The organism is Pseudomonas fluvialis, from assembly GCF_002835605.1.
GTDB lineage: Bacteria > Pseudomonadota > Gammaproteobacteria > Pseudomonadales > Pseudomonadaceae > Aquipseudomonas > Aquipseudomonas fluvialis.
On the sequence record NZ_PIYS01000003.1, the window covers coordinates 281220 to 337501 of the forward strand.

Genomic DNA, 56282 nt, shown 5'->3' on the forward strand with positions numbered 1-56282 from the left:
CTGTACTGACAGCCGGCCACTGATCGTACCCCCATGAGCCTGAGCGAACCGTCCGCACCGCTGAGCAGCCGCCTGGCCACCCTGCTGGGACGCCTGGGCATGGGTGGGCGCCAGGCACGGCATATCCTGCAACGCGCCAGCCAGCTGCAACTACCTTTCCAAACCCTGCCGAGCCACCCTGACAGCATCAGCTGGCAGGCCGGCCCGCCCTTGCAGCGCCTGGCCGACCTGCCACGCAGCGCCCTGTCAGGCCCCGTGCAGGAAGACAAGGCCGCAGCCCACGCCGCGCTCAGCCGCATCGTCACCCTGCAGCAATACAGCCTGGATGAAGTCGACTTGCGACACATCGACGGCATCAACGCCGCCGAAAGCGCGTACCTGCAGGCACGCAGCTTCGAGGATTACCTGGCCAGCAAGCCGCAGCGCAACGTACGCATCATCAGCTACAAGGATTTCTTGCGTGCAGTGTGTCTGCCCTTGCCACACTTCCTGCAAGGCGAGCCCATCCAGCTGCTCCGCGCCGACTGGCGTGGCGAACGGCTGTTCTGGGCAGGTGAGCAGCAGCTGGAGGCCTTCATTAGCGCGGTGGCCTACGCGCGCCGGCGTGAACTGCCGGTACTGCTGCCAGCGCGTCTGGCGCATTACCATATCGACGACCTGGCATTGGAACAGCTGCAACTGCATTACCATATGCTGGCCATGCCGGCACAAGCCTGGAGCGACCCTGCCTTCATGGGCTTGCTGCTGGACACCGGCCTGCCTTATGCACGCCTGAGCCTGCGCGATGCCAGCGGCGGCCCGGAAGCCCTGCTCCTGCCTCGCAACCAGCCACTGGCCAATGCCCTCGGAGAGGGCCTGCGCCTGGCAGGGGCAGCCGATGTCGTTGAGCATCTGCACCGTCTTAAACGGTCTATCTGAACCGCGAATTACCGGAGATTTATATGGATACGCTTGATGCCATTCGTAGCCGCCGTGCCGTGCGCGGCTATGACAGCCAGTATGTGCTGAGCGACAGTGATCGCCAGGAACTGCTGGAACTGGCCCTACTCGCTCCCACCGCATTCAATCTGCAACATGTCCGCCTGGTCGATGTCCAGGACCCGCAACTGCGCGCACAAATTCGTGCCGTAGCCTGGGATCAGGCCCAGGTCAGCGAGGCCTCGATGCTGGTGGTTATCTGTGCCCGCGTGGACAGCTGGCAATGCAATGCCAGCCGCGTCTGGGAAGGCGCCCCGGAAGACGTTGCACAGTTCATGGTCGGCGCTATCGATGGCTATTACCGCGACAAACCGCAAGTACAGCGCGACGAAGCCCTGCGCAGCTGCGGCCTGGTCGCACAAACGCTGATGCTCGCTGCCCGCGGCAAGGATCTGGACTCAGTACCTATGGACGGCTTTGACTTCGAGGCTGTCGGTCGCCTGATCAATCTTCCAGAAAATCATCTGATCGGCCTGATGGTGGCGATTGGCAAGCGCAACGTCGAACACAAGCCTCGCGTGGGACGTCTACCGTTCGACGAAGTCGTACGCCGCGACCGCTTCTAAACGCAGCCTGTCAACGGCGGCGCTGGCGACGGCGCTGCCACGAACGCCAGTCATCCATCATCGCCACGCTGGCCAGCATCACCAGCAACAAAGCCAGTGGTAACGTGGCACTGTAGCCCAGGTGCTTGAAACCCAGGGCACCCAGCACGCCACCGGCGAAGAAGCTCAACGCCAGTGCGCTGTGCAACAGCAGCCGCTGGCGATTGGCTTGCACCCGCCGCCCTGGCGGCAGCTGGGTTCGATTCCAGTAGAACAGCTTGCCCAACTCGATACCGATATCGGTGACGATCCCGGTGATGTGGGTAGTACGAATCTCGGCATGCGAAAGCTTGGTAATCAGCGCATTCTGCAAGCCCATGATGAAGCACAACAGCATCACGGTCAGCGGCACGAACAGCCCTTCGATACTCGAAAGGCGCGCACCCAGCAGACCAAACCCCAGCAATAGCAGTGCCTCCAGCAGCAACGGCAAGGCGAACTCGCTATGTCGCCGGCGCCGCCGCGCGTAATGCACCAGCATCGCCGAACAGATCGCCCCCAACAGGAAGCACAGCAACCCACCCAGTCCGGACAACACCAGCGAATAAGCCCCCAGCACCAGATTGTCAGCCATCGAGGACACGATACCGGTCATATGCGAGGTGTATTGCTGTACCGCCAGAAAGCCTCCGGCGTTGATCGCGCCGGCCACCCCGGCGAGGATCAGCCCCAACTGACGATTGCCACTGCGGGTACGCCGACTACCCAGCAGGCGTCGCAAATAGACGGCCAGCATATTCAGGCCTGCTCCATCAGTGCCGCGTAGCAGGCCAGGGAGGCCTGAAAATATGCCTGCTCTACCTGCTCCAGCAGTTCGGCGAGCGGCATGCCGGCAAAGGCCGGCTGCAAGGCCAAACCATAAGCCTGCAGATTGCGCATCCGCCCGGCGCCACGCCTTAACAACTGATAAGCCCAGCAATACGGCGACTGTTCGGCCACGAAACGAATCTGCCGCGCTTCCAACTGCTCGCGCAGGCGCTGGCTGTCGACGATCAGCAACTTGCTCGCCAGCACCTGCACCTGCAACTGCTCCAGGCGCTGCCAAATAGCCAGGCGGCGTTCGTTGGGATAGCCGTTCCAGTCGATGATCTCATGACAAAAACGCTTGCAGCCTCGACACACCAGGTCGCCATACACTGTGGAGCACAGGCCGACACAAGGTGTTTTCACCGCCAGGCTGGACATACCACACACTCCCCGGTTGGCTGTCAAAAAACGCCATCTTAGCCCTTTGTCTAAGCCAACGACCACGCCACAAACACCACACCCTTTACTCAAGCATCGCCATAAACCTGCACGATCAACACCGTTGACTTCCAGATAGCCACGAATAGCCGCTCTGGAATAATCCGCCAGACATCCCCGACCGGCCATCCAGAGCCTGCGCCACGCTTAACTTTGCCGGGCGATTCCAGTAGAATCGTTGCGCCATTGACTGACTGCCGACACACCAGCCGACGCCGGCAACCTCGCTTTGCCAGGCCGGTAGACGCAGCAGCAGACAGGCAAAATTGTCCGCACGAAGCTGTTTTCAAAGCGTCACGAGCACAGTTTTTCGCCAGAGTCCGTTGGCGACGCAGGGTGTCCCTGTCTCGCCAACCCTCATCAACCGCCTGGCGGCGTAAAACTTTGAAAACAGCTTCTTCTGGATGGAACCTGCGCAACCCTGGCCTGAGGGTTCATATCTCCCTGCGGCGCAGGGTGTGCGGGCTTCCTGGATGAGCGTCCCGGACAACCTGTTGGGACCACTGATGAGGGTAAAACTGTGCTTGAAGCCTATCGCAAACACGTAGAAGAGCGCGCCGCGCTGGGGATCGTTCCCCAGCCGCTGAACGCCGAGCAAACTGCAGGCCTGGTCGAGCTGCTGAAGAACCCGCCGGCTGGCGAAGAAGCCTTCCTGGTCGATCTGATCACCAACCGTGTTCCGCCGGGCGTGGACGAAGCGGCCTACGTCAAGGCTGGCTTCCTGTCTGCCGTCGCCAAGGGCGAAGCGACCTCCCCGCTGATCAGCAAGACCCTCGCCGTCGAGCTGCTGGGCACCATGCAGGGCGGCTACAACATCGCCACCCTGGTCGAGCTGCTGGACAGCGCCGAGCTGGCCGAAGTGGCCGCCGCGCAACTCAAGCACACCCTGCTGATGTTCGACGCCTTCCACGACGTTGCCGAGAAAGCCAAGGCCGGCAATGCCAACGCCAAGGCCGTGATGCAGTCCTGGGCTGACGGCGAGTGGTTCACCAACCGCCCGGCCGTGCCGGAAAAAGTTACCCTGACCGTGTTCAAGGTCACCGGCGAAACCAACACCGACGACCTGTCGCCGGCTCCGGACGCCTGGTCCCGCCCGGACATCCCGCTGCACGCACTGGCCATGCTGAAGATGGCCCGCGACGGCATCAACCCGGATCAGCCGGGTTCCGTTGGTCCGATCAAGCAGATGGAAGCCCTGAAAGCCAAAGGCTTCCCGGTTGCCTACGTCGGTGACGTAGTGGGTACCGGTTCCTCCCGTAAGTCCGCCACCAACTCGGTGCTGTGGTTCTTCGGCGACGACATCCCCAACGTACCGAACAAGCGCGCCGGTGGTTTCTGCTTCGGCACCAAGATCGCCCCGATCTTCTACAACACCATGGAAGACGCCGGCGCCCTGCCGATCGAATTCGACTGCACCAACCTGGCCATGGGCGACGTCATCGACGTGTACCCGATCAAGGGCGAAGTGCGCCGCCATGGCAGCGACGAACTGGTCACCACCTTCCAGCTGAAGACCGACGTACTGCTCGACGAAGTGCGCGCTGGCGGCCGTATCCCGCTGATCGTTGGCCGTGGCCTGACCGAGAAGGCCCGTGCCGAGCTGGGTCTGGCTCCGTCCACCCTGTTCAAGAAGCCGGAAGCTCCGGCCGACAGCGGCAAGGGCTTCACCCTGGCGCAGAAGATGGTCGGTCGCGCCTGCGGCCTGCCGGAAGGCCAGGGCGTGCGTCCGGGCACCTACTGCGAACCGAAGATGACCACCGTCGGTTCCCAGGACACCACCGGCCCGATGACCCGTGACGAGCTGAAAGACCTGGCTTGCCTGGGCTTCTCCGCCGATCTGGTGATGCAGTCCTTCTGCCACACCGCGGCCTATCCGAAGCCGATCGACGTCACCACCCACCACACCCTGCCGGACTTCATCATGACCCGCGGCGGTGTATCCCTGCGTCCGGGCGACGGCATCATCCACAGCTGGCTGAACCGCATGCTGCTGCCGGACACCGTCGGCACCGGTGGCGACTCGCACACCCGCTTCCCGATGGGCATCTCCTTCCCGGCCGGTTCCGGCCTGGTAGCCTTCGCCGCTGCCACCGGCGTGATGCCGCTGGACATGCCGGAGTCGGTACTGGTGCGCTTCAAGGGCAAGCTGCAACCGGGTATCACCCTGCGTGACCTGGTGCATGCCATCCCCTACTACGCGATCCAGGCTGGCCTGCTGACCGTCGAGAAGAAAGGCAAGAAGAACATCTTCTCCGGCCGCATCCTCGAGATCGAAGGCCTGAACGAGCTGACCGTTGAACAGGCGTTCGAGCTGTCCGACGCCTCCGCCGAGCGTTCCGCTGCCGGTTGCACCATCAAGCTGCCGGAAAGCGCCATCGCCGAGTACCTGAAGTCGAACATCACCATGCTGCGCTGGATGATCGGCGAAGGCTACGGCGATGCCCGTACTCTGGAGCGTCGTGCCAAGGCGATGGAAGCCTGGTTGGCCAACCCGCAACTGCTGGAAGCCGACAAGGATGCCGAGTACGCCGCCGTGATCGAAATCGATCTGGCCGACGTGAAAGAGCCGGTACTGTGCGCGCCGAACGATCCGGACGACGCCCGTCTGCTGTCCACCGTTGCCGGTGAGAAGATCGACGAAGTGTTCATCGGTTCGTGCATGACCAACATCGGCCACTTCCGCGCTGCCGGTAAGCTGCTGGACAAGGTCAAGGGTGGCATTCCGACCCGTCTGTGGCTGGCTCCGCCGACCAAGATGGACGCCCACCAGCTCACCGAGGAAGGCTACTACGGCATCTACGGCAAGGCTGGCGCGCGCATGGAAATGCCGGGTTGCTCGCTGTGCATGGGTAACCAGGCGCGCGTACAGACCGGTTCGACCGTGGTCTCCACCTCGACCCGTAACTTCCCGAACCGTCTGGGCGACGCCACCAACGTGTACCTGGCTTCTGCCGAACTGGCCGCGGTCGCTTCGATCATCGGCAAGCTGCCGACCGTCGAGGAGTACATGGAGTATGCGAAGAATATCGACAGCATGGCTGCCGACGTTTACCGCTACCTGAGCTTCGACCAGATCGCCGAGTACCGCGACGCCGCGGCCAAAGCGATCATCCCGAGCGTACAGGTCTAAGACTCGTCCGCTAGGCAAAAGAAACCCCGCTTCGGCGGGGTTTCTTTTTTCCAGCTACTTGCGGATAAAAAAACACCCCGCGCAGTGAGCACTGGCGGGGTGTGACAGCGGGTTAAACAGCGGATTCAGTAAGGCAACTGCACATCGTTGCTGGCAATCGCCTCACGCGGCTCGGCGATTTCCACCGGCAGGCCGTCCTCGGCCGCCACGACCTCACGTACCACTTCCCAATCCATGCGCACATTGGCCGCCAGATCTTCACGCTTGAGCAGCGCATTGATCACCGCAGCATGCTTGTCGACAACAGAGGGTACGCCCTGATCATCCAGCGGCGCATGAGCCTCGAGATACAGCTTGCCGCCACTTACCCCAAACTTGTAGGGCTCATCGATGATGCGCAACTTGGTGCCTACCGGCACCATGTCCGCCAGTTTCAGCACGTTATGGTTGTACATGCGGAAGCAACCATGACTGACCCGCATGCCGATACCGAACTTCTTGTTCGAACCATGAATCAGGTAACCCGGCACACCAAGATTGAACTTGAACGGCCCCAGCGGATTGTTCGGTCCCGGCGGCACATAGCTGGGCAGCGGGTCACCGTTGGCCGCATGCTCTTCCAGAATCGACTTGGGCGGCGTCCAGCCGGGATTGGGTACTTTGCCGGTAATGGTGGTGTTGGCCACCGGCGAACCCCAGCCTTCGCGACCGATCCCCAGCGGGAAGGTGTGTACTACCTTGCCACCCGGTGGGTAGTAATACAGGCGGTACTCAGCGAGGTTGATGACAACCCCCTCACGCGGCCCCGGCGGCAGGATGTAGCGAGTCGGCAGGATGATCTCGGTCCCCTCGCCCGGCAACCAGGCATCCACCCCCGGGTTGGCGGCAACCATCTCCAGGTAGCCGAGGTCATGCACCTTGCCCAGGTCGGCAAAGGTATCTTCGTACTTGGCCTTGATCACCTGGACCTGGCCGACAATGTCTTCACCCGGCGGCGGCAAGGGCAGCTCCAGGGCTGCCAGCGATGTGCTCAGTGCCAGAGCGGAAAGTGGCAAATAGCGGGCGACAGCGCGCAAACGCAGCGACATGGCGGGTGAATCCTCAAGAAAGATTGATGCGACGAATTGTACACGTGCCTCTACGCCACGCCAGTGGCTATCACATCAGGTAACGCTTCCCGGCTACAGGGGAAGCTCGCCGCGCCTCTGCGCCTGCAGGCGTTGCAGGCAGAGCGGACACAGCCGACGATCACGCAGATCGGCAGCATCCAGCAGACGATAGCTGGGCTGGGCCGGCAACAAACCGCCGCACAAGGTATGGTCGACCTGGCTATCCAGCGCCAGCTGGCGAGCGAGCAAGTGCACACGGACTTCCTGGCAGGCGAACAGATCCAGCTGCTCGCCGGGTAGCAACAGGTAGTAGGCGTGTAGCGACCAGACCCGACGTGACATGACAACCGCCCGTTACAGTAGCGGCTGCAGCAGCGGCCAGACATTCTCCAGCAGGCGCGGCTGTGCGCTGCTGCGCGGATGAATGCCATCAGCCTGCATCAGCTCGGCCTGACCACCCACGCCTTCCAGCAGGAACGGCAGTACCGGCACGCGGTAACGCTCACCCAGCGCCGGATAGACGGCGGCGAACGCCTGGGTATAACGCGGCCCGTAGTTGGGCGGCAACTGCATACCCAGCAACAACACCTTGGCACCGGCGGCCTGGCTTTTCTCGACCATCCCGGCAAGATTCTGTTGCAATTGTTCGAGGGACTGACCACGCAGCCCATCGTTGCCTCCCAGCTCGATCAGCACATGACTCGGGCGGTGTTCGGCGAGCAGCGCCGGCAGCCGCGAAGCCCCGCCAGCACTGGTCTCGCCGCTCACCGAGGCATTCACCACGCGGTGCACATAGCCCTGCTCGGCCAGGCGCTTTTCCAGCAAAGCCACCCAACCCTCGGTGGTATCCATGCCAAAAGCGGCGCTGATACTATCGCCAACAACCAGCAGGGTGCCGGCCAGTGCATTTCCCGTGCACAGCAACAGAACCAGGCAACTGCGGATCAACCAGGCACGCATCGGACACCCCATGAGCTCAAGTATTCTCAGTGCGCGGCACCTTAGCAAAGTGGTCGGCAGCGCGGAAGGTGAACTGACCATCCTGCACGACATCGACCTGGACCTGGCGCGCGGCGAAAGCCTGGCCCTGCTCGGTCGTTCCGGCTCGGGCAAGTCCACCCTGCTGGGCCTGCTGGCCGGGCTGGACAACCCCAGCAGCGGCAGCGTACGACTGGCCGGCCATGAACTGACCCATCTCGACGAAGACCAGCGGGCCAAGGTGCGCGCCGAGCACGTCGGCTTCGTTTTCCAGTCTTTCCAGCTGCTCGACAGCCTCAGCGCGCTGGAAAACGTCATACTGCCCCTGGAGCTGGAAGGCCACGCCAATCCCCGCCAGCAGGCCCGCGCACTGCTTGAGCGAGTCGGCCTGGGCCAGCGCCTGCATCACTATCCTCGGCAACTCTCCGGCGGCGAACAGCAACGTGTAGCCCTGGCCCGGGCCTTTGCCGCCGAGCCGGACATCCTGTTTGCCGATGAACCGACCGGCAATCTCGACGACCACACCGGCGCGCATATCTGCGAGCTGATGTTCGCCCTCAACCGTGAGCACGGCACCACCCTGGTACTGGTCACCCACGACCAGCGCCTGGCCGCACGCTGCCAGCACCAGCTGCACCTGCAGGATGGCCGCCTGTTGCAGGACACTCACTGATGCGTCGCCTGTCACTGTCCAGCCTGCTGCGCCTGGCCTTGCGCCAACTGTGGCGTGAACGCCGGGCTGCCGAGTTGCGTACCCTGCTGATCGCCCTGCTCATCGCCGTAGCGGCCAGTAGTTCGATCGGCTATCTCAGCCAGCGGTTGAATGACGCCATGCTGCTGCGCGCCAGCGAATTTCTTGCCGCCGACCTGGTGCTCGACAGTTCGCTGCCGGCCACTCAGGCACAGCGCGACAGCGCCGTCCGGCTGGGCCTGCGCCAGGCGCAAAGCGTCGAGTTCGCCAGCGTGCTGATCGGCGAGGAGGCCGTACAACTGGCCAGCGTCAAGGCGGTGGACAATCCCTATCCGCTGCGTGGCGAGCTGAAAAGCGCCGCCAGCCCGTTTGCCGAAGAGCAACCTGGCGACGGCCCGCTGCCCGGCGAAGCCTGGGCCGAGCCGCGCCTGTTGCTCGCGCTGGGCCTGGCCGTGGGTGACAGCGTGGAGCTCGGTCAGCATCGCCTGCGTATCAGCCGAGTACTGACCCATGAGCCGGATCGCTCCAGCGACTTCTACAGCCTGACGCCGCGCCTGCTCATGCACCTGGATGATCTGGCCGCCACGCAGATCATCCAGCCGGGTAGTCGGGTACGTTACCGCCTGCTCTGGCAGGGCAATCCTGAACAACTGGCCGCCCTGCGCGACAGTCTGCAGGGCCAGTTGCTGCCCCAACAGCGCCTGCTGGATGCGCGCGATGGCAACAGCCAGGTAGGCAAGGCGCTGCAACGCGCCGAGCGCTACCTCAACCTGTCCAGCCTGGCCGCGGTACTTTTGGCCGGAGTCGCCGTGGCCCTGTCCGCCAACCGCTATGCGCGGCGCCGTTTCGACGCCAGCGCCCTGCTCCGTTGTCTGGGCCTGAGCGCACGGGAAACCCTCTACCTATATGGCATGCAGCTGGCAGTACTGGGTCTGCTGGCCAGCCTACTCGGCGCCCTGCTCGGCTGGTTTGGCCATCTGCTGCTGCTGCACCTGCTCGCCGGCCTGCTGCCGGCCGAGCTTCCGGCGGCGGGCGTACACCCCCTGCTGGCCGGGGTTGCCACCGGGCTGGTGGCCCTGGCCGGCTTTGCCCTGCCGCCGCTTGCCTCGCTGGGCCGCGTGCCACCCCTGCGCGTGCTGCGCAGCGACTTGCAACCCCTGGCCATGCGCGCGGTGCTGGTATACGCCTGCGCGCTGCTGGCACTCGGCCTGATCATGTGGCGACTGAGCCTCGATCTGGCGCTCACCCTCAGCCTGCTCGGTGGCGGCCTGTTGGCCTGCCTGCTGCTCGGCGGGCTGTTGCTGCTCGGCTTGCGCAGCCTGCGGCGCCTGTTGCACAAGGCTAGCCTGGCCTGGCGCCTGGGGCTGGGCCAACTGCTCCGTCAGCCACTGGCTGCCGCCGGGCAAATGCTCGCCTTCGGCCTGATCCTGTTGGTCATGGCCCTGGTTGCCCTGCTACGCGGCGAACTGCTGGACACCTGGCAAGCGCAACTACCCGAACGCACCGCCAACCACTTTGCCCTGAACATCCAACCCGCCGAGCGGCAGGCCTGGGCAAATGCCCTGCAGCAACTCAAGGCCGAATCCAGTCCGCTCTACCCGATGCTGCCGGGGCGCCTGGTAGCCATCAACCAGCAGCCGGTGGCCCATCAGGTCGAGGCAGACAGCCGTGGTGAGCGCGCCACCCGCCGCGATCTCAACCTGACCTGGAGTGCCGAACTGCCCAGTGGCAACCAGATCACCGCGGGCAGCTGGTGGAACGAGTCCGACACCCAGGGCCTGGGCGTATCCCTGGAAGCCGAGCTGGCCAGCAGCCTGGGCATTGCGCTGGGCGACCAACTGACCTTCAACCTGGCCGGCCGCGAGATCACCCGTCAGGTCAGCAGCCTGCGCACGGTCGACTGGGACAGTTTCCAACCCAACTTCTTCGTCATCTTCGACCCGCGCGGCATGCAGCAGCACAGCGCCAGCTACATCACCAGCTTCTACCTGCCCAGTGCGCAGGCTGACCAGTTGCTGCCTCTAGCCCGCCAGTTCCCCGGGGTTACCCTGCTGCCCATCGAAGCAATCCTCGATCAGCTACGCAGCATTCTTGCCCAGGTCAGCCTGGCCGTGGAGTTCGTCCTGCTCTTCGTCCTCGCCGCCGGCCTGGCGGTCGTACTGGCCGGACTACAGGCTACCCTCGACGAGCGCACGCGGCAGTCGGCGCTGCTGCGCGCGCTGGGCGCGGAACGGCGCCTGCTGCTGCAGGCCCGGCGCCGCGAATTCGCCCTGCTCGGCGGACTCAGCGGCCTGCTTGCGGCATTGGGCTGCGAGCTGGTCAGCGCGCTGCTCTACACCCAGGTGCTCGACCTGCACTGGCAGGCGCATCCCTGGCTGTTGCTGCTACCCTTGCTCGGCGCCGCGCTGATCGCTAGCGTAGGCGTCCTGGCTACCCGTGAAACCCTCAAGGCCACGCCGCTCAGCGTATTGCGCGGCCAATAGCAGTGAACCCCGATGAGTCGTTACCGCCCACCACGTCCTGCCGGCACCGCCCTGATCACCCCGGAGGGCGAGGCGCGCCTGCGTGCCGAACTGCATGAGCTGTGGCATGTGCGCCGCCCGCAAGTCACCCAGGCGGTGAGCGAAGCCGCCGCCCAGGGCGACCGCTCGGAAAATGCCGAATACACCTATGGCAAGAAGATGCTGCGGGAAATCGACAGCCGCGTGCGCTTTCTCAGCAAACGCCTGGAAAAGCTCCAGGTGGTCGACAGCCGCCCCAGCGACACCGGCAAGGTGTACTTCGGTGCCTGGGTAACCCTGGAAGACGAAGACGGTGAACAACAGCGCTACCGCATCGTCGGCCCTGACGAGCTGGATCTGCGCCTCAACCTGATCAGCATCGACTCGCCCCTGGCCCGCTCGCTGCTCGGCAAGCCGCTGGATGCCGAAGTACAGGTACAGGCTCCGGGCGGCCTGCGCACCTGGTATATCGTGGCCATCGACTACCCCTGACACATCCTGCCGTGCCAGGCGCGCGACAAAGCGCTACAATCGCGCCCTTTTTGCGCTCCGCGCCCTTGCCTGCAGGATTTTTGCCTTGATCTCCACCGCCAACATCACCATGCAGTTCGGCGCCAAGCCGCTGTTCGAGAACGTTTCCGTCAAGTTCGGCAACGGCAACCGCTACGGCCTGATCGGTGCCAACGGCTGTGGCAAGTCGACCTTCATGAAGATCCTCGGTGGCGACCTGGAGCCCTCGGCCGGCCAGGTGATGCTGGAACCCAACGTGCGTCTGGGCAAGCTGCGCCAGGATCAGTTTGCCTATGAACAGTTCAGCGTGATCGACACGGTGATCATGGGCCATGAGCAACTGTGGACGGTCAAGGCCGAACGTGACCGCATCTATTCGCTGCCGGAAATGAGCGAAGAAGACGGGATGAAGGTCGGCGAACTGGAAGGCGAGTTCGCCGAAATGGACGGCTATACCGCCGAATCGCGCGCTGGCGAACTGCTCCTCGGCCTGGGTATCCCGCTGGAACAGCACTTCGGCCCGATGAGCGAAGTGGCCCCCGGCTGGAAACTGCGCGTGCTGCTCGCCCAGGCGCTGTTTGCCGACCCCGATGTACTGCTGCTCGACGAGCCGACCAACCACCTGGACATCAACACCATCCGCTGGCTGGAAAACATCCTCACGGCGCGCAACAGCACCATGATCATCATTTCCCACGACCGCCACTTCCTGAACAGCGTGTGCACCCACATGGCCGACCTGGACTACGGCGAGCTGCGCCTGTTCCCCGGCAACTACGACGAGTACATGACCGCCGCCACCCAGGCCCGCGAGCGCCTGCTCTCCGACAACGCCAAGAAGAAGGCGCAGATCGCCGAGCTGCAGACCTTCGTCAGCCGCTTCTCGGCCAACGCCTCAAAGGCCAAGCAGGCCACCAGCCGCGCCAAGCAGATCGACAAGATCCAGCTGGAAGAGGTCAAGCCGTCGAGCCGCGTCAGCCCGTTCATCCGCTTCGACCAGAACAAGAAGCTGCACCGTCAGGCGGTGACCATCGAGAAGCTGTCCAAGGCCTTCGACGACAAGGTGCTGTTCAAGAACTTCAGCTTTACCGTTGAAGCCGGCGAGCGTGTGGCGATCATCGGCCCCAACGGCATCGGCAAGACTACCCTGCTGCGCACCCTGGTCGGCGAACTGCAACCGGATGCCGGCAGCGTGAAGTGGACCGACAGCGCCGAGGTCGGCTACTACGCCCAGGACCACGCCCACGACTTCGAGGCCGACGACAGCCTGTTCGAGTGGATGGGTCAGTGGACCAGTGGCGAACAGAACATCCGTGCCGCACTCGGCCGCATGCTGTTCTCCTCCGACGAGATCCAGAAGTCGGTCAAGGTGCTCTCCGGTGGTGAACAGGGGCGCATGCTGTTCGGCAAGCTGGCCTGTCAGAAGCCCAACGTGCTGGTGATGGACGAACCGACCAACCACCTGGACATGGAATCCATCGAGGCACTCAACCTGGCGCTGGAGAACTACCCGGGCACACTGATCTTCGTCAGCCACGACCGCGAGTTCGTCAGCTCGCTGGCCACGCGCATCATCGAGCTGTCGGAAAACGGCGTGACCGACTTCAGCGGCAGCTATGACGACTACCTGCGCAGCCAGGGCGTGTTCTAATCAGCCGCACGCCACTGCAAGGCCACCGAGTTGATGCAATAGCGCAGCCCGGTGGGCGGCGGGCCGTCATCGAAGACATGTCCCAGGTGGGCATCACAGGCCGCACAGCGCACCTCAGTGCGCAACATGCCATGGCTGGTATCGGTTAGTTCACGCAGCCGCTCTGCCGCCAGCGGCTGCCAGTAGCTCGGCCAGCCGCAACCGGCATCGAACTGGCAGGCGGCATCGAACAGTGGCGTGTGGCAACACACGCAAAGGAACTGTCCGGGCCCCGGGCAACGGTAATAGGCACCACTGAATGGCCGCTCGGTACCGCCCTGGCGGCACACCGCATACTGCTCAGCGCTAAGCACGGCGCGCCACTCCGCATCGCTGCGGTTGATCTTGCTCATCTGCATCTCCTCTGCCCGTACATTGCCCGCCAGTACACAGAAAAACCCTGGGCCCGGCCTTTTCCCGACAACGGCCCAGTCGTATCATGCCTGCCCCGCCACTGGCCAGTCCCCGCGGCGCTTGCACATTATCCGGCTGCACTGGCGGCAGCCCCTTTACCTTCGGGAATCTTCAGATCATGCAGGTCAGCAAATCGAACAAACTTGCCAATGTCTGCTACGACATTCGCGGGCCGGTGCTCAAGCACGCCAAGCGTCTGGAGGAAGAAGGTCAGCGCATCCTCAAGCTGAATATTGGCAACCCAGCACCGTTCGGTTTCGAGGCGCCCGAGGAGATTCTCCAGGACGTCATCCGCAATCTGCCAACCGCCCAGGGCTACAGCGATTCCAAGGGGCTGTTCAGCGCGCGCAAGGCGGTGATGCAGTACTACCAGCAGAAACAGGTGGAAGGCGTCGGCATTGAGGACATCTACCTCGGCAACGGCGTGTCCGAACTCATCGTCATGGCCCTGCAGGCCCTGCTCAACAACAACGATGAAGTGCTGATTCCCGCCCCGGACTACCCGTTATGGACCGCCGCCGTGGCCCTGGCCGGCGGCAAGCCGGTGCATTACCTGTGCGACGAGCAGGCCGACTGGTTCCCCGATGTCGCCGACATGCGCGCCAAGATCACCAGCAATACCAAGGCGATTGTCCTGATCAACCCGAACAATCCGACTGGCGCGGTGTATTCCCGCGAGCTGCTGCTGGACATCGTCGAACTGGCCCGCCAGCACAATCTGGTGATTTTCTCCGACGAAATCTACGACAAGATCCTCTACGACGAGGCCGTGCACATCAGCACCGCTTCGCTGGCTCCTGACGTGCTCTGCCTGACCTTCAACGGCCTGTCCAAAAGCTATCGGGTAGCCGGCTTCCGCTCCGGCTGGATCGCCATTTCCGGTCCCAAGCACAAGGCACAGAGCTACATCGAAGGTCTGGATATCCTCGCCAACATGCGCCTGTGTGCCAACGTGCCGAGCCAGCATGCCATCCAGACTGCACTGGGCGGCTACCAGAGCATCAACGACCTGGTCCTGCCGGGCGGCCGCCTGCTGGAGCAACGCAACCGCGCCTGGGAACTGCTCAACGACATTCCCGGGGTCAGCTGCGTGAAACCCATGGGCGCGCTGTACGCCTTCCCGAAAATCGACCCCAAGGTCTGCCCGATCCACAACGACGAGAAATTCGTACTGGATCTGCTGCTCTCCGAGAAGCTGCTGATCGTCCAGGGCACCGCCTTCAACTGGCCGTGGCCGGATCACTTCCGCGTGGTCACCCTGCCACGCGTCGATGAACTGGAACTGGCTATCGGGCGTATCGGCAACTTCCTCAAGACCTACCAGCAATAGGCCTGATCAACGTGGATCTGCATATCGACGACTTCTACAAGGATTGTGCGGGCGGCCTGCTGCAGCTCTACCAGGCTTTTCCGCGCAAGCACACCCTGTACGTCGAAGACCTCATCGGCCACGAGGAGCCGGACGAGTTCGGCCTACCCAGCAAGCGTCACCAGGGGTGTTTCAGCACCCTGCTGTGGCTGGCCGAGGAAGGCTACCTGCGCTACGAATCGACCATTCGCAGCGAAGCCCTGGATCAGGCGGTACTCACCGAAAAGGGCTTCCTGCGCCTGGCCGGCCCGGTGGCCGATGTGCAGCTCGACCCACAATTGCCCGCCAGTGTGCAGCGCGTGCAGCGCAGCCTGGCCCAGCAATTACGCCTTGCCCTGCACAGCGGGCACAGCGAACGCCTGGTCGCCCTGGCCAGCCAGCTGCTTGCCCGGCCAAGGGACATAGTTTGAAATAGCTGCCGGCTTGAATAGCCCCAGGCACCGCCCTTATATAGCCCGCACAGGCAGAGTGCCTTTCGTTTTAGGAGTTGTAGCTCATCATGATGCGTATCGTCATTTTCCTCGCCACCAACCTGGCGGTGCTGATCATCGCCAGCATCACCCTCAAGCTGCTCGGCGTGGATCGCTTCACGGGGGCCAATTACGGCAGCCTGCTGGTGTTCTGCGCGGTGTTTGGCTTCGCCGGCTCGCTGGTTTCGCTGTTCATCTCCAAGTGGATGGCGAAGATGAGCACCGGCACGCAGATCATTACCCAGCCACGTACCCGCCATGAGCAGTGGCTGCTGCAGACCGTCGAGGAACTGTCCCGCGAAGCCGGTATCAAGATGCCGGAAGTGGGCATCTTCCCCGCCTACGAGTCGAATGCCTTCGCCACCGGCTGGAACAAGAACGACGCCCTGGTCGCGGTCAGCCAGGGCCTGCTGGAGCGTTTCTCGCCCGACGAAGTACGCGCCGTGCTGGCCCACGAGATCGGCCATGTGGCCAATGGCGACATGGTCACCCTGGCGTTGATCCAGGGCGTGGTGAACACCTTCGTGATGTTCTTCGCGCGCATCTTCGGAACCTTCGTCGACAAGGTGATCCTCAAGAACGAGGAAGGCCATGGCATCGGCTACTTCGTTGCGACCATCTTCGCCGAGCTGGTACTGGGCATCCTGGCCAGCATCATCGTCATGTGGTTCTCGCGCCGCCGCGAATTCAAGGCCGACGAAGCCGGTGCCCAACTGGCCGGAACCGGCGCCATGATCGCTGCCCTGCAGCGCCTGCGCGCCGAACAGGGCGTGCCGGTGGAAATGCCCAGCAGCATGGCAGCCTTTGGCATCAATGGCGGCCTGAAAAACGGCCTGGCCGGCCTGTTCATGACCCACCCGCCGCTCGAAGAGCGCATCGAAGCCCTGCGTCAGCGCGGCTAAACAGCGCCCTCGCACAGTCCGTCAGCCCCACCTCGCGTGGGGCTGATGCGTTATGGCGGGTCGATTAACCACGCTGCAAGCGATAGATGCTCTCGTGCAGGCTGCTCAGGCCGCGCTGCAGAAAGCGCCAGTTCTCGTTGAGCACGTCGTGACGCGCCAGCAGTTCGATCTGCCAGTAAGGCGACAGACGCGCATCAATCTCAGCCTGCGACACCGAGAAAGGCGGGCCCGACATTTCCTCCTGGGCATACTCGAGACTCACCAGCAACCCCCGGCAGTTGCCGGGCAGGATGGCCGCCAGGTGCTCGACATAACGTGCCCGCATAGTCTCGGGCAGGGCGATCAGCGCCGCACGGTCATACAGCGCCGTACAGCCCGCCACATGCTCTGCCTGCACGTTAAAGAAGTCCCCGCAGTAGATTTCCACCCCGGCCGCACGATACAGGCGCAAGACACCCTGTTGCTCGACTTCAGGCTGCAGGCCCTGTTCGGCAAAGAAATCCTCCACTGCACGTTCGGCCAGCTCGACCCCCAGCACCCGCAGGCCCTGCCCGGCCAGCCAGGCCATATCCAGGCTCTTGCCGCACAGTGGCACCAGCACCTGGCTGCCCGGTGCGATGGAAAGACTCGGCCAGTGCTGCTGCAGATAGGGATTGACCTCCTGCAGATGGAAACCGATTTGCCCTTGCGCCCAGCGCGCCTGCCAGAATGCCTCTTCCACGCCACACTCCTGAAAATTCGATAGAAACGCCCAGGATTTTACGCTGGAACGCACAGCGCCGAGCCAGCAACATGCTTGTATTACCATTCGCGGAACCTGCCATGTTGCCCAGCCTGTTCATTTCCCACGGTTCACCCATGCTCGCCCTGCACCCCGGCGCCAGCGGCCAGGCACTGCAAAGGCTGGCCCAGCAGTTGCCACGCCCGCAGGCGGTGCTGGTGGTTTCGGCGCACTGGGAAAGCAGCCGCCTGCTGCTTGGCAGTGCCGCTCAGCCGGCGACCTGGCATGACTTCCACGGCTTTCCGCCGGCACTTTATGCGCTCGACTACCCAGCCCCCGGAGCGCCGCAGCTGGCCCAGGTCATCCAGCAACACCTGCTGGATGCTGGACTACCCTGCGCGCTGGATGCTCAGCGACCACGCGATCACGGCGTCTGGGTGCCCCTGCGCCTGCTCTATCCGCTGGCCGATATCCCGGTCCTGCAACTGTCGCTGCCCAGCGCAGATGGTCCGGCCCTGCAGTGGCAGATCGGCCAGGCCCTGGCCGGGCTGCGCACACAGGGTATCTTGCTGATTGGCTCAGGCAGCATCACCCACAACCTGCAGGAACTGGACTGGCAGGATGCCGAAGCGACCGTGGCGCCCTGGGCGGAACAGTTTCGCGACTGGATGGTGCAGCGACTGGAGGACTACGACCGGCCAGCACTGCTCGATTATCGCCAGCAAGCGCCTCATGCTGTGCGCAACCATCCCAGCGAAGAACACCTGCTGCCGCTGTTCTTTGCCTGTGCGGCCGGACAGCGCTTCAGCAGTTGCCACCGCGGCTTCAGCCACGCCGCGCTGGGCATGGATATCTATCGTTTTGACTGACTGCCCGCAGACACACCGACACGCATCAGGTGGACTCGATGCCCCGCTCAGCCACCGCGCCGCACAATGCGAATGCTGTATTCCAGCTTGGGCTTGCGCGTCACGCTGATCGCCCGGCGCGTCACGGTATCCAGGGTGATATTCCAGAACCCCGTGCTGGGTACCGGGATACGCGCCGGAAAGCGCTCGAAGGCCCCGCCGATGTAGTTGTGCCGGGCGCCGTTCTTGAAGCTGCGAAAATTCGCGTCATTCATCAGGCGGATATTGCACGGCTGCGATGACTGGATGACCAGCAGATCGCCTTCGTTGAGTTGTTCGCGTTGGTGGATGAATTTCATGATGACCTCTGCAGATAGCACAAGCCCCGCATCAGCGGGGCTTGCCTGGCGTCAAATCGACGTCTCTCAGTCTTCGCGATAACGGCGCAGCTTGAGGGCCTTGCCCGCCACACGGGTATCCTTGAGCTTGCCCAGCAGACGATCCAGGCCGTCTTCCGGCAGCTCGACCAGGCTGAAGGTCTCGCGGATCTGGATACGTCCGATCGCCTCGCGCTGCAAACCACCCTCATTGAGGATCGCTCCCAGCAGGTTCTTCGCAGCGATACCGTCACGCGTACCCAGCGCGGTGCGGCAACGTGCCTTGCCTTCGCTGACCGGCAGCGGCGCACGACGTTCGCGCGGCGCCGAACTGTCGAAAGGCTCGCGCTCACGACGCTCGCGCTGCGGGCCGGCATTCGGCACCAGCGGCTGCTCACGCTCGATTTCCGCCAGGCTCAGCGACTGGCCATTGGTCACCTTGCGCAGCAGCGCAGCGCCGAGGGCACGCGGACTGCACTGCAGATCGCCCAGCAGGCGGTCGAACAGTTCGCCGTGGCTGCCTTCGGCATCGCTGACCAGCGGCGCCAGGCCATTGGTCAGTTTGCGGATACGCGCATCCAGCACCTGCTGCGGGGTCGGCAGCTTGACCTCACCGACTTTCTGTCCGGTTACCCGCTCGATGACCTGCAGCATGCGCCGCTCACGAGGCGTCACCAGCAGCAGGGCACGACCTTCGCGGCCTGCCCGGCCGGTACGGCCGATACGGTGCACGTAGGACTCCGGGTCATAAGGCATATCGACGTTGAGTACATGAGTAATGCGCGGTACGTCGATACCACGGGCCGCCACGTCAGTGGCAACCACGATGTCCAGACGACCATCCTTGAGCGATTCGATGACCCGCTCACGCTGGTTCTGGGCGATATCGCCATTCAGGGCCGCCGCCTTGTAGCCTTTGGCTTCCAGGGCGCTGGCCAGGTCGAGGGTAGCCTGCTTGGTACGTACGAACGCGATCAACGCATCGAAATCCTCGACTTCCAGCAAACGGCAAACCGCCGCTACTTTCTGGTCGGCATGCACCATCAGGTGCGCCTGCTCGATACGCGCTACGGTCTGGGTCTTGGCGGCGATCTTGATATGCTGCGGCTCGCGCAGGTGCTTCTCGGCAATGGCGCGGATCGAATGCGGCAGCGTGGCGGAGAACAGCACGCTCTGACGGCTTTCCGGCATGGCCTGGAAGATCACTTCCAGGTCATCCATAAAGCCCAGCTTGAGCATTTCATCGGCTTCGTCGAGCACCATCATACGGATAGTCGAGAGCAGCTGGTCGTTGCGGCCGAGGTGGTCGACCAGGCGGCCCGGCGTGGCCACGATGACCTGTGCGCCCATACGCAGGGCCTTGAGTTGCGGCCCCATGGGCGCCCCACCGTACACCGCCACCACGCTTACACCCGGCAATTGCTTGGCATAGGTTTCAAAAGCGGTAGCCACTTGCAGGGCCAGTTCGCGGGTTGGCGCGAGGATGACGGCCTGCGGCTCGCGGCGCGCCGGATCGATCTTCGAAAGAATCGGCAGGGCAAACGCCGCGGTTTTGCCGGTACCGGTCTGTGCCTGGCCGATCATGTCGTGACCGCCAAGGATTACCGGAATGGCCTGGGCCTGGATGGGGGAAGGTTCTTCGTAGCCTACGGCAGTGACTGCCGCCAGTACGGAGGGATGAATGCCGAGCGCGGCGAAGCCGCCGATTTCCTGGGTCATGGGTCTGCCTCATGTGCATCCGCAATGACCCATGAGCAAGCTGCATCAGCCGTGTAAGACCCGAAGGTCACCCAGGCAGCTTGGTCTGCGAGTAATTGCGAGAACGCGTAATGGATTGAATGAAACGTCAAGGATAGCCCGCATTGCGGAGCTGCAGTCGAAGCCTGGCCTCGAGGTGATGCACTACCTGAACGAGGGCCCCGCTGCGGAGCCGGCGCGCATCATAGCCGAATACTGAGAACCTGGCCAGCATTTTGCAAGGACGCATCAACTACGCCCGCCACTCACCTTGAACGCCGCCACCTGTTCACGCAATTGCCCGGCGCTGGACTGTACTCCCTCGCTGCTGTGTTGCAGCAGGCCGAGCACCTCGGCCATGTGCTGCGTACCCAGCTGCATGGCACTGATGCCCTGGCCATACTCGAGACTGCGCTGGTTGAGCCGGCCGATAACTAGGAACATGCGTTCCACGGCTGCCTGCAGCTGCTGATTTTCCGCGCTACCTTGCTCGGCCAGGCGCAGGCTGGTATCGACATTGCCAACGCCCCCTTCCATGAACGCGACGGCATCACGCGTCTGCCCCTGCAAGCTGTCGACCAGTCGTCGGATATCTTCTGCAGCGCTGGCCGTGCGTTGGGCCAGGCTACGCACTTCGCCTGCCACCACGGCAAAGCCCCGTCCATGCTCACCGGCTCGCGCCGCCTCGATGGCGGCATTGAGCGCCAGCAGATTGGTTTGCGTGGTGATATCACTGATCAGCGCGACGATCTGGCCAATCTCGCCCATGCGACTATCCAAAGCCTGGACGCTCTGTGCGGATCGCTCCACCACGTCGCGAATGCCGCGAGTACCCTGGCGCACAATATCCAGGCGCTGGCGGGCACTACTCATCAGCGTATCCATCGCCTGCTTGAGCTCTTCGGCGGTCATCGCTGCCTGCTGAATTTCGCCCAGTTGCTCCTCGACCAACATCAGCATGCTGTGCACTGCCTCATCGACCACCTGCCCGCTGCTGGCTGCCTGACTACTGCGTAGGCACATGTCCTGGCTGGTGCCTGCCACGCGTCGTGACACACCGATGACCTGCCCCACTATGCCATCGAGATTATCGATGAAGCTGTTGATCCAGCGCCCCATGTCACCGGCTTCGTCAGCGCTGAGGCGCTGACGGTCAAGGCGCTGGGTCAGGTTACCGCCGCCTTCGGCGATGGTGCGCAGCAATTCGGTACTGGCCTGCAACTGCCCAGCCAGTCGCCTGGGTCCTCGCCAGGCGAAGACCGCGGCACCGGCAACCAGCAACAGTGCGTTGCACAGGTACAACCCGTGCGGCGGCAATCCGGAAAAGTGTTGCAGCAGGGTGCTCAGACAGAACAGGCTCAGCACCGTACCCAGGTAGGTTTTCATCAGCCGATAGCTGATTGATCGGCGCTGATAAACCTCCTGCAGATCCGCTTCGCACATCATGCCCCAGCGATCCGGGCTACCCGGCAGTTGCAGGGTTACCCCACAACCGACCACTGGCACATGACGATAATCGGCATAGCCTGGATAGCCGACATATAGGTTTTGGCCATGGCGAATGGTTTCACGCACGCCAGGATGCAGCTGTCCACTGGCCGGATCAGTAAAGCGCAGCTCCAGCTCGGTATGCTCACGCACCCTTACCTTTCCAAACGGCGTGCGTACGCCCTGCTTCAGATTATCTCCATGACTGAAGGTACTGTCCTCGAAACGCGAACGTGACAGAGCGGTACCGGGGGCCAGTCCAGGCGCGAAGCGCGACTCGACCATGAACAGGTAGTTGTCGCCCGACTCCGGATAAATGTGCCCAGCCTCCCGCTGAATGAGATCACCCAGCACGTCGTTGGGCACCCGTCCGCAGAGGCAACCGAGCACGCGACCGGCGTGCTGCAGCGGCATGTAGAACATCAGCGTAACGGCATCATGAAAGCGCGAGCTGCGCGGACCGATACTCAAGGTCAGTGCATCACGATAAGGGCCATGCAGGAACGCACCTCGCAAACCCGCCGCAACAGCCTGATCAGCGAGATCACGCTGACCGATATGCGGCGCATGCGTCGAGGCCATCACCCGCCCGCAGGCATCGATCACGAACAGTTCCGTGAAATCCGCTGCCAGCTCGTACTGGCGACGCAGCACACTGGTGTCCAGCGTAGCCAACTGCCCATCCCAGCCGACCAATGCCCCCTGCAATACCTGCCATTGCGTATCGGCCCAGCGCTGCAACAGCCGCACGCGCGTCTCGGCAATGCCAGAAAAGGTCTGCTCCAGCATGGGGCGCGCCTGACGATTGAGCCAACAGGCCCAGCCCATACGCAACTTGCCGGTCTTGCCCAGCCAGGGCAACCAGCTACGTTCGGCGCCAGACAAGTCCATGGCGGAATCAGGAGCAACAACGGGCATGCGTTTTTCCTTACACAACGGCAACAGTGAACCCGTTCACAGCAAGGAACAGGCCAAAATGCGCCAAAGTGGGGAGTATCGCGGTTTACAGCTGTGCACTAGCACCAGAAACAGGCGCAATAGGCGCTATGGCGCCCCAACCTGGGGCATGCGCCGCACCAGGATGGGGCCTAACTGGCCGGACGCATGGCCTGCAACAACGGCTGCAACGAATAGCCCAGCTGCGCAGAAAGGCGCTCAACCCGCAGGGCCAGGGCACGTCGATCAAGGTATTGCTCCAGGCTGGCCGGCACCAGCAACACCACATTGCCCTCGGGCACCGGGATCTCCCAGTAGTGCCGGTGAAACAGCCCGCGCAACAGGGCTGCCCCCAAGGGCCGACCGTCCTGGCAGCCCCACTGGTTGATGATCAGCCAGCCGCCCGGGTTGAGCTTGGCCTGGCAGGCATCGAGGAACCGCCAGGCCAGGTGTGCCGCCGCCGGGCCGCTGTCGGTATACAGATCGAGAAACAACAGATCGGTTGGCTCGGCACTCTCCAGCAACTCATGGGCATCACCAATGCGCAAAGTCAGGCGCGGGTCATCCGTCAGCCCCAGGTACTGCATGGCCAGGCGGGGCACGTCCGGGCGCAACTCGATCACCTCGACGTCATCCAGTGGCAAGTGGCGCAGGCAAGCCTGGGTCAGGCTGCCCGCGCCCAGGCCGAGAAACAGTGCGCTCTCCGGCGCGGCATGACAGAGCGCACCGAGCAGCATGGCGCGGGTATAGTCGTACTCCAGCCAGCTGGGGTCAGGCATAAACACACAGCTTTGCTCGATGGCCTCGCCAAATTCGAGGAAGCGGTAGTCGCCGACCTGCAAGACACGGATCACCCCGAAGGCATCCTCGACCTGGCACAACAGCTGTTCTTCTCCGGCAACCGCCACCTGGGCACTCCTCGTTGTCATTGACAGGGACTATGACCCACATGCATTTGAAGGGGCCGGCCAATCCATTACCATGCTAAGCATTATCCCAGACGCCTCCCCGAGAACACCATGCCCGATACCTGGAGCCCGACCAGCTGGAGAAGCAAGCCCATCCAGCAACAACCCCAGTACCCAGACGCCAGCGCCCTGACGCAGGTGGAACAGACCCTGGCCGGTTACCCGCCGCTGGTCTTTGCCGGCGAAGCCCGTGAACTGCGCCGCCAGTTTGCCGAGGTCACCCAGGGGCGCGCCTTCCTCCTGCAGGGTGGCGACTGCGCCGAGAGCTTTGCCGAGTTTTCCGCCGGGAAGATCCGCGACACCTTCAAGGTGCTGCTGCAGATGGCCATCGTCATGACCTTTGCCGCCGGTTGCCCGGTGGTCAAGGTCGGACGTATGGCCGGACAGTTCGCCAAGCCGCGCTCGGCCAATGACGAAACCCTCGATGGCGTCACCCTGCCCGCCTATCGTGGTGACATCGTCAACGGCATCGGTTTCGACGCCGCCAGCCGCGTCCCCGATCCGCAACGCCTGCTACAGGCCTACCACCAGTCCACCGCCACCCTGAACCTGCTGCGCGCCTTTGCCCAGGGGGGGTTTGCCGACCTGCATCAGGTTCACCAGTGGAACCTCGACTTCATCGCCAACTCGGCCCTCGCGGAAAAATATAGCCAGCTAGCCGGGCGCATCGACGAAACCCTGGCTTTCATGCGCGCCTGCGGCATGGACAGCTCGCCGCAGGTGCGCGAAACCAGTTTCTTCACCGCTCACGAAGCCCTGCTGCTCAACTATGAGCAGGCCTTTGTACGCCAGGACAGCCTCACCGGACGCAGCTATGACTGCTCGGCACACATGCTGTGGATCGGCGACCGCACGCGCCAGCTGGACGGCGCGCATGTCGAATTCCTGCGCGGCGTAGAAAACCCCATCGGCGTGAAAGTCGGGCCCAGCATGGACGCGGACGAACTGATCCGTCTGATCGACATCCTCAACCCGGACAATGATCCGGGTCGTCTCAACCTGATCGTGCGCATGGGCGCCGACAAGGTCGAAGCGCACTTCCCGCGCCTGCTGCGCAAGGTACAGGCTGAAGGTCGCCAGGTACTGTGGAGCTGCGACCCCATGCACGGCAACACCATCAAGGCTTCCAGCGGCTACAAGACCCGCGACTTTGCCCAGGTGCTGGCCGAGGTCAAGCAGTTCTTCCAGGTCCATCGCAGCGAAGGCACGGTGGCCGGCGGCATCCATATCGAGATGACCGGGCAGAACGTCACCGAGTGCATCGGCGGCTCGCGTCCGATCACCGAGGCAGGTCTCTGCGATCGCTATCACACCCATTGCGATCCACGCCTGAATGCCGATCAGTCGCTGGAGCTGGCCTTCCTGATTGCCGAAACCCTCAAGCAGGCACGCGCCTGAAGCACCTCACAGGCTGAGGGCAAGGGCCGCGGCGCAGACTAGCAGGAACAGGCAAAACAGCTTGCGCAGCAATACATCAGGCAAGGCGTGCGCCAGGCGTACGCCCCAACTGATGCTGAGCAGACCGCCCAGCGCCAGCGGGATACCCATGGCCCAGTCCACCTGGCCATACCCGGCATAGGTCAACAGGGTCACGCTGGTCGCCGGTAGGGCCAGGGTCAGCGCCAGGCCCTGCGCGGCCACCTGGCTCATGCCGAACAGCAGGGTCAGCGCCGGCGTCGCCAATACCGCACTACCCACCGCAAACAGCCCGCCCAACACGCCCGAGACGCTGCCCAGCACGCCCAGACTGAAGGTGCTGCGCGACCAATGCGCCAGCACCGGAGCGCCGCGACGACGCAATTGCCAGAGAGTGAACAGCGCCAACAGCACCAGGAAACCGACGAATGCCAGGCGCATGCTGCGCCCATCCAGCTGCAGTGCCAGCAAAGAAGCCAGCCAGGCACTGAGCAAGCCTGACAGCCCCAAGGCCAGGCCCTGACGCCAGGCAATCGGCTGGCGCTGATGGTAACGCCACAGCGCCAGGGCAACGTTGGCCACCACCATCACCAGCGCTGTGCCCTGGGCCATCTGCTGCTCCACGGCAAACAGCACCCCGAGCGCCGGAATGGCAATCAACCCGCCACCAATACCAAACAGCCCACCCAGCAGGCCCAGCACCACACCCAGCAGGAAATCCACCAGCAACTGCAACAACGACATGTCCACCTCCGCTCAGGCCTGCCATGCTACGAAGGTTCGGCTTTCCGCGAAATGCACAGCCACGCACAATGGCTATGCACAACTCGCAAAGGCACTTGCCATGAACCCAGACACCCTCGGCGTGCAAATGGCCCTGTACCTCGACGTACTGGAGGCCGGCAGCTTCTCCGCTGCCGCACGCCGTCATCCACTGACGCCTTCGGCCGTCGCCCGGCGCATCGACAGCCTGGAACAAGCGCTCGGCTGCCGCCTGCTGCTGCGCACCACGCACAGCGTCAAGGCCACCCCCGCCGGACTGGCCTTTGCCGAGCGCGCACGACGCATCCTCGGCGAACTGAATCTGGCACGCGCCGAAGCGGTCTCGCTGAGCAGCGCACCGGAAGGGCTGATACGCATCGATGCCCCCGCCCCCTTCGGGCGCCGCCACCTGGCACCGGCACTGGCCGAGTTCCTTGCCCACAACCCCGGACTGGACGTACAGCTACGCCTGATCGACAGCTTCGTTGACTTGCAGGGCGCCCACCTCGGTGAAGTCGACCTGGTGCTGCGTATCGGTCCGCTGGGCGATAGCCGCCTGGTAGCCACCGCCCTCGCGCCCATGCGCCGGATTGTCTGCGCCAGCCCGGATTACCTGGCACGTGCAGGCGTCCCCCAGCACCCCAGCGAACTGCTTCAGCATCAAGGCGTCGATTGGGATAGCCTGGCGCCACCCTACGCCTGGCGCTTTCGCTGCGACGGACAGTGGCGACAACTACGCCCCAAACGCTTGCGACTAACCGCCAACAATGCCGAAGCTCTGCTGCAGGGCGCCCTGGCCGGGCTGGGCATCGCCCACCTGCCGACCTGGCTGATCAGTGAGCATCTGTTGCGCGACGAATTGCTGCCGCTGTTCTGTACGGACGGTTTGCCCGCCCCGGAACCCAGCGGAATCTATGCACTGCGCTTGGAGCAGGCGGCCAACACGCGCAGTCGCCTGCTGCTGGAGTTTCTCAAGCAACGCTTCGGCCCACAGCCGCCCTGGGACCAGGCGCTGTTGCAGCGCCTGGGTTGAGCACTCAGTCAGCCTGTACCACCCGGGTACCCGCCAGGTGGTCATGCAGGCAGCGGCGGTCGGCACGGAAAATGAACAGATAGTTGATGATGCACAGCAAGCCACCCAGCAGCGGAATCGCCGACACCAGCCACACGCTCAGGTAACGCTTGGTGAGCAGGCCGACCAGCTCCGGCACCTGTCCCTGCACGTCGACAATGCGTACCTTGCAGATCCGCTTGCCCACCGTCTGCCCATAACGCTTGAGCCAGGCACCATTGATGAGCACGAATGCCACCATACCGACCAGCATGCTTTGCACCTGCTGCCACAGGCTCGGCTCCAGCCCCTGGGCAATCTGCTCGAAGGTGCCGTCGAAATAGGCCAGCGGGATGGTGATCAACATCAACAGAAAGGTATCGATCAGCACGGCACCCAGGCGGGCGCCACGGGATGCCTGCAGCAATTCGCCCGAGGCCTGCTCGTGCAATGCCGCCTGGGGTGCCTGGTAGGGATTGGTGTGGTCGTTCATGCAAACCTCCTTGTGCAAGGGTGGGGTATAAAAAAACCCGGCCAACCGGCCGGGTCTTCAGAAACAACGCAAACTCAGGCTTGCGGAGCCTGGGTACGGCCCTTGTAGGAACCGTCGCGGGTGTCGATTTCGATCCAGTCGTCGATCTCAACGAATTCGGCCACCTTGATCTCGGTGCCGTTACGCAGCTTGCCCGGCTTCATCACTTTGCCGGAGGTATCGCCACGGGCAGCGTTCTCGGTGTAGACCACCTGGCGCACGATGGTGGTCGGCAGGTCGACGGAAATCACCTTGCCTTCAAAGAACACGGCTTCGCACACATCGGTCATGCCTTCTTCGATGAACGGCAGAACGCTTTCCAGGTCTTCGGCGCGCAGCTCATAAGAGTTGTACTCCGGATCCATGAATACGTAGTCTTCGCCATTGATGTAGGACAGGGTCACTTCCTTGCGCTCAAGGATCACCGGCTCCATCTTGTCATCGGCCTTGTAGACGGTCTCGGTCTTCGAGCCGTTGAGCAGGTTCTTCAGCTTCATCTTGACGATGGCGCTGTTACGACCGGACTTGGTGAATTCGGCCTTCTGGATCAGCCAGGGCTGACCGTCGATCAGCGCCACACTGTTCACTCTCATTTCTTGTGCGGTTTTCATACGAAATATCCGAAAAATAGACTGGGGGTGCGAATTTGCAGGCCGCGTATCATAGCCAATTTCGATAAAACTGCACCAGCGCTGCGGCAAGATCGTCCTGCCGGGCCAGCTGTGCGGCCCAGTCCTGGGCATGCTGCCGATGTGCCGGCCAGTATCGCAGGTAGTCCTCCCAGGCGTGGCGCATGTCTCCCCGCCCATTCCAGGCCAGCCACATGTTTCGCAGGCTCTCTGCCTGGGCTGCAGGCAAGCGCGCCACATAACGATCGAGAAAAGCCTCCAGCTTATCGAGATGGAGATCCTCGGCCTGCGGGTAGATGTGCCAGAGCATGGGCCGCGCGGCCCACTGCGCACGCACAAAGGAGTCCTCGCCACGCACGGCATTGAAGTCACAGCTCCACAGCAGCCGGTCGTAGTCATCCTGCGCCAGGAACGGCAACAGCTGAATCCTCAGTTGCCCGACCTGCCGGCACTCCCCCGGGAGCAAAGTCTGGCCACCCAGCCAGCCCTGCACGTCACCCAGAATGCGCCCTTCCGGGACCAGCAGGTGGCTTGGCTGGGGCGCTTGCGCCAGCGCCTCCAGCCAGGCGGGCAACGCAGCATTTTCATAGGCAAACAAGGAGATCAAGCGTGCGCCCAGCGCAGCCTGCACGCCAAGACGCTGCAAGAATTCGCCGGCCTGCCACGCCTGGCGACGCGCCAGCAGCTCCGTTTCGCGCAGCAGCCCCCCCGTCGCCGGAGTAAAGCCGGGAAAGAAGAAGAATTTGGCCACGCCATTGGCCTGCGGCGACGGCAACGCATGGCAACCTTCCACCCATGCTTCGCCGCTCAGGTACTCGAGATTCAGCCAAAGCACAGGTTGGGCCCGCTGGCCCATGGCTGTTACATAGGCCTCGGGCAGCTCACAGGCAAACGCTTCGATCACCAGATCCGCCACCGCCACGCCGCCTGGCCATACCGGCGACCAGTGACACACCTCTACACCGCACAGCATCTGCCGCGCCGCCTGTGCATCAGTCTCAGGGCACAGGCGCGCCAGGGCCGCCAGCTCATCGACCCACAGCCGCACGCGCAGGCCATGCTCGGCGACCAGTTGTCGCGCCAGGCGCCAGGTAACGCCGATGTCGCCGTAGTTGTCCACTACCCGGCAGAAAATATCCCAGTGCATCCACCACCTCGCCAAGAATGCCGGGCAGTGTACCAAGGGCTGCCCGGACAACTTCCAGCAGGTACGTTAAGCGCATGAAAAATTTAAAAAAACGGTTGCCTTGCGCAAGGCCTTCGGCTACCTTAGCGCGCCTCGACAGACCGAACAGGCTGGCGAGATCCGGTGAAGTGTCCGAGCGGTTGAAGGAGCACGCCTGGAAAGTGTGTATACGGGAAACCGTATCGAGGGTTCGAATCCCTCCTTCACCGCCAGATCAGAAAAGCCCCGACTGCTTGGCAGATTCGGGGCTTTTTGTTTTTGGCAGCATGATTCACACCAGGGATGGGCACTATGCATGCAGACCCACACGACGCACCCCGGCACCCACAGCCCACACGGCGGAGCCAGCTCTGGCGCTGGTCATTGGCCTTACTGGCGGGGCTGAGCCTTTCCCTCGCCGTGCTCTATCTGATTGCACTGCAACTGCCTAGCCCACCGGTCCCGGCGCCACCCCTCGCCCACATACCCCCCGCCCAGCCAGCGCAAGCGGCAGCGCCCCTCGCCGCCCCAACCAGGCCATCGCAAACCAGCACGGCATCCGCTCGGCAAACCGACTTCAACGACCATAACTACGTACCACGCCCGGCGGACAACATCATCAGCAGCCGCGAGATACGCCAGTCGTCCGCTTATCGACAGATTACCCAGGCGCGCGCACCAACCCAGCAAACAGTCCAGCAGCAATCAGTCACTCATGAAACGGCCTGGGTGCGGCAATGGAGCGGCCATGCCCGCTATCTGGCTGAGTGGGCGGTACACAACAATCGTGTCGACTACGCCAGTGTTTGCACAAACCACCGGCGCGGTTCTATCGATTACCGCGAATGCCGCAAAGCCGTAAAACAGCACTTCAAGCGCATCTGCCAGCAATCGCGCGAGCGCTATGCGCAAAGCGCTGATGCCGAAGCACTGGCTCGCGAGCAGCGCTACTGCTCCGCCGCCAATGGTTTCAGCCCGATGGGTTAAAGGGGCGTTCAGCACAGCCGCGGATTGACGCTGCCCTGCCCTGCCAGAAGGCGCTGAAACAATCCCGGATTCCGCCACTCCTCGCAGATGCGCGCGGAGAAGCGGATCTGCTCCAGCCGGAAATCGCCCATACGCGGGCTGTAGGCGTCCTCGCGAAAGCACTGGGCGTAGCCGGTCTCGGTTTCGTGGGCGATCACCGAGTGCAGGCGTACGTCCTGTTCGCCGTTGACCATCTCGGTGAGCTGCAGCAGGCCGTCCACCAGGCGGAAGATCACCCGCGAGAACTGCTCGGCGCTGGGCGACACCGGCAGGCTGATCCAGCGCTCGGAAAAGCGCTGGCAGCTGGCGATATAGTCCGCATCGTCGCCATCCCAGAAGGTCACGGCGTGGTCGAAGGCGTCGATCAGGTCGCGCACATCGCCCTTGAGCAGGCCGAAGTCATAGACCATCTGGCCGTTATCCAGGGCATGGGCCTCCAGCAGCAGTTCGATCCTGTACGAGTGGCCGTGCAGCGAGCGCGAACAGTGCCGGCTGCTGCAGCCGCGGACGATATGCGCGCTCTCGAACTTGAACAGCTTGCGGATCAGCATGCCGGCTCCTGGCCTGGCATGCGCGCCTCCGTGTGCAGCCGTTCAACCAGCTCGGCCAGTGCCAGGCTGCCGAGGTTGTCGCCGGCGCGGCTGCGCAGGGTGACGCGGCCTTCGGCCTTTTCCTGCTCGCCGATCACCAGCAGGTAGGGCACTTTCTGCAGGGTCGCCTCGCGGATCTTGTAGCCGATCTTCTCGTTGCGCAGGTCCGCCGCCGCGCGCAGGCCGGCGCGTTTGAGGCGGGCCAGCACCTGGCGGGCATAGTCGTTCTGCCCTTCGCTGATGGTCAGTACCGCGGCCTGCTGCGGTGCCAGCCACAGCGGGAACAGGCCGCCGTACTGCTCGATAAGGATGCCGGTGAAGCGTTCCAGTGAGCCGAACAGAGCGCGGTGCAGCATCACCGGGCGCTCGCGTTCGCCCTGTTCGTTGACGTAGCTGATGTCGAAGCGCTCCGGCAGGTTGAGGTCCACCTGCAGGGTGCCGCACTGCCAGTCGCGGCCGATGGCGTCGCGCAGGACGAACTCCAGCTTGGGCCCGTAGAACGCGCCTTCGCCGGGGTTGAGCTGGTAGTCGATGCCCATCCGTTGCAACGCGCCGGACAGCGCGCCTTCCAGCTGGTCCCAGGTGGCGTCGCTGCCGATGCGGTTGGTCGGGCGGGTGGAGAGCTTTACTGCCACTTCGTTGAAACCGAAGTCGCGGTAGATGGCGAACACCAGGGCGATGGTGTCGGCGCACTCCTGCTCCATCTGCGCGGCGGTGCAGAAGATGTGCGCGTCGTCTTGGGTGAAGTGGCGCACGCGCAGCAGCCCGTGCAGCGCACCGGACGGCTCGTAGCGGTGCACCTTGCCGAATTCGGCCATGCGCAGCGGCAGGTCGCGGTAGCTCTTCAGGCCACGGGCGAACAGCGCTACGGCGCCGGGGCAGTTCATCGGTTTGAGGGCGAACACACGCTCGTCCTCGGTGCTGGTGGTGAACATGGCCTCGCGGTAGTTGAACCAGTGCCCGGAGGTTTCCCACAGGCTGCGGTCCATCACGTCCGGGGTGTTGACCTCGACATAGCCGGCGGCGTCCTGCTGCTGGCGCATGTAGCCGATCAACTGCTGGAACAGGGTCCAGCCCTTGGGGTGCCAGAACACCGAGCCCGGGGCGCAGTCGTCGAAATGGAACAGATCGAGTTGCGGGCCGAGCTTGCGGTGGTCGCGCTTACCGGCTTCTTCCAGACGGGTGAGATGGGCCTTGAGCTCTTTGCTGTTGGCCCAGCAGGTGCCGTAGATGCGTTGCAACGCGGCGTTCTTCGCATCGCCGCGCCAGTAAGCGCCGGCCACTTTGGTCAGTTTGAAGGCTTGCAGCAGGCCGGTGCGCGGGATGTGCGGGCCACGGCAAAGGTCCTCGAAGTCGCCCTGGCGGTAGAGCGACAGCACCTCGCCTGCGGGAATGTCGCGGATCAGCTCGGCCTTGTAGTGCTCGCCCTGTGATTCGAAGTGGGCGATGGCTTCATCACGTGGCAGCTCGCGGCGACTAACCGGCAGGTCGGCGGCTGCTAGCTCGCTCATACGCGCCTCGATCAGCGCCAGGTCATCCGGGGTGAAGGGGCGCTCGAAGGCGAAGTCGTAGTAGAAGCCGTCCTCGATCACCGGGCCGATGGTCACCTGGGCGCTGGGGTACAGCTGCTTCACCGCCATGGCCAGCAGGTGTGCGCAGGAGTGGCGCAGCAGCTCCAGGCCCTCGGGGTCGCGCGCGGTGATCAGGCTGAGCTGGGCGTCGTGGTCGATCAAGGCGCTGGTGTCGACCAGGCGGCCATTCAGGCGGCCGGCCAGGGCGGCCTTGGCCAGGCCGGGGCCGATATCGGCGGCGACTTCGGCCACGCTCAGGGGTTGGGCATAGTGTCGCTGGCTGCCATCGGGCAGGGTGATGCTGGGCATGTCGGTTCTCTGATCAGGTCGGTTAACAGGGCGCTCAGCCGCGCTGGTAGCGCAGCGGCAGCCCCTGGCAATCGTTGTGCAGCTGGCCGTTGTGCCAGGCCAGCTGGCCGGAGACGATGGTGCTGCGCACGGCATGGCGGAAGGCGCGGCCCTGGAAGGGTGTCCAGCCGCAGTGGGCGAGGATCGGGTCGGCGGCCACCGGACGCGGCTCGGCCAGGCGTTCGATCAGGGTCAGGTCGGCCCAGTAGCCTTCGCGCAGGTAGCCGCGCTGCTCGATGGCAAAGCGCTGCGCCACCGCATGGCTGGTTTTCTCCACCAGGGTGGTGAGAGGCAGCAGGCCGTCGGCCACCAGTTCCAGCAGGGCCGGCAGGGCGTGCTGCACCAGCGGCAGGCCGGACGGCGCCTGCAGGTAGGGGCGCTGCTTCTCGTCCAGGGTGTGCGGCGCGTGGTCGGTGCCGATGATGTCCAGCCGCCCGCAGAGCAGGGCCTGGCGCAGCGCGTCGCGGTCGGCCTGGGTCTTGATCGCCGGGTTGCACTTGATCAGGTGGCCCAGCGCCGCGTAGTCGCGGTCATCGAAATACAGGTGATGGGCGCAGACCTCGGCGGTGATCTGCTTGCCGGCCAGCGGGCCCGGCTGGAACAGGCTCAGCTCGCGGGCGGTGGTGATGTGCAGCACGTGCAACTGGGTATCGAAGCGCCGCGCCAGGCTCACGGCCAGGCTGGAGGACTGGTAGCAGGCCTCGGCATCGCGGATCAGCGGGTGCTGGTCGGGCGGAATCTGCTCACCGTACTGCGCCTGCCATTGTTGTTCACGTTCGCGGATGCGCGGCGTGTGCTCGCAGTGGGTCAGCACTATGGTCGGGCAATCGCGGAACAGCCGCTCCAGCGAGGGCAGGTCGTCCACCAGCATATTGCCGGTGCTGGCGCCCATGAACACCTTCACCGCTGCCACCCGGTTGGGGTCAAGCGCCGCGACTAGGTCGAGGTTTTCGTGGCTGACGCCGAAATGGAAGCCGAAGTTGATTATGGAGCAGCTGGCGGCGCGGCGCTCCTTGGCCTCCAGGGCCTGCAGATCGAGGGTTGGCGGGTTGGTGTTGGGCATGTCCATCACGCTGGTGATGCCGCCGGCCACGGCCGCGCGGGATTCCGTGGCGAAGCTGCCCTTGTGCGGTGCACCGGGGTCGCGGAAGTGCACCTGATCGTCGATCATCCCCGGCAGCAGGTACTGCCCGGCGGCGTCGATCTCCACCTTGGCATTTATGCCGCTCAGGCTGCTGGCGATTTTTTCGATGCGGCCGTGATGCACCAGCAGGTCGGCATCGAATTCGCGGCCTTCGTTGACTAGGCGGGCGTTGCGGATCAGCAGATCAGTCATGGGGATGTTCCTGATTGCAGCGATGGATGGGCGGCACCGGGTCGTAGCCGCCCGGATGCCAGGGGTGGCAGCGGCCCAGGCGCCGCATGGCCAGCCAGCCGCCACGCAGCGTTCCGTGGCGTTCGATGGCTTCGATGGCGTAGTGCGAGCAGCTGGGATGGAAGCGGCAGCGCGGCCCGAGCAGGGGGCTGATCAGGTACTGGTAGAGCCGCACCAGGCCCAGCAGCAGGCGCTTCATTGCGGCACGCTGATCACGCACACCCGTTCATCGCGGATGGCGTTATAGAAGCAGTTGGGGCGACCGGTGTGGCAGGCCGGGCCCTGTTGCTCGACCAGTAGCAGCACGGCGTCGCCGTCACAGTCCAGGCGTGCCTCGACCAGCCGTTGGCGGTGGCCGCTGGTTTCGCCCTTGCGCCATAGCTGCTGGCGCGAGCGCGACCAGTAGCAGACCTGACCGCTGGCGAGGGTTTCCTCCAATGCCGCGCGGTTCATCCAGGCCAGCATCAGCACCTCGCCGCTGTCGTGCTGCTGGGCGATGGCGGCAATCAGGCCATCGGCATTCCAGGGGATGGCCGCCAGCACCTCGGCCAGCGGGCGGCTGTCGCCCAGCCCGGCCTGTTCCAGTTGCAGCCACAGGTTCATGGTTTGAGCGCGGCCAGCAGGGTGTCGAGGTTGTGCTGGAACATGCCCAGGTAGGTGCTGGCCGGCCCCTGGCTGGCCAGGGCGTCGGAGTACAGGGTACCGCCGACCTGGGCCCCGGCTTCGCTGGCGATCTGCTGGATCAGGCGCGGGTCGCGGATGTTCTCGACGAACACCGCGCGTATACCTTCAGCACGCAACTGGCGAATCAACTGGGCAACCTCGCCTGCAGAAGGCTCTGCCTGGGTCGATAGTCCCTGGGGAGCAATGAACTGCAGCTGCCAGGCCTGTCCCAGATAGGCAAAGGCATCATGGCTGGTCAGCACCTTGCGCTGACTCAGCGGCAATCCTGCCATGCGCTGGTTGGCTTCACGCAGCAATGCATGCAGCTCCTTGAGGTATGCATCTCGCCGGGCCTGATAGTCCGCCTGGTGAGCAGGATCCAGCGCAATCAATGCCTGGCTGATGTTGCGTACATACAATTCGGCATTGCTCAGACTCTGCCAGGCGTGCGGGTCAGCCACGGGCTGACCCTGCTCTTCCAGCCATATCGGCAGGACGCCGCGACTGGCAGCCAGGCGCCGGGCGGATGATTCGCTACTGGCCAGTAGTCGCTCCAGCCAGGGCTCAAAACCCAGGCCATTGGCGATGATCAGGTCAGCCTGGCGTAGCGCCAAGGCATCGGCCGGGCGCGGCTGAAAAACATGCGCATCCTCGTCAGGTCCAACCAGATTAATCAGCTCGATATGCTCCCCCGCCAACTGTCGTGTCATATCAGCCAGGATGCTGAACGTAGTGAGCACCCGCGGTTTTTCCTCCGCCTGCAGGAATAAACTGGCAAAACCAAGGCATAGCGCCAACAGAACACGCATGGACAACTCCTCACAAGGGCATGGATAACCTGCGCCCGCGCAACAGCCCGCCATGCGAACCAAGCACCAGGCACACCAAGAACAGCAGACCGGCCATCAGTACGATGCATGGTCCGCTGGGCAACAGGGCATAGAAGGACAACAACAAGCCAAGCCAGACACTTAGCGCCCCCAACAAGGCCGCCAGCAGCAGCAACACCCGCAGTCGAACGCTGCACAAGCGTGCCGCCGCAGCCGGCAGCAACAGCAAGCCCAGCACCATCAGCGCACCTATCGCCTGAAAGCCAACCAGCAGGTTCAATACGACCAGGCAGAGAAAAACAGGCTGTGCGCAAGCCCCCCAACGGCTGACGCTCCGCAGAAAGCGCGGGTCCAGACTGTCCAGCACCAGCATGGCGTAGATCAGCTTAAGTACGATCAGGGTTAGCCCTGACAGGGCCAGCATGATGACTAAGGTGCGTTGGTCGACAGCCAGGGCCGAGCCAAACAGCAGGTGCAGCAAATCCACTTGCCGCCCCGCTACGCTGAGCAGCAATACGCCCAACGCCAATGCCAAGGGATATAGCGCAGCCAGGCTGGCGTCTTCCCGCAGCCCCGTAGCACGACTGATCCCATTGGCCAGCAGGGCCATGCCCAGGCCAGCCAACAGACCACCACACAACAGTGCCAGCAGGTTGAGACCAAACAGGTAAAACGCCAGGGCGGTTCCCGGCAAAATGCCATGTGCCATGGCATCGCCCATCAGGCTCATGCGCCGCAACAGCAAGAAAACGCCCAACGGGCCGGCACTAAGCGCCAATGCCACGCCACCCAGCAACGCTCTGCGCATGAAGGAGAACTCGGCAAAAGGCTGCCAAAGCCAGTCGAGCATCAGGCAACCCGTCCCAGGCGTGCGATATTCAACGGCGCCTGAATACAGCCGCCGGCCGCAACAAGCAGCAAGCTATCGACACGCTGGCTGAGTGGTTCCAGTGCATGACTGATCAGCATCACGGTGCGACCTGCCTCGCGCCACTGCGCAAGCTGTTGCCAGAACAGGAGGAGCCCTTCGCTATCCAGCGCAGCTTCTGCTTCGTCGAGCAGCAGCAGCCTGGCATCGGTCAGCGCCAGACGCGCCAGCAGACCACGCTGTAGCTGGCCACCGGACAGGCTTTGCAAGGGCTGCTGAGCAACGTCCTCCAGCTGCCAGAACGCCAAGACCTGCTCCACACGCTGTCGCCGCGCTTCACCACGCAAGCGCCAGCGCCACAATCCACCGGCAACCAGCTCCTGCAGCGTGATGGGAAAGTGCCGATCCACGGCTTGCTGCTGTGGCAAATAGGCGATGCCGCCCAGCCGGGGCGCATCGATACGCAAGCGCCCGCGCAACGGCTGACGCCAGCCAGCCAGCACCTCGAACAGGCTGCTTTTCCCGCAGCCGTTGCGCCCGCCTACAGCAGTGACACTGCCGGCCGGCAGATAAAGGTCTAGCGGCGGAGTGAGGGGTTGCCCCTTTGGTCCCCACTGCAATTGCTCGCAGCGAATCATCACCTCTCCCTAAGTCATCAAGCGTAGAGTCGCATAAAAATGTTATGTTATAACTATAACGATATCATTATTTTTTTGCCGACATGCCACCACTCGACACACGACAACTGCTCGCCATGCCCAGCAGCGATTACATGAACGACATCCAGCGCGAGTTCTTTCGCCAGCTGCTGCTGGAGCAGCGCCAGACCTTGCAACAACGCATCAGCGAAGAATTTGCCGACCTGCGCGAAGCTGAAAACCACAGCGACCTGGCAGACCAAGGCAGTGCCGAAGAAGCGCGACAGTGGCGCATACGCCAACTCGAGCGTGAAAAGCGCCTGCTGGACAAGATCGACCAGGCTCTCGCGCGCCTAGCCAATGGGGAGTACGGCTGGTGCAGCGAAACGGGCGAGCCCATCGGTCTGCAACGCCTGCTGCTCAGGCCTACGACGCACCTGTGCATAGAAGCCAAACAGCGGCAGGAACTACAGGAGCGGCATATCCGTCATGCTCGATTCAGTGATTAACCCAGTGCCGCAGCAGATCATTGGCACGCAGCCTGACAGCCTTGCCGACATCCTCCGGGAGGACGTCAATCTCGCCGTCTGGCGACGCGAACTAAGCACGGAGCTGCAGCACATGGTGTCACGGCTGCTGGCTGGCGACCGCCCCATCAATGAGGTGCTGGTTCTGCAAGCGCATACCTCGGGCACTTTCAAGGTTCCCAACCTGCCGGCTGCCTGGTCACAACTGGACGGCTTCGCCGCCTTGCGCGATGACCTGCAGTGGCTGGTTGAAGCGTTTGCCTGCTTACTCGGCGCACAACGCATTGGCCTGCGCTTACGCCGCCTGGATACCCCCATGTGCCCGCGTTTCCATGTTGATCAGGTCGCCGTACGGCTGATTTGCACCTATGCCGGGACAGCCAGCGAGTGGCTGACGGAGGGGTGCATGGCTCGTCACTTACTCGGCCAGGCCGCTGCCGAACCCAGCGCCCCCCGGCAGATCCATGCACTGCAGGCCGGCGATGTCGCACTGGCCAAAGGCGAGCGTTGGCTGGGCAACCAGGGCCGTGGACTCATACACCGCTCCCCTACCCCCGAAAATGGTCAATCACGCCTGCTGCTCACCCTGGACTGGCTAGCTTGACTCAGGCACCTGGCGGGGTCTGCACGACACGCAGGTGCCCGGTTTTCAGCCAGAAGCGCACCCCCTCGGACGTTGCTCGGGCGCGCAAGCTGCTATGCCTTGGCACTCGCAACCAGGCCTGTTTTTCCAGACGCTGCGTCTGCCAGGTCAAGCTACCTTCCAGTACCAACAGCTCAGCGCCATCCGGGCAATCCAGGCTGATTTCGCTATCAGCCGGCCAGCATTCCAGGCTCACCCGCTCGTAACCATCAACAAACAAGGGAAAGCTGCCCTGGGCAGCCTGATCCGCCAGCTGCCGTGTATCGAGCCGTACGAACTGCCGGTCAGTCGCCGCAAACTGCCAAAGCTTGACGAACAGGCAACAGCCTTCGGCAGAACCTGGCCGATGGCTGGAGCCTGGTGGATTGCGCACGTAAGTCCCGGCGGGGTAACGGCCATGCTCATCCTCGAAGACACCTTGCAGGACGAGGAACTCCTCCCCGCCAGGATGAGCATGGGCTGCAAAATGGCTACCAGGGGCATAGCGCACGATCGACGTAGCACGCGCCACCTCCCCTCCCAGGCGATCCAGCAGGCGACGCTGTACCCCCTGTATGGGTGAATCACACCAGGGCATCCGCTGCGTATCCAGCAGCACAACCTGGCTGAAATCGGCATTGACTCGCATGGTAGCTCCTAGACTGCTCACGGCATCGACACGCTGCGCAGTATCCAGAAACAGCTTATCCAGGCAAGGGGCTGGCCCAGCTGCCCTGCTGGTCTACGCTTATTGCACGCAGGAAATACCCAGGCACTGGAAGCGGGCTATCAGCTATCAGACTGATAGCCAATAACAATCAAACAAAAACACCCAATAGCGAGAGCGAATGATAGTCTCAATTCCGCCACGCTAGAACATCAGTTACCAGGCTGACGTTCATAGCTACCGAGACAAGGCCGACAGCCCGGCCAGCCACAACGGAGATGCATATGGACAACAAGACCCCCCAGAGCAGCGGCCAGTGCCCGATCATGCACGGCGGCAATACTTCCAGCAGCAAAGCCAGCATGGATTGGTGGCCCAACGCGCTGAACCTGGACATTCTCCACCAGCACGACAGCAAGACCAATCCGCTGCAGGGCTTCGACTACCGCGAAGAGGTCAAGAAGCTCGACTTCGCCGCACTCAAGCGCGACCTCAAGGCGCTGATGACCGACAGCCAGGACTGGTGGCCGGCCGACTGGGGGCACTACGGCGGCCTGATGATCCGCCTGTCCTGGCACGCCGCCGGCACCTACCGCATCGCCGACGGCCGCGGTGGCGCCGGCACTGGCAACCAGCGCTTCGCACCGCTCAACTCCTGGCCGGATAACGGCAACCTGGACAAGGCCCGTCGCCTGCTCTGGCCGATCAAGAAGAAGTACGGCAACAAGATCAGCTGGGCCGACCTGCTGGTGCTGGCCGGCACCATGGCCTACGAGTCGATGGGCCTGAAAACCTTCGGTTTCGCCTTCGGCCGCGAAGACATCTGGCACCCGGAAAAGGACATTTACTGGGGCTCGGAGAAGGAGTGGCTGGCGCCCAGCGGCAGCGAGGGTAGCCGTTACTCCGGCGAGCGTGACCTGGAGAACCCGCTGGCGGCGGTGATGATGGGCCTGATCTACGTCAACCCCGAAGGTGTCGACGGCCAGCCCGATCCGCTCAAGACCGCCCGTGACATGCGCGTCACCTTCGCCCGCATGGCGATGAACGATGAAGAAACCGTGGCCCTGACCGCCGGTGGTCACACCGTTGGCAAGGCGCACGGCAACGGCAGCGCGGCCAACCTCGGCCCGGCCCCGGAAGGCGCCGACGTCGAAGAGCAGGGCCTGGGCTGGATGAACCACAAGACCCGTGGCATTGGTCGCGACAGCGTGACCAGCGGCATCGAGGGCGCCTGGACCAGCAAGCCGACGCAGTGGGACAACGGCTACTTCGACATGCTGCTCAAGCACGACTGGGAACTGACCAAGAGCCCGGCCGGTGCCTGGCAGTACAAGCCGGTGAGCATCCGCGAGGAAGACATGCCGGTGGACGTCGAAGACCCTTCGATCCGCTGCATGCCGATGATGACCGACGCCGACATGGCGCTGAAGATCGACCCCGAGTACCGCAAGATCTCCGAGCGTTTCCACAAGGACCCGGCCTACTTCGACGAGGTCTTTGCCCGCGCCTGGTTCAAGCTGACCCACCGTGACATGGGGCCCAAGGCCCGCTATATCGGCCCGGACGTACCGGCCGAAGACCTGATCTGGCAGGACCCGGTGCCGGCCGGCCGCCGCGACTACGACATCGCCGCGGTCAAGGCGCGCATCGCCGCCAGCGGTCTGTCGATTGCCGAGCGGGTCAGCACCGCCTGGGACAGCGCGCGGACCTTCCGCAACTCGGACAAGCGCGGCGGCGCCAATGGCGCTCGCATCCGCCTCGCCCCGCAGAAGGATTGGCAAGGCAATGAGCCGGCGCGCCTGGCCAAGGTGCTCGCGGTGTACGAGAAGATCGCCGCCGACACCGGCGCCAGTGTGGCCGACGTGATCGTGCTGGCCGGCAACCTGGCCATCGAGGAAGCTGCCAAGGCGGCCGGCGTGGCCGTGCAGGTGCCGTTCGCTGCGGGACGTGGCGATGCCAGCCAGGCGCAGACCGACGTCGAGTCGTTCGAGGTGCTCGAGCCGCTGCACGACGGCTTCCGCAACTGGCAGAAGCAGCACTACACCGTGCAGCCAGAGGAAATGCTCCTCGATCGCGCGCAGCTGATGGGGCTCACCGCGCCGGAGATGACCGTGCTGGTCGGCGGCCTGCGCGTGCTCGGTGCCAACCATGGCGGCAGCGCGCATGGCGTGTTCACCGAGCGGGTCGGCGTGCTGAGCAACGACTTCTTCGTCAACCTGACCGACATGGCCTACAGCTGGAAGCCCACCGGGCGCAACAGCTATGCCATCGTCGAGCGCAACACTGGCGCCACCAAGTGGACCGCGACCCGTGTCGACCTGGTGTTCGGCTCCAACTCGATCCTGCGTGCCTATGCCGAGGTCTATGCCCAGGACGACAACCGCGAGAAGTTCGTCCACGACTTCGTCGCGGCCTGGAACAAGGTGATGAACGCCGATCGTTTCGATCTGCAATAATCCCGGCTCCAAGGCGCCACTAACAGGCCCGCTGCGCTGATCACGCAGCGGGCCTTTTTCATGATCCTCAGTAAACGCCTGTTCACATGACTTACAGGTCAGCCAAAGCGCTTTACCTGCGACGCGCCGCTGAGTAACGTCTTGCCTCTTTTACCTGCCCCAGGAACTTCCGCCATGACTGAACTTGTCGCCTACCAGTGCGAAAACGGCATCGCCACCCTGACCTTGAATAATGGCAAGGTCAATGCGTTCTCCCCGCAACTGATCGACGATTTCAATGCCGCGCTGGATCGCGCCGAGCAGGACAAGGCGATTGTCATCGTCACCGGCCAGCCCGGCATCCTCTCCGGTGGCTACGACCTCAAGGTCATGACTTCCAGCCCACAGAACGCCATTAACCTGGTTGCCAAGGGGTCCACCCTGGCGCGGCGCATGCTGGCTCACCCCTACCCGATCATCGTGGCCTGCCCGGGCCATGCCGTCGCCAAGGGCGCCTTCGTACTGCTTTCAGCCGACTACCGTATCGGTGTGGAAGGCCCGTTCACCATCGGTCTCAACGAAGTGCTGATCGGCATGACCATGCACCATGTCGGCATCGAACTGGCACGCGAGCGCCTGGGCAAGGCTGCATTCCAACGCTCGGTGATCAATGGTGAGCTGTTCAACCCGCAAGGCGCCCTGAGCGCCGGCTTCCTCGACCAGGTCGTGGCTGCCGACGCCCTGCTGCCCAGCGCACTGGCAGTCGCCGAGCAGATGAAAAAGATCAACATGACTGCCCATCGCAACACCAAGCTGAAGACCCGCAAGGCCTTCCTGGAAACCCTCGATGCGGCTATCGAGCTGGACAAGCAACACCTCGGCTAACTGGCCTAACGGCCCGGCCAGCCAGCGCGGCCCCCAAACGCCGCGCTGGCAACGCCGACCAGCCCCACGCTAAATGTCTTTCGGCGCGCCTTCGAGCAACTGCCGTCCCAGCCAGTAACGTGCAAACTGCCAGGCACAGCGGCCATTGCGGTTACCCCGGGCCTGCGCCCAGCGCAAGGCCTCGCCTTGCAGGCACTCATCCCACGTCACGACCACGGCATATTCTGCCGCCTGCTGCTGCAACCAGTGCTGTACCACCGCCAGGTAGTGCTCCTGGCTGAAGGGATAAAAGGACAGCCACAAGCCAAAACGATCGGACAGGGCAATCTTGTCCTCGACCGCCTCGTTGGGATGTAACTCGCCATCGACCATCCGCCAGTGCTGGTTGTCACTGTGCTGCTCGGCCAGCAGGTGCCGGCGATTGGAGGTGGCGTAGATCAGTACATTGTCCGGCGCCTGCTCAAGGCTGCCATCAAATACCGACTTGAGCACGCGGTAGTCGGCTTCCCCGGCATCGAAAGACAGGTCATCGCAGAACAGGATGAAGCGTTGCGGCTGATCGGCCAGCAACCCCAGTACCTGCGGCAGGTCGGCCAGATGATCACGCTCGATTTCCACCAGGCGCAGCCCGTCCTCGGCATACTCACGCAGCAGCGCACGTACCATCGATGACTTACCGGTGCCCCGCGCGCCCCACAGCAAGGCATGGTTGGCCGGCCAGCCGGCCACGAACTGACGGGTGTTGGCCTGTAACTGCTGCAATTGCCGCTCAACCCCCAACAGGTCGTCCAGGCGTGTCTCCAGACGCACCCGCAGCGAACGCAGACCGCCCTGACGCCCCTCGCGCTGCCAGCGTGCCGCCAGGCAAGCGCTCCAGTCGGGCACGCTCAGCGGCGCAGGCAACAATGGTTCCAAACGCTCCAGGCAGCGTTCGGCACGCTGCAGAAATGCCAGCAGTTCAGGCTGCACGATGACGACCTCCAGTGTGCAAGGGATCAAGCCGGTAACAGTACCGATTAGGCTATGATTGCAGGGCCAGACAGACAAGGCGAGTCAGTTCAACCCCATGGATATCCCCTTCACCCAGCGACTGTCCTACAAGCAGACGCGACTTACCGTGATTGTCGCGTTCATGCTGGGCACCCTGCTCAGCCTGATCCAGGTGGGTTTCGATTACCTGAGCCAGAACGCCAGCATCGATCGTGAAATCCGCGCCCTGCTGCAGATCAGCCACAACCCGGCGGCGCGCATCACCTACAACATCGATGCCGAACTGGCCCAGGAGCTGGCGCTTGGCCTGCTCAACTCCCCCGCAGTCATCCACGCCGAACTGATCGACAACAGTGGCCTGACCCTGGCCTCGGTCAGCCGCCCACCGCTACAAAGCGGCTACCGGGTGTTCAGCGACTTCCTGTTCGGCAAGCAACGACGCTTCGCCGACCCCCTGTCGGTCAGTCATGCTCCCGAAGAAAGCCTCGGCGTACTGGTACTGGAGGTCGACACTTATGCCTTTGGCAGTCACTTCCTCGAACGCGCCTGGCTGACCCTGGTTACCGGCTTTGTGCGCAGCCTGTTGCTTTCCCTGATTCTGCTGGTGCTCTTCAATGCCATGCTGACCCGCCCACTGGTCAAGCTGATTGCCGATCTCAGCGAACGCAACCCACGCCAGGTCGAACAGCAACCGCTGACCTGCCCGGCGGCACATGTCGATGATGAAATCGGCGTACTGGTCAAGGTAACCAACCGCCAGCTGCACAGCGTGGCCCAGGAAAATGCCCAGCGCCGCGAGGCCGAAGATCAGTTGACCCGCCACCTGGCTGAACTGGAAGACCGGGTCAATGCACGTACCGCTGAACTGAAGGCATCCAATGAACGCCTCAGCCAGTCCAACCTCGAACTGCAACAGGCGCGCGCCGAGGCCCTGCACACCGCCCAGGCACGTGCAGCCTTTCTGGCCAGCATGAGCCATGAGATACGCACGCCCCTCAACGGCTTGCTGGGTATGCTCAACCTGGCACGCGAGAACCCTCTGGACGAACAGCAGCGCCAGCAACTGGATATTGCTCAGGAGTCGGGCAAGGTGCTGATGGAGTTGCTCAACGACATCCTCGACCTATCGAAATTCGAAGCGGGTCAATTGGAACTGGAACAGATTGCCTTCGATCCAGCCGCACTGGCCGAGGAAACCACGCGCCTGCTCTCCCCCAACTGTCATGCGCAAGTCCAACTCACCTGTCTGATCGACACCCAGCTGCCAGCATTGTGCCTGGGCGATCCCAAGCGGGTACGCCAGATCATCAGCAACCTGCTGTCCAACGCCCTGAAGTTCACCCGTAGCGGCCGGGTCGACCTGCGCTTGCGCAGCAGCCAGCACGGCCTGTTGATTGAAGTCGAAGACACCGGCATTGGCATCAGTGAAGAAGCCCAAGCGCGACTGTTCCAACCTTTTACCCAGGCTGCCGCCGGAATCGCTCGCGAATACGGTGGCACCGGCCTCGGACTGGCGCTGTGCAAACGCCTCTGCGAAGCCATGCAGGGTACCCTGCAGGTCAGTTCCCAGGTCAACCAGGGAAGTCGTTTCAGTGCCTGGCTACCACTAACCAGCCTGAGCGGCCCAGCTAACTGGCCGGCACTCTCCGGCCTTGTCCTGCTCACCAGCTCGGCGAGCAGTGGCCTGGGCGAACAACTACGCCAGTGGCTGCCGTATTTTGGCCTACAACTGCGCTTCATCGACGCAACTGAACTACAAGCACCGCAGCCCGACGCCGCGCTGCTGATCTGCCAGCATGTCGAGGAGGCGCTGGCCATGCGTCAGCACAGCCAGCTCCCCGTCCTACTACTCGGTGACTTCGCCGCCCAGCTGGATACCCGTCAGAGCAGCGAACTGGCGCCTTTGCAACAGGCACTGCTGCCACTGACCCGGCATACGCTCTATCAGGCTCTGCAGCAGTCTCTCAACCAGACCGGCAATGCCGATAGCCACCCGCACAGCAGCGGAAAAACTAGCGCCCCGTTCAGCGGCAAGGTCTTGCTGGTGGAGGACAACCGCGTCAATCAGATGGTCGCTCAGGGCATGCTGGGCAAACTGGGCTGCAGCGTAAGCCTGGCCGAGGATGGCCTGAAAGCCCTGGAACGCCTGGAAAATGAAGACTTCGATCTGGTCCTGATGGACTGCAACATGCCCTTGCTGGATGGCTACCAGACCACCCGGCGCATTCGCCAGCAGCCACGCTGGCAAGGCCTGCCGATCATCGCACTGACCGCCAATGCCCTGCCGGAAGAGCGCAAGCGCTGCCAGGCTGCCGGGATGGACGACTACCTCGCCAAACCCTTCCGCCGCGAGGACCTGGCCGCCCTGCTGCAGCAGTGGTTGCCCAAGGCCGGCGCTTCAGACTGAGCCCGTCGCCTCATCGGCCAACGCCAACAGAGGTTGCAACTGCTCGCCCAAAGCCAGGCGCCAGGCCTGCATGGCCGGTGTATCCAGGCCCTGCTGGCAAAGCAGCTGCTGGCGTAACCGCATAGCCTGTTCACGCATGGCAAGACCTGCTGCGGTCAGCTGTAGGCAAACCGCACGCTCATCCTCCCGGTCACGTTGCCGGGTCAGCAAACCCAGCGACTGCAAGCGCTTGAGCAACGGGGTGAGAGTGCCCGAGTCCAGCAGCAGGCGCTGCCCCAGCGCCTTGACAGTGCACTGTACAGGCGGACAACGCTGCCATTCCCAGAGCACCAGCAAGACCAGGTATTGCGGATAGGTAATGCCTAGCGCCTCGAGCATCGGTCGGTAGCGGCGAATGATCAGGCGCGAAGCGGTATACAGCTTGAAGCACAGCTGCTGGTCAAGCAGCAGATCATCTTCACTCATGACAACAGCGCTTCAATCTCACGGGCCAGCTCCTCCGGCTTGGTAGTCGGCGCAAAACGCTTGATCAGCTGTCCTTGCTCATCAACCAGGAACTTGGTGAAGTTCCACTTGATCGCCTGGCTACCCAGCAAACCCGGCGCCCGCTGTTTGAGCTCCACAAACAACGGATGAGCTGCCTTGCCATTGACCTCGACTTTCTGGAACAGCGGAAAACTCACTCCGAAGTTGAGCTCACAAAACTCGGCAATCGCCTGCTCGCCCGCCGGTTCCTGATGGCCAAACTGGTTGCACGGAAAGCCCAGCACACGCAAACCCTGCTCTCGATAGTCCTGCCAGAGTTTCTCCAACCCCTTGTACTGGGGGGTAAAGCCACACTTGCTAGCGGTGTTGACCACCAGCGTGGCCTTGCCGGCAAACGCCGAAAATGGCTTCTGCTGGCCGTCGATGGTAGTCAGCGGAATATCAAACAATGCATCACTCATCACTTGTCACCTCATGTCTCAGAAACGTCTATGAATCCAAATCACCGCAAAAGATAGCCAGCAATTAAATTGCATACAATCTTTTTATCGCAAAAAAACGCCGGAGTAGGCATTCCTCTCCGACGTTTTGCTGAGCCTTCAGTCATTTACGCGATCGCGCAGTTCCTTGCCGGGCTTGAAATGCGGAACATACTTGCCGTCCAGGCACACGGACTCACCCGTCTTCGGATTACGCCCTACCCGTGGCGCACGAAAATGTAGGGAAAAACTGCCAAAGCCACGAATCTCGATACGCTCTCCCGTGGCCAGCGCCTGCGACATCTGCTCCAGCATGGTCTTGATAGCCAGCTCCACATCCTTCGGGGACAACTGTCCCTGCTGGTCGACGATGCGTTCGATCAACTCCGACTTGGTCATGGTTTTCCCTTTTTTATCAAGCGGCTAGATCCGTATGTGGGCTGGTTTTAGCACGCCTGCAAGGCTTTGAACAGCCTTCTAGCGCAGCCAGCGCACACGCAGCCCCGGATCAGCCCCCGCATCCAGCTCAAGGCGACTGCCACGCACCCCCTGCTCCTGCAAGGCATCTCGCCAGGCTTCCGCGTGTGCTCCCTGCAGGCTGACCCGCAGCGTGCTGTTGAGCTGCAGGGTACGCGCCAGCAGCTGCAGCCAGCCAGCCTCCGGTACGACACCGGGCGGCATCAGATACAGCACTCCATCAGCCTCCAACTGCGCCAGCAAGGTCGCCGGCGTAGGCAGCAGCTCGGGCAGACTGGCTACCTGAAGTTGCTCGGCCTGCAGGTAGGCCGGACGCGTGCCCCGCGTAATCAGGTAATAGGCTTGCAGATACTGCTCACGAGGAGCAGCCAGACGCAGCAGGAGGAACTGTTGCTGCTCGTCCGCACCAGTCAGCCGGGGGTTGGCAAAGATCCCATTGGCCCACAGGCTACTGGCGCCACAGCTGCGTCCCCGACACCAATACAGTACTTGCGCACCCTGCCCCTGCAGATCCCGACGCAGCTCATCCAGGCCACCTGCCGCCAACTGCGCCGGCACCTGCAGATAAAGTGCCTGCCCCTCGCCACTAAGCGTCACGGACTGCTCCATGCGCAGCCGGTTGCTGATGCGCGCCAGCGGGCTTTGCGGGTAGCGTCGTTCGCCGCTGAACGACTGCTCATCCAGCACACGCGCCTGCGCCAGCAATGGCGTGGACGGCAACCAGTCCGGGCTGGCCTGGACAGACAGGCTGCCCACAAGCAATGTCAAAGCGATAAGTAGACGCATGAGGTTCCTGGTTTAGGCATTGATGGTCAGCGGCCATTCTGCATGACGGCTCTTGTATGCAGGGTCATCAAGCCAACAGCTGACGTCAAGCCAGGCTTTGCCACAGTATTTTACCGATCAGCCGCAGCCAGCAGAAAAGGCCCCAGGCTGTGCGCAACAGCCAGAGCCCCCGCCTGGTCGTCCAGATGCAGGTGATGCCCACCCGGCAGGCGCTGCACCTCCACCGGCAGACCTTGCAGACGCTCGGCAATGTCTGGCTGAGCCTGCAGCAAGCCGCCCTCGGCAAGCAGCAGACGCGCCGGACACTGCACGGCCCGCGCAAAAGCCAAGGCCTGTGCGCGGCTCAGGCGCAGCGGCGAAGGCAAGGTCAGACGACTGTCGCTACGCCAGGTATACCCGCCCGGCACGGCCTGCAAGCCCCGTTCGACCAGCAAACTGGCAGCCTCCCGACTCACCGCACCGACACCCTGCATGCGCGCACGTACCGCCTGCTGAGCATCCGCATAGACTGGCTTGCGCTTAGCCGCCAAAGCCAGCTGCGCGCGCAGTGCCTCGCCGAGCTTGGCAGGCGCCTGTTCGGCTTCAGCGGTGAAAGGCAGCAAGCCATCGATCAACGCCAGCCGGCTGATGCGTTCCGGCATGGCCGCGGCCAGCATGACGCTGACGATCGCGCCCATCGAATGCCCGAGCACGGCAAAGCGCTGCCAAGCCAACTGCTCGGCCACCAGCAGGGCGTCCAGCGCGTAGTCCCAGAGCTGATAACTGGCCCCCGGGGCGCGATGCGCGGAATGACCATGCCCTGCGAAATCCAAGGCAACGATGCGCAGACCGGGCAACAGCGGAGCCAGGCGAGCAAAGCTGGCAGCGTTATCCAGCCAGCCATGCAGGGCCAGCACAGGAATCCCCTCTTCCGGGCCATAGCAACAGGCCGCCAACTCGATATGCGGCAGGCAAAAACGCCGCGCCTGATAGCCCGCCTCACTCATGCACAAGACTCCTCGGCCTGCCAGCGACTGAACAGCCGGCGCAACAGTGCCGCCGTATCCTGCGGTCGCTCCAGCGGAAACATATGCCCGCCGGGCAGGCAATGGTATTCACCGCGCGCCATACGCCGCACCTGGCGTGCCTGATGCGGCCAGACCACGCGACTGTGCTGCCCGCGCACCACCGCCAATGGCACCTGCAACTGACGCGGCCGCCCCGGACTACGATGGGGTACGCTGCGATAGATACTGATTTCCGTGGCCGGATCGAACTTGAGCCTGAGCCCCTGGGCAACAGGCGTCAGTGCATGTTCGACATAGTGCTCCAGGCAATCGGGATCGAAGCGGCGAAACAGGCTCTTGCCGGAAAAGTAGGCATGCGCTTCCTGGCGATTGGCGAACGCTTCACGCCGCCCCAGGGTGCGTCCTGCCGGAGTAATGTGGTCGATGAACCCCAGGCGTTTGGCGGCACGGATCAGCCACTGATCGGCTCGCGTCAACAAGGGCGAATCGAGCATGACCAGGCCGCGATACCACTGCGGCTCGCGCAGGGCCGCGTGGTAATGCAGCAGGCCGCCCAGCGAATGACCGACCGCCCACACCGGCCTAGCCTGCTGGCGTAGCTGGCAGAGCAACTCCTCGACCAGATTGTGCCAATTATCGTCCACCGGAAAGCGCGGGTCATGCCCGTGCTGCTCCAGATGCTGCACCACATACTCCGGCTGCAAGGCGCTGAACAACTTCCCATAGGTAGCCGACGGAAAACCGTTGGCATGCGCAAAGAACACCGTATTGGACATGCGGGCTTCCTCGACAGACGACGCTCCGACTGAGCGCCGCTATAAGCGGTGGATTGTCGGAGCGCCACCAGGTGATCAACAAGCACTATTGACCAGGCCAATAGTGCTGACTGCAGCGTCACTCATGCCACAACACGGGCTCGCGACGCTCCCCCCACTCGGCAAAGCGCCCACCATAGGCGCTTTCTACAACATTACGCTTGATCTTCAGGGTGGGCGTCAGAAAGCCGTTCTCCACCGCCCAGACATCCTTGACGAGAATCAGTCCCTGCAACTGCTCATGCTTGTCCAGCACCGCGTTGATCTCCGCCAGCAGGCGCGCCAGGCTGTTCTCGACATCACTACGCGGCTCCTGGCGCGCCACTTCGGAGAGCACACACAGCGCCATGGGCTGCGGCAGGCCATCACCGACCACGCAAACCTGCTCGATTCGCGCATGTACGGCCAGACGATTTTCGATAGGCGCGGGCGCGACGTACTTACCCTTGCTGGTTTTGAAGATCTCCTTGATGCGCCCTGTCAGGCGCAGGTTGCCCTCGGCATCCTGCTCACCCTTGTCACCCGTGCGCAAAAAGCCATCGGCGGTGAGAGTCTCCGCGGTTTTCTCGGCATCCTTGTAGTAGCCCTGCATGGTCGCGCCACTACGCACCAGCACTTCGCCCTCCTCGCTGATGCGTACCTGCACATCAGGATTGTTCTGGCCAATCCAGCCCGCCTTGTAACGCCCGGGACGACAGACATGCGAATAACCACAGTTTTCCGTCATGCCGTAGACCTCTTGCAAGTCCAGTCCCAGGCGGCGATACCAGTTGAGCAGCGCCTCCGGCACCGGTGCAGCACCGGACAAGGCAAAGCGTACGGCATCCAGACCCAGGCCTTTGAGCACCTTGCGCCCCACCAGGCGCCCCAACAGCGGTACGCGCAACAGGCGATCCAGCTTGCGCGCCGGCATGCGCGCGATCACCCCGTGATGGAACTTGCTCCAGATCCGCGGCACACCAAAAAACACCGTCGGCCGGGCACGGCGCAGGTCTTCGACAAAGGTTTCCAGACTCTCGGCAAAAAAGATGCTTTGCCCGGCATAGATCGACGCCATCTCCACAAACATGCGTTCCGCCACATGGCACAACGGCAGGTAGGACAGCAGGCGATCCTCCTCACCGACATTGAACAGCTTGATGGCACGCGAGGCGGCAAAAGCAAAATTGCTGTAATTGTGCATCACCCCCTTGGGCGTACCCGTGGTGCCCGAGGTGTAGATGATGGTCATCAACTGCTCGGCCGGCGGACGGGGACTATCGGTGATCGGCGCGCAGCACTGCAGGTCGCTCCACAGATGGTCGAAACGCCCGCTGGGGCGTAGCGGCAAACCGATGCAGCGCACAGCCGCGGGTACGCCGGGCGCCATGGCAGGCCAATCGTCCAGCTTGCCGATAAAGGCCAACTGGGCTTCGGCATGTTCCAGCACCTGACGTACCGATTCGGCAGTCAGGTTCGGATAAAGCGGCACCGAGACATGCCCAGCCATCCAGATGGCCAGGTCAGCCACAATCCAGTGCGCGCAATTCTTGGAAATGATGGCAATGCGACTGAGCGGTTCGAGCTCCTGCTCGCGCAACCAGGCCGCAGCACGGCGCGCCTGCTCGCCCACCTGTGTCCAGGTCAGGGTTTCCAGCTGGCCACCCGCCAGCGGTTGCACCATATAGCGTTTATCGGGATGGCGCTGTTCGCGCTCGTAGAACATATCCAGCGGTAGACGGTCGGCTGCAGCCACAGCGCTTCCTCCATTGTTGTTATTGTGGGGAAATCAACCAAGCACTTGCTTGGTTGACTCTTCCACAGACAACGCCTGGAGGCAAGACGAGAAATGTTTCCGACTGTACAGTCAATTTCATACAGGGCGCCGGACGACCCCGGATCGTCCGTCAATCCGCTACATGGCGGTGCTGCAGGAGGGCCATCATGCCGGCCAGCGGCAGGGCGGCCTCAAACACCGCCAGGCTCGCGGTGGCCATGGCCAGCGGTTGCTGACGATGGCCATGCAACAGGCAGCTGGCCAACTCGCCAACCAGCGGCTGGTGGCTGACCAGCAGCCAATCCCCCTCTTCAAGCAGCGCCAGCTCTTCCAGGGTGCGCGCAACCGGCGTATCCGGCGTCAACCAGGACACGCCGCGCGCCTCGGCGAAGTCCAGCCCCAGAGCCGCGCAGACTTCCTCGGTGGTTTGTACCGCGCGCCGGTAAGGACTGTGCAACAGACCTCGCCAGCGCACACCCCGCATCACCTCGGCTGCCGAGCGCGCCTGTTGTCGTCCGCGCTCGGTCAAGGCACGCAGGCTGTCCTGGCCGGCCTGGGCCTGCGCCTCGCCATGGCGCAGCAACCACAGCCTCACAAACGGGGCTCTTCGTCGCGTACCGGGTGCGCGGCAGGTGGCACCTGGTGAGCCGCCTCGCCCTCCGCTGCTCGCGGCAACGGCCAATCGGCAAAGGGCCAGGGCTTGCTGTCGCTATTGAAGGTGCCAAAACGGCCAATCTGCTGCAAATACTGGCTAAGGCTATCACCCAGCCCTAGCAGGCCGGCACTGGGCGCTCCGTAGAACAACCGATAGGCGATCTGCAGCAGCACCACCAGCCCCAGCAACAACTCGGCAAACTGCCAGGCGATGGCAAACAGCACCATCCACAGCAGGCGCAAGAGCAGGGACTCGCGTTGTAAGGTCTGTTTATCCTGCGGCATGGTCAGTCACTCCTGGGGACTTAGAATCCCTGAGGGGAAATGAAATCGACATCGGTCTTGGGTTCACCACGCATCAGCGCTTCGATGACCTGAGCCAGAGTACGCGCCTCGAACAAAATGGCATGCAGGCCCGCGACCAGCGGCATGTAAACCTGCAACTCCTCGGCCTTGGCCTTGAGCACACGCAGCGTATTGACGCCTTCGGCGACCTCGCCCAGTTGTTCGACAGCCTGTTCCAGCGATAAGCCCTGGCCCAGCGCAAAACCGACCTGGAAGTTGCGACTCTTCGCTGATGAACAGGTCGCAATCAAATCCCCCACGCCCGCCAGGCCGAGGAAGGTCATCGGATTGGCGCCTTGGCGTACGGCAAAGCGGGTCATCTCCGCCAGCGCTCGGGTAATCAGCATGCTCCGCGTGTTCTCGCCCATGCCCATGGCTGCGGCCATACCGGCGATGATGGCGTAGACGTTTTTCAACGCCCCGCCCAGCTCCACACCGAAGCGATCGCGACTGGCATACACACGAAACGTTCGTCCGTGCAGAACCTGCTGTACCTGCTCACAGAGGGCCTCGTCCTCACTGGCGATCACACTGGCGGTCAGCGCATGCTCGGCCACTTCGCGGGCCAGATTGGGACCGGACAGCACGCCAATACGCGCCTGCGGCGCCAGCTCTTCGAGCAACTGGCTCATCAGCTTGAAGCTCTGCGCCTCGATACCCTTGGTGGTACTGATCAGCAGTTTGCCGGCCAACTGACTGCCATGGGGCTGAAGCACCTGGCGCAGCGCCGAGGAAGGCACGGCAACAAATATCAATGTACAAGCGTGCAGGATGTCGGCCAGATCGGTATCCGGGCGCACCCCCGGATGAATGCGGATACCCTTGAGATAGCGCGGGTTTTCACCGTCGCGCAGAATCGCCGCCACTTGTTGCGGGTCGCGCATCCAGTGCCTTACCGACTGCCCGTTTTCAGCCAGGAGGTTGGCCAGCGCAGTACCGAAACTGCCACCGCCGAGAACCGCTACGGGTGTTTGTGCTGTCATGAAACGTCCAGTGTGTGCCCGCCGGGCTGAGGCTCGCATTATACGAAGCTCGCGCCAGACGGCCAGCCTGACCACGCGACCTTGCGCAAAAGCACCAACCGGGTACTGGGCAGGCGCTCTGCTCCGGCATTTAGCTACTGGCAAAGCGCCGAGCCTCGGTTAACATGCCTGCATCAGAGACAGTCCAAGGATGCGCCGCTTTGCGTTGCCTTCTGCCCACCTTAGCCCTCTTGCTGCCCGGACTAGCCCAGGCCTTTGCCAGCCAGGATGATTTGTTTGCCAGCGACAGCGAGCTGCCCAGCGTGCTCACCGCCACGCGCCTCAAGCAGTCACCGGCAGCCGTTCCGGGCGCCATGACGGTACTTGATCGCGAGTTGATTCGCGCCAGCGGTGCACGCGACATCGCCGAACTGATGCGGCTGGTGCCCGGCATGATGGTCAGCTACCGGCAAGGCAACCTGGCCACCGTCAACTACCATGGCAGCAACAGTAGCGAGGCACGTCGCCTGCAGGTGTTGATCGATGGGCGCTCGGTCTATCGCCCGGGGCTGGCAACCGTTGACTGGTTCGACCTGCCACTGGCCATCGAGGATATCGAGCGCATCGAAGTCTTCCGCGGCCCCAATACCGTCAGCTATGGCGCCAATGCCCTGCTCGGGGTGGTCAATATCATCAGCCGTAAGCCCCAGGACAGCCTCGGCACCCGCCTGCAATGGCGCTATGGCCAGACCGGCATCAATGACTGGTATGCCAGCCATGGCCAGGCCCTCGACAACGGGGCACTACGACTGTCGCTGTCCGGCCAGGCGGATAACGGTTTCGACAAAGACGCCAATCAACAACCACTGCGTGACGACCGGCGGCTCAATCGCCTGTTGCTATCGGCTGAGCATGATCTGGACAGCCAGCAGCAGCTGAGCTGGCAACTGGCTCTCAGTGAAGGTAGCAACCAGCAGCCCTACACCTATCGCCCGGTCTTCGGCCCCTACAGCCCCGGCGACCAAGGCAGCGACACCCAGGTACGCGACTACGCAGCCAGTGTGCGCTGGAATATCGACCTCTCGCCGCAACACAGCCTGCAACTGCAAGGCAACCTGCAGCACTGGGAGCACCTGCGCAGCTGGCGGGCTTGTGACGCCGCGCTCAGCTACTACCCCCCGCTGCGACAGCTTTGGCAGATGAACCCGCAATTTGCCCAGCGTTTTGCCCTCAGCGGCTTCACCGCAACCAGCCAGGTAGCCGCCGAACAGGCACTGGCCAACCAGATCATCAATGAATGGCTGAATGGTTCCGGGCGCCAGGAAACCTGCGGCACGGTAAATCAGGACCTGCGCGAAAGTCGCGCGGAAATCGAACTGCTCGACACCCTTAGCCTTACCGACGACCTGCGCCTGCTCAGTGGCGTCAGCCTGCGGCGTGACCAGGCCGACTCGCAGACTTATTTCGCCGGCAGCACGCACAACAACCTGGGTCGCTTGTTCGGCCATCTTGAATGGCAAGCCAGCGAGCGCTGGTTGCTGCAAGGTGGCGCCATGTACGAATACGACCAGCTCGGAGGCGACTCGCTGACCCCACGCCTGGCCGTCAATTACCTGCTGGCCCCCGGTCACGGCCTGCGCGCACTGTACTCGGAAGCTGTCCGCTCACCCGACCTGTTCGAAAGCACGCCGAACTGGAGCTATTGGATCACCGATATATCGCCGAACATCTACGGACGCTCTGACGCCTATTACTTTGTCAGTAATCAGGGGCCGGAGAACCTCGATAACGAACGCATGCGTTCGCGGGAAATCGGTTACAACGGACACTTCGAAGCATGGCAACTGAGCCTGGACGTCAAACTGTTCGATGACCATATCAGCGGCCTGATCAGCGAACCGTTGCTCAACAACGCCATTCCCGCCAGTAATAACAGCAGCATCAGCCTGCGCGGCATGGAAACCCAACTGGACTGGCGTGCCAGCAGCCGTGACCGCCTGCGTCTCAGCTACGCCTATATCGAAGACGATCCCAGCAACCCCAACGACAAGCACCAGAGCGCGCGACACAGTGGCTCCACCGGCTGGCTGGCCGACTGGGGGCAGGGCTGGAGCAGCAGCCTGTTCTACTACCAGATGGAAGCCCTCAACGAGCAACCCTTCCAGCGTCTCGATCTGCGCCTGGCCAAGCGCCTGCAACTGGGCAGTAGCCAACTGGAATTGGCCGGTGTCTGGCAACAGCGCCTGGACAGTGGCACCCTGGCCTGGCGTGAGGTGCTATACAACGGTCAACAGATTCAAAGGGAAAGCCGCAACGACCAGCGCCACCGCGTCTACTTCACGGCGGAACTCGAGTTCTGAGCATGCGCAACTCATGGATGAGCAAGATAATCGCCCTGGCCAGCCTGCTCTGCTGTCTACCTCTATGGGCAGCAGATATCCTCCTGCTTAGCCAGACCACCTCCCCGGGGCTCAACGCCTTCGCCGAGGCCTTGCAACAGCAGCATCCTAGCCTGCGTATTCGCCAGCACCCGCTGCAGGAGGGAGAACCTAGCCTGAAGCCTGGTGACCGGCTGATTCTGCTCGACGAAGCCGCTCTGACCTGGCGCCTTGGCCAGCGGCAGAACCCTCCCAGCCTCGCCCTGCGCATCAGTCGCAGTCGTGCTGAACAACTGCATCTGCCCAGTGTGCCGGGCCTGACTCTACTCTGGAGCGACCCGCCGCCGCTGCGCCAGATGCGCCTGGCTCGCCTGCTGCAACCGGGCATCCAGCGTATCGGCCTGCTCTATGGGCGGCACAGCAGTACGCTGCTGGAGGAATACCAGCAAGCAGCCCAGGCACTGGACTTGGAG

At 63.1% G+C, this 56282-nt stretch carries 55 protein-coding genes, 1 tRNA gene and 1 pseudogene (1 of these 57 only partly in view); 22 read left to right on the forward strand and 35 right to left on the reverse strand.

What is annotated here, in order from left to right; genetic code table 11:
• The first annotated feature begins 33 nt into the window (after positions 1 to 33).
• Both CW360_RS03165 and CW360_RS03170 read left to right on the forward strand, forming a co-directional pair.
• On the forward strand, positions 34 to 918 hold the full coding sequence (locus tag CW360_RS03165) for a DUF6685 family protein (protein ID WP_101192729.1): 885 nt from the start codon (positions 34 to 36) through the stop codon (positions 916 to 918).
• A 23-nt stretch (positions 919 to 941) separates the two neighbouring features.
• On the forward strand, positions 942 to 1544 hold the full coding sequence (locus tag CW360_RS03170; RefSeq protein WP_101192730.1) for a nitroreductase family protein: 603 nt from the start codon (positions 942 to 944) through the stop codon (positions 1542 to 1544).
• 10 nt (positions 1545 to 1554) lie between these two features.
• Here the strand turns inward: CW360_RS03170 and CW360_RS03175 are convergent, their stop codons facing one another.
• Together CW360_RS03175 and CW360_RS03180 are read right to left on the reverse strand one after the other, a co-directional pair.
• On the reverse strand, positions 1555 to 2319 hold the full coding sequence (locus CW360_RS03175) for a YoaK family protein (protein ID WP_101192731.1): 765 nt from the start codon (positions 2317 to 2319) through the stop codon (positions 1555 to 1557).
• Positions 2320 to 2321: 2 nt separating this feature from the next.
• Positions 2322 to 2768, reverse strand: coding sequence for a DUF1289 domain-containing protein (locus CW360_RS03180; RefSeq protein ID WP_093985272.1), 447 nt, complete (start codon positions 2766 to 2768; stop codon positions 2322 to 2324).
• Positions 2769 to 3348: 580 nt separating this feature from the next.
• Here CW360_RS03180 and acnB point away from each other — a divergent pair.
• Complete coding sequence (gene acnB / locus CW360_RS03185; protein ID WP_101192732.1) at positions 3349 to 5958, forward strand: bifunctional aconitate hydratase 2/2-methylisocitrate dehydratase; 2610 nt, start codon at positions 3349 to 3351, stop codon at positions 5956 to 5958.
• 125 nt (positions 5959 to 6083) lie between these two features.
• Here acnB and CW360_RS03190 read toward each other — a convergent pair whose 3' ends face one another.
• The 3 genes from CW360_RS03190 to CW360_RS03200 form a co-directional block, all read right to left on the reverse strand.
• On the reverse strand, positions 6084 to 7046 hold the full coding sequence (locus CW360_RS03190) for a L,D-transpeptidase family protein (protein ID WP_093985274.1): 963 nt from the start codon (positions 7044 to 7046) through the stop codon (positions 6084 to 6086).
• A gap of 93 nt (positions 7047 to 7139) precedes the next feature.
• A complete protein-coding gene (locus CW360_RS03195) occupies positions 7140 to 7409 on the reverse strand; it encodes a hypothetical protein (protein WP_093985275.1) in 270 nt (89 codons plus the stop codon).
• Positions 7410 to 7421: 12 nt separating this feature from the next.
• Entirely contained in the window at positions 7422 to 8027 is a 606-nt protein-coding gene (locus tag CW360_RS03200) for an arylesterase (protein WP_101192733.1), read from the reverse strand.
• Between the two features lie 10 nt (positions 8028 to 8037).
• Between CW360_RS03200 and CW360_RS03205 the strand changes: the two genes are divergently transcribed.
• The 4 genes from CW360_RS03205 (at position 8038) to CW360_RS03220 (ending at position 13398) form a co-directional block, all read left to right on the forward strand.
• Positions 8038 to 8718 carry an ABC transporter ATP-binding protein gene (locus tag CW360_RS03205; protein ID WP_101192734.1) on the forward strand — a complete coding sequence of 227 codons (681 nt, stop codon included), beginning with the start codon at positions 8038 to 8040 and terminating at the stop codon, positions 8716 to 8718.
• Positions 8718 to 11219 carry an ABC transporter permease gene (locus CW360_RS03210; protein WP_101192735.1) on the forward strand — a complete coding sequence of 834 codons (2502 nt, stop codon included), beginning with the start codon at positions 8718 to 8720 and terminating at the stop codon, positions 11217 to 11219. The genes CW360_RS03205 and CW360_RS03210 overlap by 1 nt, the downstream gene beginning before the upstream one ends.
• Before the next feature lie 12 nt (positions 11220 to 11231).
• The gene (greB, locus tag CW360_RS03215) at positions 11232 to 11729 is read left to right on the forward strand and encodes a transcription elongation factor GreB (RefSeq protein ID WP_093985279.1); all 498 of its coding nucleotides are present in this window, start codon (positions 11232 to 11234) and stop codon (positions 11727 to 11729) included.
• Between the two features lie 85 nt (positions 11730 to 11814).
• Positions 11815 to 13398, forward strand: a complete 1584-nt coding sequence (locus CW360_RS03220) for an ABC-F family ATPase (RefSeq protein WP_093985280.1) — start codon at positions 11815 to 11817, stop codon at positions 13396 to 13398.
• Here the strand turns inward: CW360_RS03220 and msrB are convergent.
• The gene (msrB, locus tag CW360_RS03225) at positions 13395 to 13790 is read right to left on the reverse strand and encodes a peptide-methionine (R)-S-oxide reductase MsrB (protein ID WP_093985281.1); all 396 of its coding nucleotides are present in this window, start codon (positions 13788 to 13790) and stop codon (positions 13395 to 13397) included. The two genes, CW360_RS03220 and msrB, sit on opposite strands and share 4 nt — an antisense overlap.
• Positions 13791 to 13969: 179 nt before the next feature.
• Between msrB and CW360_RS03230 the strand changes: the two genes are divergently transcribed.
• From CW360_RS03230 to htpX, 3 genes are all read left to right on the forward strand, one after another.
• Positions 13970 to 15181 carry a pyridoxal phosphate-dependent aminotransferase gene (locus CW360_RS03230; protein ID WP_093985282.1) on the forward strand — a complete coding sequence of 404 codons (1212 nt, stop codon included), beginning with the start codon at positions 13970 to 13972 and terminating at the stop codon, positions 15179 to 15181.
• 11 nt (positions 15182 to 15192) lie between these two features.
• Positions 15193 to 15630 carry a hypothetical protein gene (locus CW360_RS03235; RefSeq protein WP_101192736.1) on the forward strand — a complete coding sequence of 146 codons (438 nt, stop codon included), beginning with the start codon at positions 15193 to 15195 and terminating at the stop codon, positions 15628 to 15630.
• An 89-nt stretch (positions 15631 to 15719) separates the two neighbouring features.
• On the forward strand, positions 15720 to 16592 hold the full coding sequence (htpX, locus tag CW360_RS03240) for a protease HtpX (RefSeq protein WP_093985284.1): 873 nt from the start codon (positions 15720 to 15722) through the stop codon (positions 16590 to 16592).
• 64 nt (positions 16593 to 16656) lie between these two features.
• Here the strand turns inward: htpX and CW360_RS03245 are convergent, their stop codons facing one another.
• Entirely contained in the window at positions 16657 to 17313 is a 657-nt protein-coding gene (locus tag CW360_RS03245; RefSeq protein ID WP_093985285.1) for a thiopurine S-methyltransferase, read from the reverse strand.
• 101 nt (positions 17314 to 17414) lie between these two features.
• Here CW360_RS03245 and CW360_RS03250 point away from each other — a divergent pair, with 101 nt between their 5' ends.
• The gene (locus tag CW360_RS03250) at positions 17415 to 18182 is read left to right on the forward strand and encodes a DODA-type extradiol aromatic ring-opening family dioxygenase (protein ID WP_101192737.1); all 768 of its coding nucleotides are present in this window, start codon (positions 17415 to 17417) and stop codon (positions 18180 to 18182) included.
• Between the two features lie 47 nt (positions 18183 to 18229).
• Here the strand turns inward: CW360_RS03250 and CW360_RS03255 are convergent, their stop codons facing one another.
• From CW360_RS03255 to CW360_RS03270, 4 genes and pseudogenes are all read right to left on the reverse strand, one after another.
• On the reverse strand, positions 18230 to 18520 hold the full coding sequence (locus tag CW360_RS03255; RefSeq protein ID WP_093985289.1) for a DUF1883 domain-containing protein: 291 nt from the start codon (positions 18518 to 18520) through the stop codon (positions 18230 to 18232).
• A gap of 66 nt (positions 18521 to 18586) precedes the next feature.
• Positions 18587 to 20257 (reverse strand): DEAD/DEAH box helicase, encoded by a 1671-nt coding sequence (locus CW360_RS03260; RefSeq protein ID WP_101192738.1) that lies wholly within the window; start codon positions 20255 to 20257, stop codon positions 18587 to 18589.
• Between the two features lie 267 nt (positions 20258 to 20524).
• Positions 20525 to 21034 (reverse strand): annotated as a pseudogene (locus tag CW360_RS17235) (methyl-accepting chemotaxis protein); the annotation flags it as partial.
• A gap of 1817 nt (positions 21035 to 22851) precedes the next feature.
• The gene (locus tag CW360_RS03270) at positions 22852 to 23607 is read right to left on the reverse strand and encodes a spermidine synthase (RefSeq protein ID WP_229727208.1); all 756 of its coding nucleotides are present in this window, start codon (positions 23605 to 23607) and stop codon (positions 22852 to 22854) included.
• 111 nt (positions 23608 to 23718) lie between these two features.
• Between CW360_RS03270 and CW360_RS03275 the strand changes: the two genes are divergently transcribed.
• A complete protein-coding gene (locus tag CW360_RS03275; RefSeq protein WP_101192740.1) occupies positions 23719 to 25065 on the forward strand; it encodes a class II 3-deoxy-7-phosphoheptulonate synthase in 1347 nt (448 codons plus the stop codon).
• A gap of 6 nt (positions 25066 to 25071) precedes the next feature.
• Here CW360_RS03275 and CW360_RS03280 read toward each other — a convergent pair whose 3' ends face one another.
• Complete coding sequence (locus tag CW360_RS03280; protein WP_093985295.1) at positions 25072 to 25827, reverse strand: sulfite exporter TauE/SafE family protein; 756 nt, start codon at positions 25825 to 25827, stop codon at positions 25072 to 25074.
• A 100-nt stretch (positions 25828 to 25927) separates the two neighbouring features.
• On the opposite strand from CW360_RS03280, the gene CW360_RS03285 reads away from it, so the two are divergent.
• Positions 25928 to 26878, forward strand: a complete 951-nt coding sequence (locus CW360_RS03285) for a LysR family transcriptional regulator (protein ID WP_101192741.1) — start codon at positions 25928 to 25930, stop codon at positions 26876 to 26878.
• A gap of 4 nt (positions 26879 to 26882) precedes the next feature.
• On the opposite strand, the gene CW360_RS03290 is transcribed toward CW360_RS03285, so the two are convergent.
• The 3 genes from CW360_RS03290 to earP form a co-directional block, all read right to left on the reverse strand.
• Positions 26883 to 27389 (reverse strand): RDD family protein, encoded by a 507-nt coding sequence (locus tag CW360_RS03290; RefSeq protein WP_101192742.1) that lies wholly within the window; start codon positions 27387 to 27389, stop codon positions 26883 to 26885.
• Between the two features lie 74 nt (positions 27390 to 27463).
• Positions 27464 to 28039 carry an elongation factor P gene (gene efp / locus CW360_RS03295; RefSeq protein ID WP_093985298.1) on the reverse strand — a complete coding sequence of 192 codons (576 nt, stop codon included), beginning with the start codon at positions 28037 to 28039 and terminating at the stop codon, positions 27464 to 27466.
• 49 nt (positions 28040 to 28088) lie between these two features.
• Positions 28089 to 29204, reverse strand: a complete 1116-nt coding sequence (earP, locus tag CW360_RS03300; protein ID WP_101192743.1) for an elongation factor P maturation arginine rhamnosyltransferase EarP — start codon at positions 29202 to 29204, stop codon at positions 28089 to 28091.
• Between the two features lie 161 nt (positions 29205 to 29365).
• Here earP and CW360_RS03305 point away from each other — a divergent pair.
• Both CW360_RS03305 and CW360_RS16730 read left to right on the forward strand, forming a co-directional pair.
• Positions 29366 to 29455: transfer RNA gene (locus CW360_RS03305), tRNA-Ser, on the forward strand.
• Positions 29456 to 29534: 79 nt separating this feature from the next.
• Positions 29535 to 30209 carry a hypothetical protein gene (locus tag CW360_RS16730; protein WP_157825251.1) on the forward strand — a complete coding sequence of 225 codons (675 nt, stop codon included), beginning with the start codon at positions 29535 to 29537 and terminating at the stop codon, positions 30207 to 30209.
• An 8-nt stretch (positions 30210 to 30217) separates the two neighbouring features.
• Here the strand turns inward: CW360_RS16730 and CW360_RS03315 are convergent, their stop codons facing one another.
• Genes CW360_RS03315 through CW360_RS03350 form a run of 8 tightly spaced genes read right to left on the reverse strand, consistent with a single transcriptional unit; the run spans position 30218 to position 37131 of the window.
• On the reverse strand, positions 30218 to 30799 hold the full coding sequence (locus CW360_RS03315; protein WP_101192744.1) for a 6-pyruvoyl trahydropterin synthase family protein: 582 nt from the start codon (positions 30797 to 30799) through the stop codon (positions 30218 to 30220).
• Positions 30793 to 32718 (reverse strand): threonine--tRNA ligase, encoded by a 1926-nt coding sequence (thrS, locus tag CW360_RS03320; protein ID WP_101192745.1) that lies wholly within the window; start codon positions 32716 to 32718, stop codon positions 30793 to 30795. The genes CW360_RS03315 and thrS overlap by 7 nt, the downstream gene beginning before the upstream one ends.
• Before the next feature lie 34 nt (positions 32719 to 32752).
• Entirely contained in the window at positions 32753 to 34093 is a 1341-nt protein-coding gene (locus CW360_RS03325; RefSeq protein WP_101192746.1) for a dihydroorotase, read from the reverse strand.
• On the reverse strand, positions 34086 to 34331 hold the full coding sequence (yidD, locus tag CW360_RS03330; protein ID WP_101192747.1) for a membrane protein insertion efficiency factor YidD: 246 nt from the start codon (positions 34329 to 34331) through the stop codon (positions 34086 to 34088). Before yidD ends, CW360_RS03325 begins: the two co-directional genes overlap by 8 nt.
• Positions 34328 to 34735, reverse strand: a complete 408-nt coding sequence (hisI, locus tag CW360_RS03335) for a phosphoribosyl-AMP cyclohydrolase (RefSeq protein ID WP_101192748.1) — start codon at positions 34733 to 34735, stop codon at positions 34328 to 34330. The genes yidD and hisI overlap by 4 nt, the downstream gene beginning before the upstream one ends.
• Positions 34732 to 35604 carry a metal ABC transporter substrate-binding protein gene (locus CW360_RS03340; protein ID WP_101192749.1) on the reverse strand — a complete coding sequence of 291 codons (873 nt, stop codon included), beginning with the start codon at positions 35602 to 35604 and terminating at the stop codon, positions 34732 to 34734. The genes hisI and CW360_RS03340 overlap by 4 nt, the downstream gene beginning before the upstream one ends.
• Before the next feature lie 10 nt (positions 35605 to 35614).
• The gene (locus tag CW360_RS03345; protein ID WP_245874654.1) at positions 35615 to 36475 is read right to left on the reverse strand and encodes a metal ABC transporter permease; all 861 of its coding nucleotides are present in this window, start codon (positions 36473 to 36475) and stop codon (positions 35615 to 35617) included.
• Entirely contained in the window at positions 36475 to 37131 is a 657-nt protein-coding gene (locus CW360_RS03350; protein WP_101192750.1) for a metal ABC transporter ATP-binding protein, read from the reverse strand. Before CW360_RS03350 ends, CW360_RS03345 begins: the two co-directional genes overlap by 1 nt.
• Positions 37132 to 37214: 83 nt before the next feature.
• Between CW360_RS03350 and dksA the strand changes: the two genes are divergently transcribed.
• The gene (gene dksA, locus CW360_RS03355) at positions 37215 to 37640 is read left to right on the forward strand and encodes an RNA polymerase-binding protein DksA (RefSeq protein ID WP_093985430.1); all 426 of its coding nucleotides are present in this window, start codon (positions 37215 to 37217) and stop codon (positions 37638 to 37640) included.
• Entirely contained in the window at positions 37621 to 38262 is a 642-nt protein-coding gene (locus CW360_RS03360; RefSeq protein WP_101192751.1) for a DUF1826 domain-containing protein, read from the forward strand. The genes dksA and CW360_RS03360 overlap by 20 nt, the downstream gene beginning before the upstream one ends.
• Before the next feature lies 1 nt (position 38263).
• Here CW360_RS03360 and CW360_RS03365 read toward each other — a convergent pair whose 3' ends face one another.
• Positions 38264 to 38929 carry a cupin domain-containing protein gene (locus tag CW360_RS03365; protein WP_101192752.1) on the reverse strand — a complete coding sequence of 222 codons (666 nt, stop codon included), beginning with the start codon at positions 38927 to 38929 and terminating at the stop codon, positions 38264 to 38266.
• A 302-nt stretch (positions 38930 to 39231) separates the two neighbouring features.
• Here CW360_RS03365 and katG point away from each other — a divergent pair, with 302 nt between their 5' ends.
• The gene (gene katG / locus CW360_RS03370; RefSeq protein ID WP_093985427.1) at positions 39232 to 41403 is read left to right on the forward strand and encodes a catalase/peroxidase HPI; all 2172 of its coding nucleotides are present in this window, start codon (positions 39232 to 39234) and stop codon (positions 41401 to 41403) included.
• A gap of 174 nt (positions 41404 to 41577) precedes the next feature.
• The gene (locus CW360_RS03375; RefSeq protein ID WP_093985426.1) at positions 41578 to 42267 is read left to right on the forward strand and encodes a crotonase/enoyl-CoA hydratase family protein; all 690 of its coding nucleotides are present in this window, start codon (positions 41578 to 41580) and stop codon (positions 42265 to 42267) included.
• A 69-nt stretch (positions 42268 to 42336) separates the two neighbouring features.
• Here CW360_RS03375 and CW360_RS03380 read toward each other — a convergent pair whose 3' ends face one another.
• Positions 42337 to 43236: an ATP-binding protein gene (locus CW360_RS03380; protein ID WP_093985425.1), complete on the reverse strand. Its 900-nt coding sequence runs from the start codon at positions 43234 to 43236 to the stop codon at positions 42337 to 42339.
• Positions 43237 to 43333: 97 nt separating this feature from the next.
• Here CW360_RS03380 and CW360_RS03385 point away from each other — a divergent pair, with 97 nt between their 5' ends.
• The gene (locus tag CW360_RS03385; protein WP_093985424.1) at positions 43334 to 45664 is read left to right on the forward strand and encodes an ATP-binding protein; all 2331 of its coding nucleotides are present in this window, start codon (positions 43334 to 43336) and stop codon (positions 45662 to 45664) included.
• Here the strand turns inward: CW360_RS03385 and CW360_RS03390 are convergent.
• The 10 genes from CW360_RS03390 to CW360_RS03435 all read right to left on the reverse strand — a co-directional run bounded on the left by CW360_RS03390 (position 45656) and on the right by CW360_RS03435 (position 53452).
• Entirely contained in the window at positions 45656 to 46129 is a 474-nt protein-coding gene (locus CW360_RS03390; protein ID WP_093985423.1) for a MarR family winged helix-turn-helix transcriptional regulator, read from the reverse strand. The two genes, CW360_RS03385 and CW360_RS03390, sit on opposite strands and share 9 nt — an antisense overlap.
• Positions 46126 to 46611 carry a glutathione peroxidase gene (locus tag CW360_RS03395; protein ID WP_093985422.1) on the reverse strand — a complete coding sequence of 162 codons (486 nt, stop codon included), beginning with the start codon at positions 46609 to 46611 and terminating at the stop codon, positions 46126 to 46128. Before CW360_RS03395 ends, CW360_RS03390 begins: the two co-directional genes overlap by 4 nt.
• A 138-nt stretch (positions 46612 to 46749) precedes the next feature.
• The gene (gene ihfB, locus CW360_RS03400) at positions 46750 to 47028 is read right to left on the reverse strand and encodes an integration host factor subunit beta (RefSeq protein WP_093985421.1); all 279 of its coding nucleotides are present in this window, start codon (positions 47026 to 47028) and stop codon (positions 46750 to 46752) included.
• Positions 47029 to 47106: 78 nt separating this feature from the next.
• Positions 47107 to 47892 carry a DUF4892 domain-containing protein gene (locus CW360_RS03405; RefSeq protein ID WP_101192753.1) on the reverse strand — a complete coding sequence of 262 codons (786 nt, stop codon included), beginning with the start codon at positions 47890 to 47892 and terminating at the stop codon, positions 47107 to 47109.
• Positions 47893 to 48002: 110 nt separating this feature from the next.
• Positions 48003 to 48878: an alpha/beta hydrolase gene (locus tag CW360_RS03410; RefSeq protein ID WP_093985419.1), complete on the reverse strand. Its 876-nt coding sequence runs from the start codon at positions 48876 to 48878 to the stop codon at positions 48003 to 48005.
• Complete coding sequence (locus tag CW360_RS03415) at positions 48875 to 49675, reverse strand: alpha/beta fold hydrolase (RefSeq protein ID WP_093985418.1); 801 nt, start codon at positions 49673 to 49675, stop codon at positions 48875 to 48877. Before CW360_RS03415 ends, CW360_RS03410 begins: the two co-directional genes overlap by 4 nt.
• A gap of 118 nt (positions 49676 to 49793) precedes the next feature.
• A complete protein-coding gene (locus CW360_RS03420) occupies positions 49794 to 51449 on the reverse strand; it encodes an AMP-binding protein (protein ID WP_101192754.1) in 1656 nt (551 codons plus the stop codon).
• A 151-nt stretch (positions 51450 to 51600) separates the two neighbouring features.
• Complete coding sequence (gene sixA, locus CW360_RS03425; protein ID WP_101192755.1) at positions 51601 to 52065, reverse strand: phosphohistidine phosphatase SixA; 465 nt, start codon at positions 52063 to 52065, stop codon at positions 51601 to 51603.
• Positions 52062 to 52409, reverse strand: a complete 348-nt coding sequence (locus CW360_RS03430; protein WP_093985415.1) for a DUF4389 domain-containing protein — start codon at positions 52407 to 52409, stop codon at positions 52062 to 52064. The genes sixA and CW360_RS03430 overlap by 4 nt, the downstream gene beginning before the upstream one ends.
• 20 nt (positions 52410 to 52429) lie before the next feature.
• Entirely contained in the window at positions 52430 to 53452 is a 1023-nt protein-coding gene (locus tag CW360_RS03435) for an NAD(P)H-dependent glycerol-3-phosphate dehydrogenase (protein ID WP_093985414.1), read from the reverse strand.
• A gap of 164 nt (positions 53453 to 53616) precedes the next feature.
• Between CW360_RS03435 and CW360_RS03440 the strand changes: the two genes are divergently transcribed.
• Together CW360_RS03440 and CW360_RS03445 are read left to right on the forward strand one after the other, a co-directional pair.
• Positions 53617 to 55791, forward strand: a complete 2175-nt coding sequence (locus CW360_RS03440) for a TonB-dependent receptor plug domain-containing protein (protein ID WP_101192756.1) — start codon at positions 53617 to 53619, stop codon at positions 55789 to 55791.
• 17 nt (positions 55792 to 55808) lie between these two features.
• Positions 55809 to 56282 carry the 5' portion of an ABC transporter substrate-binding protein gene (locus CW360_RS03445; protein WP_101192792.1) on the forward strand. The gene runs 402 nt beyond the window's last position, so the window shows 474 of its 876 coding nt (coding positions 1-474); its start codon is at positions 55809 to 55811; its stop codon lies off the right edge, out of view.

Coding starts and splice junctions, on each gene's coding strand:
- CW360_RS03325 (WP_101192746.1), bottom strand. CDS start 34,093: ATGACTGATCTGCTGATCCGCAACGCCCGCCTAGTCAACGAAGGCCGC.
- CW360_RS03290 (WP_101192742.1), bottom strand. CDS start 27,389: ATGAACGACCACACCAATCCCTACCAGGCACCCCAGGCGGCATTGCAC.
- CW360_RS03275 (WP_101192740.1), top strand. CDS start 23,719: ATGCCCGATACCTGGAGCCCGACCAGCTGGAGAAGCAAGCCCATCCAG.
- CW360_RS03345 (WP_245874654.1), bottom strand. CDS start 36,475: ATGCTCGACTGGCTTTGGCAGCCTTTTGCCGAGTTCTCCTTCATGCGC.
- CW360_RS03365 (WP_101192752.1), bottom strand. CDS start 38,929: ATGCGAGTCAATGCCGATTTCAGCCAGGTTGTGCTGCTGGATACGCAG.
- CW360_RS03360 (WP_101192751.1), top strand. CDS start 37,621: ATGCTCGATTCAGTGATTAACCCAGTGCCGCAGCAGATCATTGGCACG.
- CW360_RS03170 (WP_101192730.1), top strand. CDS start 942: ATGGATACGCTTGATGCCATTCGTAGCCGCCGTGCCGTGCGCGGCTAT.
- earP (WP_101192743.1), bottom strand. CDS start 29,204: ATGCACTGGGATATTTTCTGCCGGGTAGTGGACAACTACGGCGACATC.
- CW360_RS03285 (WP_101192741.1), top strand. CDS start 25,928: ATGAACCCAGACACCCTCGGCGTGCAAATGGCCCTGTACCTCGACGTA.
- CW360_RS03350 (WP_101192750.1), bottom strand. CDS start 37,131: ATGATTCGCTGCGAGCAATTGCAGTGGGGACCAAAGGGGCAACCCCTC.
- CW360_RS03180 (WP_093985272.1), bottom strand. CDS start 2,768: ATGTCCAGCCTGGCGGTGAAAACACCTTGTGTCGGCCTGTGCTCCACA.
- CW360_RS03410 (WP_093985419.1), bottom strand. CDS start 48,878: ATGAGTGAGGCGGGCTATCAGGCGCGGCGTTTTTGCCTGCCGCATATC.
- CW360_RS03165 (WP_101192729.1), top strand. CDS start 34: ATGAGCCTGAGCGAACCGTCCGCACCGCTGAGCAGCCGCCTGGCCACC.
- CW360_RS03405 (WP_101192753.1), bottom strand. CDS start 47,892: ATGCGTCTACTTATCGCTTTGACATTGCTTGTGGGCAGCCTGTCTGTC.
- CW360_RS03210 (WP_101192735.1), top strand. CDS start 8,718: ATGCGTCGCCTGTCACTGTCCAGCCTGCTGCGCCTGGCCTTGCGCCAA.
- greB (WP_093985279.1), top strand. CDS start 11,232: ATGAGTCGTTACCGCCCACCACGTCCTGCCGGCACCGCCCTGATCACC.
- CW360_RS03255 (WP_093985289.1), bottom strand. CDS start 18,520: ATGAAATTCATCCACCAACGCGAACAACTCAACGAAGGCGATCTGCTG.
- CW360_RS03375 (WP_093985426.1), top strand. CDS start 41,578: ATGACTGAACTTGTCGCCTACCAGTGCGAAAACGGCATCGCCACCCTG.
- CW360_RS03440 (WP_101192756.1), top strand. CDS start 53,617: ATGCCTGCATCAGAGACAGTCCAAGGATGCGCCGCTTTGCGTTGCCTT.
- CW360_RS03390 (WP_093985423.1), bottom strand. CDS start 46,129: ATGAGTGAAGATGATCTGCTGCTTGACCAGCAGCTGTGCTTCAAGCTG.
- CW360_RS03260 (WP_101192738.1), bottom strand. CDS start 20,257: ATGACCCAGGAAATCGGCGGCTTCGCCGCGCTCGGCATTCATCCCTCC.
- CW360_RS03190 (WP_093985274.1), bottom strand. CDS start 7,046: ATGTCGCTGCGTTTGCGCGCTGTCGCCCGCTATTTGCCACTTTCCGCT.
- efp (WP_093985298.1), bottom strand. CDS start 28,039: ATGAAAACCGCACAAGAAATGAGAGTGAACAGTGTGGCGCTGATCGAC.
- thrS (WP_101192745.1), bottom strand. CDS start 32,718: ATGCCCAGCATCACCCTGCCCGATGGCAGCCAGCGACACTATGCCCAA.
- CW360_RS03195 (WP_093985275.1), bottom strand. CDS start 7,409: ATGTCACGTCGGGTCTGGTCGCTACACGCCTACTACCTGTTGCTACCC.
- CW360_RS16730 (WP_157825251.1), top strand. CDS start 29,535: ATGCATGCAGACCCACACGACGCACCCCGGCACCCACAGCCCACACGG.
- yidD (WP_101192747.1), bottom strand. CDS start 34,331: ATGAAGCGCCTGCTGCTGGGCCTGGTGCGGCTCTACCAGTACCTGATC.
- CW360_RS03230 (WP_093985282.1), top strand. CDS start 13,970: ATGCAGGTCAGCAAATCGAACAAACTTGCCAATGTCTGCTACGACATT.
- dksA (WP_093985430.1), top strand. CDS start 37,215: ATGCCACCACTCGACACACGACAACTGCTCGCCATGCCCAGCAGCGAT.
- CW360_RS03415 (WP_093985418.1), bottom strand. CDS start 49,675: ATGTCCAATACGGTGTTCTTTGCGCATGCCAACGGTTTTCCGTCGGCT.
- htpX (WP_093985284.1), top strand. CDS start 15,720: ATGATGCGTATCGTCATTTTCCTCGCCACCAACCTGGCGGTGCTGATC.
- CW360_RS03430 (WP_093985415.1), bottom strand. CDS start 52,409: ATGCCGCAGGATAAACAGACCTTACAACGCGAGTCCCTGCTCTTGCGC.
- katG (WP_093985427.1), top strand. CDS start 39,232: ATGGACAACAAGACCCCCCAGAGCAGCGGCCAGTGCCCGATCATGCAC.
- CW360_RS03250 (WP_101192737.1), top strand. CDS start 17,415: ATGTTGCCCAGCCTGTTCATTTCCCACGGTTCACCCATGCTCGCCCTG.
- CW360_RS03200 (WP_101192733.1), bottom strand. CDS start 8,027: ATGCGTGCCTGGTTGATCCGCAGTTGCCTGGTTCTGTTGCTGTGCACG.
- hisI (WP_101192748.1), bottom strand. CDS start 34,735: ATGAACCTGTGGCTGCAACTGGAACAGGCCGGGCTGGGCGACAGCCGC.
- CW360_RS03340 (WP_101192749.1), bottom strand. CDS start 35,604: ATGCGTGTTCTGTTGGCGCTATGCCTTGGTTTTGCCAGTTTATTCCTG.
- CW360_RS03435 (WP_093985414.1), bottom strand. CDS start 53,452: ATGACAGCACAAACACCCGTAGCGGTTCTCGGCGGTGGCAGTTTCGGT.
- CW360_RS03280 (WP_093985295.1), bottom strand. CDS start 25,827: ATGTCGTTGTTGCAGTTGCTGGTGGATTTCCTGCTGGGTGTGGTGCTG.
- CW360_RS03175 (WP_101192731.1), bottom strand. CDS start 2,319: ATGCTGGCCGTCTATTTGCGACGCCTGCTGGGTAGTCGGCGTACCCGC.
- CW360_RS03315 (WP_101192744.1), bottom strand. CDS start 30,799: ATGCTGATCCGCAAGCTGTTCAAGTTCGAGAGCGCGCATATCGTCCGC.
- msrB (WP_093985281.1), bottom strand. CDS start 13,790: ATGAGCAAGATCAACCGCAGCGATGCGGAGTGGCGCGCCGTGCTTAGC.
- ihfB (WP_093985421.1), bottom strand. CDS start 47,028: ATGACCAAGTCGGAGTTGATCGAACGCATCGTCGACCAGCAGGGACAG.
- CW360_RS03385 (WP_093985424.1), top strand. CDS start 43,334: ATGGATATCCCCTTCACCCAGCGACTGTCCTACAAGCAGACGCGACTT.
- CW360_RS03395 (WP_093985422.1), bottom strand. CDS start 46,611: ATGAGTGATGCATTGTTTGATATTCCGCTGACTACCATCGACGGCCAG.
- CW360_RS03205 (WP_101192734.1), top strand. CDS start 8,038: ATGAGCTCAAGTATTCTCAGTGCGCGGCACCTTAGCAAAGTGGTCGGC.